Here is a 56715-nt window from a genome sequence, read left to right on the forward strand (position 1 = left end):
TTCGCGCAGCCAACGCCGCGCCAGGTTGGCGTTGATGCCGTGTGCCAGCGCGACCGCGGCAATTGAGGCACCGGGCTGTCGGCAGGCGTCCACCACCTGCCGCTTGAAATCAACGCTATGGAAGCGCCGGGTACGCTTGGGAGATGAGTCCATGAAAGTGTCCACTAAAAACTGAAGTGGACACTATCTTGCGCAATCCATCGGGCGCCTTACAGATGGGATTACCGGACGGATACGATACGCCGACTACTCCGCCGAATTAGAAAGCCGGTTGCGGCCTGCGCCGGAGGCCGCATCGCCGAGGATGCCGGGATTAAAGTTATAGTGGCCGATGCTGTATTTTTAGGAGCGGCAATTTGCGCTAAGGCAAGATGGATTTGTTGTGTCCGCTTTTTCGAAACACCAACCTATCATGTACACCTCCTGACTCACAGGAATTGGGCGGTTCCACAAATTTCTCGAACCTTTTCGATTTCCGGTCGTTCACGCGAATTGGAAGCCAATGTTGGTTGGCCGCAATGGACGAGAAAGAGACTGACGCGTCCCGTTCATGAATTTCAGCAGTTCGGCCAAAGAAGCCATTCGACCCCTCCGTGAAATTCACCTTGAGCGGCGGCTTTGCGGAACGACGGTGGATGCGTCTGATCGGCCAAGTCCGGCCGTCTGACTGTTCGATGAAAGTGTCAACGTCTGCTCCACTCCGATACGAGGCATGTCTCCTTTAGTATGGATCTCCACAGTATATTGAGGGCAGCCGCCAGATTTTGTGGTTTCAAGCTTAGAATAGTTTCAAACTGCGGCCGATTTTCTCCATGTCTTCACAGAACAGAAGCTGACTCGACGCGTAAATTCAATTAGCTAGCTTTCTAACCTTCATCATAAAGACTCTGGCACGAATTGCGCGTAGTTAGCGACGCAGTTCATCGCCGCGTGGCGCCGTCTTAATCGCATCCTGATCCTGATTCCTGGAACAAGTTTAACTAGTCGGCTTTACACGGAATGTGATGGTTGATCATCAAGCTTGCTTTTCCTAAGAACTGGTTGTCGGTGACAGTGATGCAGAAGACGTGATTCTAAGGTTCCCACGGGAAGCCCGAGGACTGCATTTCACATCAGTCCTGGAGGTATACAAATGCTCGCTCAACCCCACACTCATTTACCCAGTTCCCGCGGCGTCAGCTGCCATTCTAGAACGCGTTGGTATTCTTACCTTGCCGCTCTGGGTCTTGCGCTATTCGAAGGAAATGTGGCCGCCGATGTGGAACAGCATAACTCCGCATCGGCTCTGCGTCATTTCATCGATCATCAGGTCGGCGGCATCAAAAAGCTGCAGGTGCCGGAGACGTTTGACGCTATCCCGGTACCGCCAAGCCCTGCGGCGCAGCCAGGCCGTTACGAAACGACGGAAGCCAAGCGCTATCTCGGCAAAATGCTGTTTCACGATCCCGTCCGGACCGCGCGGGTCAATATCAATGAAGGCCAACCGTTGAACCTGCCCTCCGGAACCGTGTTTGGCGGGACCTTAAATGCAGCTGATGAAAACATTCAAGCGATTGTCGACGCCACGAAACAAACCGGCTCCTGTGGGAGCTGTCATATTGGAGAGGCGGCGGGCAAGGCCGGCCAGTTGCTCAATTTCAACACCGGTGGCGAGGGCCGAGGTTACACTGATCAGGACGGAAACTTCATTCCCCGCCGCCGGCCCCAAGCCATTCTCACCAAAGTACGGGGCGAACCGATTTTTCCCGGTGACTTGATGGTCGATTCGTTGCCGACACTGACCGATATCTTCATCGATGCACTCGGTCAGCGTTTAGTGACCACGCCAGCCTTGTTCTATCACGAACCGCCGCCCACCGCGTTGCTGGCTACAGGCCGGCTCGATCAAATCGACAGTGTGGGTCGCCTGTCCCCGTCCATGGTTGGGTTTGCGTTCAACAACCGACTGCTCTTCGGCGGTTTTGCCGGTGAACCGCAAGTGACCCCGGGCTCACTCAACCCATTCAATGATCCGGCCCATGAGAATTTGACCCTCCTGCTCCTCGATGCCCACCGGATGATTGGCTTCCAGTCGGCGGAACTGTCCAAGTTCGGCGCATACCGGAAATTGTTCCGCGATGCCTTTCCCGAGGAAGCGGTTCAAGCACCAGGCTGCGTTCCCGAATCGCCACCTGCACCGACCGCTTGTGACAGTCTCATCAACGACCCAACCGTGTTCCGTGCAACCGCGACTTTTCTGCGCACGGTTGTCACCCGAAATACGCCATTCGACCGGTTCCTGGCTGGAGATAACCAGGCTTTGACGCCAGCACAAAGGCGTGGTGCCCGCTTATTTTTTACCCCTGCGACAGGCACCGCCGGCGGAGCGGGCTGCTTCGAATGCCACAGCGGACCGACGCTTAACAAGCAACCGGACGATCCGGATGTGGCTGGTGTCGGAGCCTTGGTCGAGGAGAATTTCTTCAATATCGGTATTGGCGACCACCCGGTTCAGGCGCTGAACGCCGCAGCTCGGGATCGCCTCGACCCAAACCGACTGGGATCTGACGGTTTCCCGTATCACGCTGAGGACACCGGGCGCCAGGAGGTCACCCACAATGCTGACGATGCGTTCAAGTTTCGCAGTTTGACCCTGCGGCAGTTGAAGGATGGACGGCAGTATTTTCATAACGGATCGTTCACTAAGATCCGTGACGTCGTGGACTACTTTAATGCCGGCATTCCACAGGACCCGACTGCTGGTGCGGCGCCCACGCTCACGGAGCGGTTTACTCATCCTCGTGGAGCGGGTTACCCCAGAGGCTTAGGGCTTTCGCAAAAGCAGATGGACGATTTGACCGAGTTCTTGGAGAACGCGCTCTACGACCCTACGCTCGTAAAGTACGATCCGAAGTCGACGACCGATACGTTGCAGCCCAACGAACGCGATCTCACCTATTCCAAATACCGTCCAGACCTGGCCATACTCGGTGCAAAAGACGGTTTGATGCCCAGCGGGCTCGCAATCGACGACAACGATCCATTGGCTCGTCGCGATCAGGGATTAGAGTTTCTGGATGTCACCGATCAAGCCTTCATCGAGATGATGGCACCAAACCGGCAGAGCTCATTGGGACGCCGCGGCAAGGTTTTTAGAATCACCAACCGAGGCGAAACGGCAATCGACACTCATCTCCTAGTCGTCGTCAAGCAATTGCCGAAAACCGTCCGCCTGCGGAATGCCAGTGGCATGAGCCGCGACGGTGATCCCTACCTTCGGGTATTTCTGCCGAATGGCGAACTCTTGCCAGGGCAAAGTTTGCGAGTGGCGCTCCGATTCGAAAGTCGCGGTAGAAGTCTACCCACGGCATATTCCCTGACGCTGCTTTCAGGACAAGGAAATCCGTAAGCGTCTCGTTTTCGGAGAGGCGGGATTGTAAATCAACCGGCACGCCGCCAAAGCATATAACTGGCGGCGTGTCCTCGGCCAAATTCCGGCTGGGCTTTTCCCACTGACTCGACGTCCTATCCCTCGCCGCTTGACGCAGTCCGATGGCCTGACAATATCCCCAGCTTTTTCATTCGAAACCTCAAGGTACTGGGGTTAAGCCCAAGGATTTTGGCTGCGCCCTGCGGACCCTCGATTACGCCGCGTGTCCGGGTCAAGACGGTTTCGATATGTTCCCGCTCCACCGCCTCCAGGCGATGCATTGAGGAGCTTTTGGAAATCCGCTCCGACTCCGATGAATCATGTGAGCCCGGCAACATGTCCGGGTCGATTTCCAACTCCGGACCATCGGCCAGAATAACCGCCCGCTCGATGACATTTTCAAGTTCGCGGATGTTTCCAGGCCAACGATAGGCCTGCATACGCGCCAGGGATGCATCGCTCACCGAAGTTATCTTGCGGCCGATCCGTGACGCGAACTTGGCAACCATATGGGTTGTCAGTGCCGGAATATCTTCCAGTCGCTCACGGAGCGGCGGAGTCCGGACCGGGAAGACGTTAAGCCGATAGTAGAGATCGTCCCGGAAGGCTTTGCCGGCGACAGCCTCCAGCAGGTTGCGATTGGTCGCCGCAATTACACGCACGTCGACCTTGATCGGCCGGGTGCCTCCGATACGCTCGAACTCCCGTTCCTGCAGGACTCTTAGCAACTTGACCTGTACATCCAAGGGAATCTCGCCGATTTCGTCGAGAAAAATCGTACCGCCGTCGGCCAGCTCGAACCGTCCAATGCGCTTGGCAATGGCGCCAGTGAAGGCGCCTTTCTCATGTCCGAACAGCTCACTTTCCACTAGATTCGCGGGGAGCGCGGCGCAGTTGACCTTGATCAGAGGTCGATCCGCACGGCGACTACCCGAATGGACAGCACGGGCGACGAGTTCCTTGCCGGTACCCGACTCTCCCTGGATCAACACGGTGGCGTCGGTCTCTGCAACTCGGCTGAGATGGCTGAGCAGCATCCGCAAAGCCACACTTTGGCCAACGATTTCGTCGAAGTTATGGTCCGCTCTGATTTCTTCCAAAAGGTACGCATTCTGCGCTTTGAGCCGCGCCTGCTCTTGCTCCATCAATACCCGTTCGGTGATATCGATGAACATGGTCCGGGTAAACTGTCCGCCGGGATCGGGCCGCGACCACCACTGGATCCAGATCGGCTGGCCGTTGTCTTTTCGACGGAGTTCCAAAACCACGCCGCCCGTGTCGGTTCCCTTGCCGATCGATTCGAAAGCTTCCTTAACGCGCCGCTGCGCATCAGGCGTGTCGGGTATGAAGGACATGCCGACAGTCCCGGTCACCTGCTCGGGGGTTATGCCTAGAATCCGCATGGCGGTGCGGTTCGCTCGGATGAATCGCGATTCCAGATCCTCGTGAACGTAAGCGATGGGGGCCTCGTCGAAAAGGTCGCGGAAGCGTTCCTCGCTCTGGCGCAATTGCTCGAGCATGCGGATGCGCCCCAGTTCCGCGGCGGCGCGGGCCGCAAATATCTCGAAGGTATACAAGAGCCTCGGCTCCGGCGGCATGGCTCGGCGGTCGAACAGCGCCAGGTGCCCGAGGATGCAGCCGCCGCTGTCGCGAAGCGGCACACCGAGATAGCTTTCCACCCCGACTTCCTTGGGAAACAGCTTCTCCACCTCCGCAGGGTAGTGACACAGCGTTCCACTCAGCACTTCCTCGCAAGGCGTGCCAGCCAGATCCCATTCCTGGTTGGCAACGCATTCGCCGTCCACCCAAAACGCCAAGGTCCTAACGCGGGTTTTAGAATCTGCGAACTCGGCGATAAAGGCATTCTTCGCGCCAGTGGCAATGCTCAGATTCCGGACCAGCGCGCGAAAAAAATCGTCGCCGGTGGTCTGCGCGGTCCCTTCAACGATGGCACGCAATACCGCAAGTTCGTCGGCGCCTACGGCGGGCTTGGTTGACCCGACTTTTGCGCCCATAGAGTTTGAATCGTCAACCATTTTTAGCCTGCTGGAGTCACTTTCATCCGCTCGTGCGCCTGGCCCCGGGGCGCCAAACCACCTTGCTTTCAGCCCTACGTGAACCTCGAACCTTGTGGCCGGCGCTTCTCAAATTATCGAGATATTGCAGGTTTGCCGGATCGAGAAAGGTCTTCCGCGGCATCCTGCCCATCAGCTCCCCGTCAATCATGCCCGCAACTATCCGTGGCGCGCCACAACTATTGGTGGGTGGCGGAATCCATAAGGTTCGTTGATTTTACGCGCATACGATTCATCTTGTTGAATTCAATTGAGAAAGCTTGATTGTGGCGACCTGGCATGGAGATTGATTCCCATGTGATCGACGCGGCGTTCATTCGCGCGGCAACCATTCATCAACTAACGGGAGACACTCCATGAAAGACACAAATACCATCGTCATCACCGCTTTGGCTTCGATTATTAGTTTGGGAGCACTCGGGACACAGTCGAGCGCATTGGCCGGTGAAAAGAAGAATGTCGAAAAGTGCTACGGCATTGCTAAAACCGGGCAAAACGATTGCAAGACCCTATCGAATGCCTGTGCGGGACATTCGCTTCAGGACGGTCAGAAAGACGCCTTCATTGCCTTACCCAAGGGAACCTGCGAACGAATTGTTGGCGCCAGCCTCGAAGCCGCGGCGGCTGCCCCGAAATAAGGCCTGACTATGGCGCGTCTTCTTTCACAAACAGACGCCTTAGCGACGATTCCGGCCTTGGCCGGAATCGGGCTGCGGCCGCCGCACTACCAGGGGCTGGTCGATTCCCGTCCTCAGATTGGCTGGCTGGAGGTACACAGCGAAAACTACTTCGGCCGGGGCGGAGCGCCGCTTTTCTACCTGGAAAAGCTGCGAGGCGATTATCCGGTCAGCTTGCACGGGGTAGGGCTCTCCCTTGGATCGACTGATCCGCTGGACCGGGTCCATCTGCAGCGACTCAAGTATTTGGCGGCGCGCATTGAGCCGATTCTGGTCTCCGAGCACCTTTCCTGGAGTTCAATGGAAGGAGCTTATCTCAATGATCTGATCCCGCTGCCTTACACGGAAGAGGCCTTGGATCATCTCGTCAGCCGCATCCGACAGACCCAGGATTTTCTGGGCCGGCGGATCCTGATCGAGAACCCCTCCAGCTACCTGGAGTTCACGCACTCCACTCTTTCGGAACCTGACTTCCTGGTGGAGACGTCGTACCGCGCCGATTGCGGAATTCTATTGGACGTCAACAATGTTTATGTCTCGTGTCGCAACCACGGTTGGGATACCGCGGAATACCTCAATTGCATCCCGGCCGAACGTGTGGAGGAAATTCACTTGGCCGGGCATTGCCTCAATCGGTTCGAGGGCGGGGAAATCCTGATCGACACCCATGACCGCCCAGTCTGTGAGGCAGTTTGGCACCTGTATGAACAGGCCCTGGATCGGTTTGGGCCCTGTCCGACGCTGGTGGAATGGGATACGAATCTGCCGAGACTAGACACATTGGTTGGCGAGGCGAGAAGGGCCAACCTTCTAATGGAGGCCCATTGTGCCCAAGCTGCATGACTTACAGCGAGATTTCGCCCGTAGCGTTCTGCGTGGGGAGAATTTCCCTAGCGAGTGGCTTCGAGCCAATGGTATTCCATCGGCCAAAAGATTGGCCATCTACCGCAACAATTCGATTCTTGGTCTGACCGAGGCTTTGCGCGATGGCTTCCCGGTGGTGAACCGTCTGGTCGGTGAAGCGTTTTTCGATGCGATGGCGCGGCGGTATGTCTGTCTCAATCCACCCCGCTCACCCCGTTTGTTTGAGTATGGAACTGGATTTCCTGCCTTCCTTGCGAATTACCATCCAGCCAGGAGCCTGCCTTACTTGGCGGATGTAGCCAAGCTCGAATGGCTTCGGCAGGAGGCCTTTCAAGAGGGTCACGAGGAAGGACTGAAAATTTCAGCCCTCGATGCCGTTCCGCCGCAATCCCAGGGCGGAGTTCGGTTGGAGATGCAGCCTTCCGCACGCTTGATGGTTTCGGATTATCCGGTGCTTCGCATCTGGGAGTTCAATCAGTCGGGCTTTACCGGGGACGACCGCGTCAACCTGCGCGAGGGCGGATGCCGGCTGCTCATCGTGCGGCCCAAATTGGAAGTCGAAATCCATTCACTGGATGCCGGCGATTACGCCCTTCTGACTGCGCTTGCCAAGGGAGCCACGCTCATCGAAGCGGCCGACCTGGCCATCACTTCAGACGACTATTTCAATCTTTTTACCTCCCTCCTGGGCTGGCTTCAGCGCGGCCTGTTCACACATTTATCTCATTCGATTCAGGGAGATTGACCATGAGCGTACAGATGACCAGCTCGTTAGGCCTTTCAAAGACCACTTTGAATAATTATTTGAACCTGATTTCCCGGCGTCTCGATCAGTTATCACCGGTAGGTGACTTGATATTAAGGCTCTGGGTTGCCTATGCCTTCTGGACTGCCGGCCTGACCAAGATCCAATCCTGGGACAGCACGCTTTATCTGTTCGATCAGGAGTATTCGGTGCCCTTCTTGCCGTCTGAAATAGCGGCCTATCTAGGTACCAGTGTCGAGCTGGCTTTTCCGGTCCTTTTGGCCTTCGGCCTGTTTGGCCGGTGGGCGGCCGGCGTGCTGTTCCTGTTCAACATCATCGCCGTGGTGTCCTATCCGGACCTGGGTGTGGCGGGACTGGAGCAGCATGAGATCTGGGGCATCATGTTGCTGGTTTGTTTGCTTCATGGGCCTGGCATGCTTTCCTTGGATCGCTTGATCCATCGAAACGGTTTGGCCACGGGGCGCTGAATGTCCCATCACGCGCGCTGTCACGGAATCGCTCTTATGAATGCAACAACATGCTTTCCCATGGTTTTGCTTCTCGGCTGCTTTGGCGCATCAAACCTGTCAGCATCCGAGCTCGCTGCGGAAACGTATCGTACCTATGTAAGTTCCACGGGCGAGATTCTGCTGCCCCAAGGCTTTCGCGAAGACTGGAGCCATTTAGGCTCCTGGTTGGTCGATGATCCCAAGGCGCCGGGTTTCGGCTTTCATGACGTCTATACCCAACCCGAAGCGGTCAAGGCATTTAAGAATACCGGGCGGTTTCCCGACGGGACGATATTGATCAAGGAGATTCGCAAGATCGGTTCCGCCAACTTGACCACCGGGTCCGTTCAGTGGGCTGCCGACAATTCCGTCTGGTTCATGATGGTCAAGGACACACAGCAGCGCTTCAAAGGTAGCTCCCACTGGGGGGAAGGGTGGGGCTGGGCCCTGTTCGAAGCGAGCCATCCCAATATCAACGTCTCTAAGGGCTACGCCGACAGTTGCCTTGGTTGCCACACTTCGTCCCGAGAAAACGACTGGGTCTTTCTCCAGGGTTATCCAACTCTGAGAAAGCCTTGACAGACATCGGGCTTCCCGAAATCGCAGCAGCCTACTGAATTCGCATCGCAGCCGGATTTCCCGGTGGTACACGGGGGAGCCTGGTGCATTGCACTGACTCTTATGCTTTGCGAGGAGTTTCTGAGCTTTTCGTAGGCGTTCCAGTAACCATGCTGTCGATTCTGCAAGCAGAAATTGGCAGGACACTCGCAGTCTCCCACCGTGAGACGCTCACTATGCAGATCCATCAGGAGAACACCATGACCAAGCCATCTCAGATCAACAAGCAAACTGTTCTAGCCCTCGGCGCTTTACTCTCAATGACAGCGCTCGCAGATTCCTCAATCGAAACCAGGCGCCTCTTTGTGGAAAGCGCGGTAGAAAATTCTGCTGAACACACGGTCAGCTTGCCGCTGCATCGCGGCACCAGCGACGGAAAGTCCGTCTGGTACGTCATATTGGATGCATCGAGCGACACCGCCGCGCGCCAATACAGGGTCAATCGCTCCGACAAACTGCTAAATGCGAAAGGAACGGTAGCCGTGCAGAAGGTGACCGTTACCGATGGCGTCATCCAGTTTCCTGCCACGGTGGACTTCAGCCCGGAGCGCATCGCCGTCCCCGGACCAGCGGGCTTTCCGCCTGCAGCGGTCCAGCCCGGCGCCACCGGAAATCCGGGATATAGTCCGCTCATCGAACTGCCGGACGGCACACTACTGAATGCGCCCCACATCGCCAATGAATCGGGCCAGGCAGACAAGGTCGTCAGCGTCGATACCTCCGTCGGTAGGGTCGTCTATAAGGAAACCGAAGGCTACGCCAACGGCAAGGAAGTCTATTATGTTTCCACGGATGCCTCGGACTTCACCGCCGCAGCCCTGGAAGGCGTAACCTTCGCGCCCCAGTTGAACGCAGCGCCTTTCGCAGGCGGCGATGGCAGTAATTCCGCCCGTGCGACCTTGGTGGGATTCGTCAACGGCCAGACCGGAGCCGATAACCCGCAACGGCAGGGATTCAGTTCTGCCTTGCTGGACGGGCTAGCCCCCCTGAATGTATTGCGTTGGACACCTGATCAGGGACGTTACAGCCCGCTATGGGACGTTAATCTCGCCGAATGGACGGCTGCTGCAGTCGCCAAAGGAAAAAATCTGCTGCAAACGGACGTCGGAAGTGCATTTGATCTGGCGAAGAGCCATCTGATCACCGCGCCAGGCGGCGGTGCATTCAAAGCATCGGGCTTTATCGTCAACTGCCCCATTATTAGTCAGGCTGATTAGAGCGGCCAACGCGTCAATCGGGCCGATGGAACTCGTTCCATCGGCTATCGTGTTTCCGCCATGTCTGAGGCAAAGCGGCAAGCATCTCATTCCATAGATGTAGACGTCGCCAACACGATTTCTAAAACCGAGAAACCGACTCCCCACGGAGCGATTGGCGTCATTGGCTATTCTTCCTCCGGCCTCACCGGAATCTGCAAGGCTTTGATGCGCGAAGCCAGCGTCGTTACCTTGACTCCAAGAAGTTCGGCCGCTCCCCCAGCACCGTTAATTCGGTAGTTGATCATAAAGGATGATGGCTCTCTCGCTTCTCCGTGGCTACCTAAATAAACGTGTGGTCCTCCGCTGAGATTGGGGCTGCCCAGATTCCGCGATCATCCCCGCTCTTTCCGGGCGCCAAGTCCAAATAATTCAACGTGCCGTGCAAAGTCAATTGAGCGACAGCTCCGCCCGCAAGCGCTCTGCCATCAAGTCGACGAAGGAGCGGATCTTCGCGGACGAATGGCGGCCTTCGCGATGCACGATGTGGACCGGGACCGATGCAACCTCGAACTTGCTAAGCAGGATCTTGAGTTGTCCGTTCTTCAGATAACCGGCAATCTGATAATTCAGCAAGCGGGTAATGCCCAGGCCAGCCAACGCGGCGCTGGCCGCGGAGTCGTTGTCGCTGACGCTCAGGATCGGCTGCAGCTTGATCGTCTGCGCAGTCCCATCGCGCTGAAAGCGGATTTCATTGGCGGGATTCAGCCCGCGTGCCAGGATGATGCGATGCCGGGTCAAATCCTCGGGAGATTGCGGAATGCCATGGGTCTCAAGGTACTCCGGTGATGCGCACAGGACCCGCCTGACCGTGCCGACGCGCAGCGCCCGGTAGGAGGAATCCGGCAGTTCGGCGATGCGGATCGCCACGTCCAGACCTTCCTCCAGCATATTGACCACCCGATCCACGAACAGCGCGTTGACTTCCACTTCCGGGTATCGCCGCAAATACTCAACGATGCCGGGCATCACGAACAAACGGCCGAACAGCACCGAGGCGGTCACCGCCAATTGGCCGCGCGGTTCCACGTTGATCCCCAGCACCGCATCATCGGCCTCATCGGCCAGCGCGATGACGCGCTTGGCATCCTCGTAGTATTTCTGGCCGGCCTCGGTCATTCGCACATAGCGGGTGGTGCGATTCAGCAGTTTCACACCCAGGCGCTCCTCCAAGGCCGCCACCGCGCGCGTCACTGCCGGCGGCGACATCTGCAGCTTGCGGGCGCCCCCGGCGAAACCCTCCGCTTCCACCACCGCCACGTATACGCTCATGAGATGCAGACGATCCATGAAGTATTCCACTTTTCGGAAGTATGAATTGATATTTTTGGTGATTCTTTATTGCGATGCAACAAGGCACACTGCACCCGCCTGTTGAGTTTCACCAGGCCATTGACTCACCCTGCCCTTACAGGAGAACTGCCATGAGCCGTATCAACACTGTCAGCAACGAAACCGCCACGATCGAGCAACGCGCCCTGTTCGAGGCCATCCAGAGCCAATTGGGCATGTTGCCCAATTTTCTGCGGGTGTTCGCCAACTCGCCGGATGCCTTGAGAGCCTTCCTGGGCCTGCATCACATCGCCTTCCACGGTTCACTGGACCCCGCCACACGGGAGCGCATCGCGCTTGCGCTGGCCCAGCAGAACAGCTGCGAGTACTGCCTGTCGGCGCACACCGCCATTGGCAGCAAGGCCGGTTTGAACGGCGCGGAGATCGAAGCCAACCGCGCCGGTTCCAGCCAGGATGCCAAGGCGGCGGTGGCGGTCCGTTTCGCCCGCGCCCTGGCCGAGCACAAGGGCGAAGTGACCAACGGGGAGTTGCAGGGGATGCGCGACGCCGGGTTTAGCGAGGCGGATATCGTCGAGGTTATCACCCACGTGGGCATGAATGTGCTGACCAATATCCTGGGCAAGGCCAGCCGGGTGGAGATCGATTTCCCGAAAGTGGCTCTGAGGCAAGCCGCCTAGTTGTGTGGCCCGAGCCATGGGGAGGGACGCCCTGACGCTCTTTCTCTTTCATGCCTTATCGAAGAGGAGCACAACCATGGCACGCGCTTTTGCCAAGATCAGTTTTACGCCGGACGTACAGGTGGTGCAGAGCGAAATGGGCAGCCGCACGTCTTACCAGGGAGCCGAGTTCGGCGCGCTTGAGACGGTCGTTCTGGGCGAGGCCGAGCAAGCCTTCATCGCCGAGCGCGACAGCTTTTACCAGGCCACGGTGAGCCAGACCGGTTGGCCCTATGTGCAGCATCGCGGTGGACCCGCGGGTTTCTTGCGGGTGCTGGATGAGCGCACCATTGGCTATGCGGATTTCAGCGGCAACCGCCAATATATCTCGGTCGGCAATCTGCGCGGTGACGACCGGGTGAGCCTGATCTTGATGGATTATCCGCGCCGGCTGCGCCTGAAGATCTGGGGCCGGGCGCGTGCGGTGGACGAACGTACCGAGCCGGAGCTGCTCAGGAAAATGGAATTGCCGGACTCCCGCGCCCCGGTCGAGCGCGGCATCCTGATCCGGGTCGAGGCCTTCGACTGGAATTGCCCCAAATACATCACGCCGCGCTACAGTCAGCAGGAAGTTGCTGCGCTGATCGAACAAGTCCGCCGCCAACCCGAAGCGATGGAGAAATCCGTCCCGCGCGCCTTGGGCGCTGGCGCGATACCGCTGACTATCACCGGCATTCGCCAAGTGACGCCGAGCATCCGTGCCTATGAACTAAGCCATGCCGAAGGCGGCAGTCTGCCTGAATATCAAGCCGGCGCGCATCTGCGCGTGCCGGTCGAACTGCCCGATGGCAGCGTGACCTCGCGCGCCTATTCGCTGACCGACGCGCCGGATGATTCGGAGGTTTATCGCATCGCCGTGCTGCGGATGGATGACGGTGAAGGAGGCTCCCGGGCATTGCACCAGGGCTGGCAGTTGGGCACCCGTCTCCAGGTCGACCCGCCCGAAAACTATTTCCCATTGCATGAGGACGACTGTCCGACCGTTCTGATTGCCGGCGGCATCGGCATCACGCCGATCAAGGCCATGGCGGAATCCCTGGCCGCGTGGGGCGCGGACTTCCAACTGCACTACACTGGCCGAACGCTGCAGGACATGGCCTTCGCCCGGGAGTTGCAGCGACGGTTCCCCGAGCAATGCCGGCTCTACTTCAGCCAGGCGTCCGACTCGTCCCGGCTGGACGTGGCCGGCGTGCTGGCCAATGTCTCCGCCGATGCTCTCATCTATGTCTGCGGGCCCACCCGTTTGATTGATGCCGTGCGCCAAACCGCCCGAAACCTCGGAATTCGCGCCGAACGGGTGCAATTTGAACGTTTCATATAAATCAGGAGAACCCCATGATCACCCTTTACGACATGTCGCTGTCAGGCAATTGCCACAAGGTCCGGATGCTGCTGAATTTTCTGTCCCTGCCCTATCAACTCAGGCCCGTCGATCTCGCGGGTGGTGAGCAGCGCAGCGCGGAATATCTCCACCTCAATCCCTTTAGCCAGGTGCCGGTGCTGGATGATGACGGTCGGATCATCCGTGACAGTCAGGCCATTCTGGTATACCTGGCGAAACGCTATGGCGGCGTAGCCTGGTGGCCCGACGATGCCTACCAACTGGCGCAAATCGCTGCCTGGCTGTCAACCGCCGCCAACGAAATCTTCCACGGCCCGGCCCTGCTGCGCGTGCACCACAAGTTCGGAAGGGCAATCGATGTGGACAAGGCCCGACAGACCGCCGACAAGGTGCTGCGCATCATCGAAAGCCAGCTGGAAAGCCGCGATTGGCTGTTAGGCGAGCGCATTTCCATCGCCGATCTCGCCATCTATCCTTACCTGGCTTTGGCGCCGGAAGGTGGCATCGAGATTGACTCTTACCCCAATATCGTGGGCTGGTTTCAGAGACTCCGTGCCATGCCCAGTTACGTCGGCATGTCGGGCATGTGGCAGGCCTGAGTCTGCTCATCCCATCACAACGGAGCAAAACCCATGACTTCAGAAATCAAAGCCCCCGTTCCACCCTTCACCGCCGAGACCGCAGCGCAGAAAGTGCGCATGGCGGAGGACGCCTGGAATTCCCGCGATCCCGACCGGGTCGCATTGGTCTACACCGAAGATACCCTCTGGCGTAACCGCGCCGAATTTCCCCAGGGCCGCGAGCAAGTGCGGCAGTTTCTACAGCGCAAATGGGCCAGGGAACTGGACTATCGGTTGATCAAGGAACTGTGGGCGTTCACCGGCAACCGCATCGCCGTGCGCTTTGCCTACGAGTGGCACGACGACTCCGGGCAGTGGTTCCGCAGTTACGGCAACGAAAACTGGGAATTCAACCCGCAAGGCTTCATGCAACGGCGCTTCGCCAGCATCAACGACCTGCCGATCACACCGGAAGACCGCCTGTTCCACTGGCCACTGGGGGCACGCCCCGTGGATCACCCGAGCCTAAGTGATTTGGGATTGTGACAGGCGGACTGGCAGCTAGCCGCTTTGGCTCTGTGCGGCTTGGGAGGAGCGGTGAAAACACAGTCGGCTTTGGTTTGGTTTGGTTTGGTTTGGTTTGGTTTGGTTTCTGCAGCCTGCGGCAAAAGAACCAGCAGCCGAATCGTAACCGCCCTGAACGGCTGCAATATCCAGGTAACTTGCCAAACGCTGATCACTGAATTGGATGACAGCAAGGGGCACGTCGCGCTCAACCAAGGAAAGCAAAAGCTGACGTTAGAGAATGTCCGGTGTCAGGGTGGGTCTTTCTGACTTCGGCCAACAGGATGTCGTCGCCGGTCAAACGCTGGTGCATGCCCCGAATGTTGCTTTCCAACCCAGCCGCTTCCGCGATGGGAATCCCGCCGCAATCCAGGTGATACACCAGCAACACCAAGCTATTCGGCTTGAGTCTGAAGGATCTGCCGAAATTCCGGCCGGTAAGGCAACAGATAGAGGCCATCGCGCAGTACTCCGCAGGCCAATGCTTTCAGTGCAAGCCAGGCGGGCAGGCGTCCGTTGGCGTTCTGGGTTGACTAACTGATGGTCAGGACTTGCCATGAGTGCGGCATTGGCTAAACATTCTGACTTCACAAAATTTTTCCGCTCTACCGCGCCAGCGGCGGACGTCGTCAACAAAATGTGTTTCGCCGCCCAACTTCAGTCCGCTGATCCACCAACTGCGCGGCGATCTTGATTCTCCTCGGGTTTCCTGCGTGGGGATGGTCAGCCCGGCGAATCCCGACAAGAAATACCGCTGTTTTGGGCATGCTCAAATCTGACAGTGCTATTCCAGCAGAGCGACCGATTTAACCTGTACCCAGATCTGTTGGCCACTCGATACTTTTAGCTCGACCGCCGACCGCTTGGTCAGGCGCGCAATCAGTATGCACTCCCCCACTTTGACCCGAACGAGCGCCAGCCCTGGATGTTCATCATCCGCGATGGCATCGACCACACCTGGGAAAACATTTTGAATACTGCTCGGGCCGGGATGCAGTTGAGCCAGGCTGACATCTCTGGCCAGCACGCGCACCCTGACTTTACGCCCAAGCGGCACGCCGTGATCCCGCGTCCAAAGTTGGCCACCGGGAAAATCTGCGCGGGCCAGATGCCACTCATCGTCAATGGCGCCGACCGTCGCGTCGAGCACGGCGCCCACATCCTCTCCGAGCCGGATCGGCAGATCGAGCCGGGCCAGTGTTTCGGTCAATACGCCCTGAGCCAATACCCGGCCTTCTTCCAGAACGACCAGGTGGTCGGCCAACCGCGCCACTTCATCGGGCGCGTGGCTCACATATAACACCGGAATATCCAACTCGTTATGCAGCCGCTCCAGGTAGGGCAGGATTTCCGCTTTGCGTCGGAGGTCCAGGGCGGCCAGTGGCTCGTCCATGAGCAGGATGCGCGGATTGACCGCAAGAGCCCGCGCGATGCCGACGCGCTGACGTTCGCCACCGGAAAGCCGGTCCGGTTTACGCTCCAGCAAGTGACCGATGCCCAACAGTTCGACTGCTTGGTCCAATCTGACCTGCTGCTCCGAGCCAATCCGCCTCGCGCCATAGCGCAAGTTACCGAGCACGGTCAGGTGGGGAAACAAACTGGCTTCCTGGAACACATAACCGAGCGGTCGTTTATGGGGCGGAGTCCAGTGGTGAGCGTCCTGCCAGACGTCGCCATTCATTGCCAAGCGACCTTGTGGCGCACGTTCAAGTCCGGCGATGCAGCGCAGCAGCGTGGTCTTGCCGGAGCCGGAATGACCGAAAAGAGCAGTGACTCCCCGGCCTGGCAAGGCCAGGTCCACATCGAGGAGAAAGCCCGGCCAATCGAGACGGAACCGTGCTTGGATGTCCGACATGACTACCCCTTCTTGGCCTTGGGCCGCCAAAGGTAGAGACCCAGCAGGACCACGAAGGAGAAGATCAGCATGGCCGCCGCCAGGCGGTGGGCTTGGGCATATTCGAGCGCTTCCACATGATCGTAAATCTGCACCGAGGCGACGCGGGTCGCGCCGGGCAGGTTGCCGCCGATCATCAGCACGACGCCGAACTCTCCAACCGTGTGGGCGAAGGTCAGGATGCAAGCGGTCAGGAAACCCGGTAGTGACAGGGGCACGGCGACGGTGAAGAAGGCATCCAGGGGAGACGCCCGCAGGGTAGCCGCGACCTCCAACGGCCGGTCGCCGATCGCTTCGAAGGCGGTTTGCAGGGGTTGAACCATAAACGGCATTGAATACAGCACCGACGCCACCACCAGCCCCCAGAAGGTGAAGGGCAACAGCCCCATGCCCAGCGATTGGGTGATCCGCCCAATCAAGCCATCCGGTCCCATGGCCAGCAACAGGTAGAAGCCCAGCACCGAGGGTGGAAGCACCAAAGGCAAGGCCACGACCGCGCCGAGCGGTCCTTTCCAACGGGATTGAGTTCGCGCTAACCACCAAGCAATGGGTGTACCCAAGACCAGCAAAATCAAGGTCACGATGCTCGCCAAACGGATGGTTAATCCAATGGCTTGCAGGTCATTGTCGGCCAGCAACATCAGCCCTCCGTCAGCACGTGTGCTGTAAGGTCAATCTGGCGGAAATTAGCAGGATCGTGCCCAGCAGGGCCATCAGCCATTGGGTCGGCATCAGTCCCCGAAATAATCCGCCTGACACCGCAACGAGGATGGAGCCTTGCCCACTCCGCCGGCCGGCGCTCAGGGCTTCTTCGATTTGAGATTACCCTTCACTTCACCCGGCAGCGCAAAGCCGTACTTGGTCATCACGGCCCGCACCGGCTTGCTGCCCATGTAGTCGGCGAACGTCTTGGCCAAAGCATTCCCCTCGGCGCGCTTGGTGATGACGAAGCCCTGCTCCAGGGGCTCATGCAGATTTTCTGGGATCAGCCAGTAGCCCCCCTTGCTGGACAGTTCCGGATTGCTGACCAGAGATAGGGCGATGATGCCGACCTGGGCATTGCCGGTCTGGACGAACTGGGCGGCCTGGACAATGGTTTCGCCGAAGACCAGCTTGGGCTCGACCTTTTGCCAAAGTCCGGATGCCCGCAAGGCTTCTTCCGCCCGCTTGCCATAAGGTGCGTGCTTCGGGTTGGCGATGGCGACACGCGTGATCTTGGGATCGGTCAGATTTTTCAATGTCATCTTGGAGGCATCCAGCGTCGCGCTCCAAAGCACGATGCGGCCAATGGCATAAGGCTTGACTTCGGATGCCGCCAAGCCCTCTTTCACCAGGTTCTGGGGAAAGGCAATGTCGGCGGAGAAAAACAAATCGAAAGGCGCACCCTGCTGGATCTGGGTATTGAAGTTACCGGAGGAACCGTAGGCCACCTCCACTTCATTCCCCGGATGCTCCTTCTTGAACTTAGTCACGATCTCGTCCATGGCAAACTTGAGGTCGGAGGCTGCGGCGATTGTGATCTTTTCGGCATGGACCGCTGTTGCAAACAGCAGCGGACAAGCAAGCAGCAACGAGCGCAGTACCTTCATGGGCGGTTCTCCTTCATGTCAGGACGAGTTGTAAATGGAACCCGCTGCACGCGCCTTTTCGGGTTCGTCACATCGTTAAGTAACAAATAATATAACGCTAAGCATAAGGGATTTTTCGCGCCAATCCAACGACAGTTCCCCGGCGGGTCACTCTGCCGACCGTAGCGGATCAATTTCATAGATCGCCGGGGCTGCAATCATCGCCCAGGACTGAAATCACCCTGCGCAGGGCGAAGGACGGGGCGCGTGATTTAGCTCTTCAACTCCGGCGTGAGGCCGGAACGCAACTTGATGTTTTCCGCGCCCTCCGGGGCGAGGCCATCGCGGTGCTTTGCGATATGAACAGCGACATCGCAGACGTGCAAGCTTCCGCGCCGGCGTCACCAAACTGCAAAGCTCCAGTCATACCCCTGTCGCAAAAACGGAGCAGATTAGAGCGAATGCTGACGACCACGACGAACGCGATCGCATGAAGGCCTTGTTTATCTGCGGTTCCCTGAACCAGACCCGGATGATGTATCAGATATCCCTTCATCTTCCGCAATTCCACGCCAATTTCACCCCCTATTTCTGTGACGGGCCGGGGCGTCTGGTGCAACGCACCGGGGCCTTGGACTTCACCGTGCTGGGGGGAGAGTTCCACCGCCAGACCGCGAAGTTTCTCACCGAATGCGGCGTGAATTTCGACTTCGAGGACGTCAACGGACCCTATGACCTGGTGCTTACCTGCATTGACCTGATCGTACCGAAGCGCATCCGTAACAGCCGCCTGGTGCTCGTGCAGGAAGGGATGACCGACCCGGAGACCCCGGCTTATCACCTGGTGCGCGCCCCGCGGCTGCCGCGCTGGCTTGCGCAGACGTCCGCCAAGGGGTTGTCGAATGCCTATGACCTCTTCCGCGTTGCCTCCGAGGGCTATCGGAGCCTGTTCGAGCGCAAAGGCGTTCGTCCGGAAAAAATCCGGGTGACCGGCATTCCCACTTTCGACCACTGTGCGGCGTACCTGGATAACGATGTCCCCCACCGGGACCACGTCCTGGTGGCTACTTCGGACATGCGCGAAACATTCAAATTCGAGAACCGCCCCAAGTTCATCGAGAAAGCGCGGCGCATCGCCGCAGGCGCGGAAGCCGATGCCAAGATTCCCTCGGACTGCCCGCTGATCGACCCGGACGTCATCGACCAGGTGCTTGATCGCGTCATGCAATCCGATTGCGATTACGTCAGCAATCTTCATCTGGCCAGTTGGCCCGACGGCAACGACGTCGAGGTTATGCGGCTGGATGCGTTGGAAACGGCATGGCGCGAAGCCATGCTACCCATGGAACGGGAGCACACGCCGCCTTATCTGTGGGAACGTCCGGAACGCTTCAAGCTCGCCAATGTTCGCTGGGACGAGGAGGCTGCCGTGACGCGCGACGGCTCACTCAGCCACCGCTGGACCCTCGACTACGCCGAGGACTGCGCGTTCATCCGGCAGGTTTTCGAAACCTTGTACCCGGAGAACCCCGTATTTGGAGTCGAGGACATCCTCGATCTGCTGGCCAGCCGCCCGCAGCTGGCAGACATCAATGAGCGTTACCTCGGGGTCAACTGGTATCGCCATCACCTGCATCAGCTCAAGACCGTCGACTCGCGCGATACCGCCCACCTCTCATCACTCAAGGTTTAAGCCATGCCCAATCATGTCGCGTTCAACCCGGAGTTTCCGGACATCACCGAATCCAACCGCCTCTGGGAACGGGCGAGCGGCCTCATCCCGGCCGGCACCCAAACCCTGGCGAAAGGCCCGACGCAGTACTCCAATGGCATCGCCCCCAAGTGCCTGCGGCGTGGGCGCGGCGCCCGCGTCTGGGACGTGGATGGCAATGAGTACCTGGATTACAGCATGGGCGTGGGCCCGGTCATACTCGGTTACTGCCACCCGGCTGTGGATGAGGCGATCCAGCGGCAATTGCAGGACGGCATTACCTTTTCCCTGATGCATCCCCTGGAGGTGGAACTGGCCGAGCGTATGCGCGATTGCATTCCCAACGCCGAGGCGGTGCGCTTTTGCAAGACCGGCTGCGACATCACGACCGCCGCCATGCGCCTGGCGCGCGCCTACACCGGCCGCGAGCGGGTGCTGTGCTGCGGTTACCATAGCTGGCACGACTGGTATATCGGCATCACCGATCGCGCCGCGGGCATCCCGGCCGCGACCCGCGACCTGACCCATACGATCCAGTACAACGATATCGCTTCTGTGTTGGATGCCATCGACGACGGCACGGCGTGTGTGATCCTCGAACCACTCGTGTTCGAGCAGGAGGACGGCAGCTTTCTGAAGACCCTGCGCGAGGTCTGCGAACAATTCGGCGCTCTGCTCGTCTTCGATGAGATGTGGACCGGCTTCCGGTGTGCCCTGGGCGGCGCCCAGGAGTTTTTGGGCGTGCGCGCCGACCTGAGCCTGTTTTCCAAGGCGATGGCCAATGGCATGCCCATAGCAGCCATCACCGGGCGCCGGGATGTCATGTCCCTGCTGGAGAAAGATGTCTTCTTCTTTACCACCTTCGGCGGCGAGACCCTGTCCCTGGCTGCAGCCATCGCCTGCATCGATTTCATGGAAAAGCACCACGTACAGGCGGAAATTGCGCGGACCGGACAACGGCTAACGGACGGGCTACGTAAGCTCATCAGGAAGCTGAAGATGGACTACGTGTCAGTTTCAGGCTATCCGTTCCGCAGCTTGCTTAACCTGGCGCCAATGGACGGCGATCCGCTGGCGATGAAAACCTTGCTGCAGCAGGAACTGTTGCGGCGCGGCATCCTCTGGTCCGGGACCCATGCCCTGTCATACAGCCACCTTCCGGAGGACATCGAATACACCCTTGCCGCCTATGAAAAATCACTGATTGCGCTGAATGATGCCGTCGAACGCGGTGAGGTCCTGCAGCGACTTCGTGGTGATCTGGTGCAAGCGGTATTCCGCAAGACCAGTCATTTCCATGTCAAGCCACGTCTCGATGCCGGCCGGTTGAACAGGCAGTTGGCATGACGGTCTCGCAAAGCTTCTCTCTGGCAGGTCGGACCGCCATCGTCACGGGCGCCGCGGGCTTGCTGGGGCGCCGCCACTGCCAAGCCGTGGCGCAAGCCGGGGCGAGGGTGGTGGCGACCGATCTGGATCTCGCCGGGTGCCAGTACCTTGTCGCCGAACTGGGCGGTGATGCTTTCGCGGTAGAGGCGGACTTGTGCTGCCGCGACTCTTTGCGCAAGCTGGCCGATACCGTTCTGGAGCGCTGCGGTCGCATCGACGTGCTGGTCAATAACGCCGCCATCAACGACAAGGTGGAGGCTCCGGGAACCGGGCTGGAGACTTCCCGCTTCGAGAATTATCCCCTGGATCATTGGCAACGCGCCCTGGATGCGAACCTGACGGCCCCCTTTCTCTGTTGCCAGGTCATCGGAGCGGAAATGGCGCGCTTGGGCGCCGGCAGCATCATCAATCTGGGCTCCACCTATGGCCTGGTAGCACCGGATCAGTCCCTGTATCGGGATCTCGACGGAGACCAGCGCTTTTACAAATCGCCCGTCTATCCGGCCACCAAATCAGCACTCCTAGGGCTTACCCGATTTCTGGCCGCTTACTCGGGCGCCGCGGGGGTGCGGGTCAACGCCCTCAGTCCCGGGGGTGTCAAAAACGCTCAGGACGACTGCTTCGTAGCGGAGTACTCCCGGCGCACGCCCCTGGGGCGGATGGCCCAACCCACCGATTTCATGGGGGCCTTGGTTTTTCTTGCCTCGGATGCATCCCTCTATGTGACGGGCGCCAATCAGGAATCGGACTTCCCGGCACGGAACTGTGCCCTCGTGACTGCCGCCTAGCCCGACCCTTTTCTCTCACCACGATGGCCCCATAACGTGCACTCGAGTCCTGCCGAAACCAGCAGCCGACCGGCCGCGAACGAAGCCGCGCTCCAACGCGGCTTTCCTGTCATACTGGCCTCTCAGTTCTTTTCCTCCCTGGCGGACAATGCCCTGCTTTTTGCGGCCATCGCCCTGTTGCGCAGCCTAGCGGCCCCGTCCTGGCAAACGCCGGTGCTGCAGCAGGGCTTCGTGGTGGCCTTTATCGTCCTGGCCCCTTTTGCCGGTCCCTTCGCCGATGCCCTGCCCAAGGGCCGCGTCATGCTCATCAGCAATACGGTGAAAATGCTGGGTTGCCTCGCCATGCTGCTCGGAGTGCATCCGCTCCTGGCCTATGGCTTGGTGGGCGTCGGCGCCGCCGCCTACTCACCGGCCAAGTACGGCATCCTGACGGAATGCCTGCCGCCGGAACGCCTGGTCTGGGCCAATGCCTGGCTGGAGGGCCTCACGGTGGCGGCCATCATCCTGGGCGCCATTGTCGGTGGAATCCTGATCGGCCCCCGCGCTGAAGGATTGGTGCTGCAACTGACGCAGCAGGCGATACTCCCCGCGAGTCTGGACTCGGCAGCGGAATGCGCCATCGCCATCGTCCTGTGCCTTTATCTGATCGCCGCCTTGTTCAATTTATACATACCCAAGCTGCCCATCGACCATACCCTGCCACGGAGAACCATCGGCTACATCGTCAGGGATTTTGCGGCTTCCTTCATGCAACTCTGGAAGGACCCCCTCGGCCAGGTCTCCCTGGCAGTCACCACCCTGTTCTGGGGAGCCGGAAGCACCCTGCGCCTGATCATCATCCTGTGGTCCGCGGCCGCCTTGAATTTCGATTTGGAGCAGGCGACGCAACTGACCGCCGTAGTGGCGATCGGAATCGGCATAGGCGCCGCCGTGGCGGGTCACGCTGTACCCCTTAACCATGCAGTCAAGGTGCTGCGGGTTGGCATCGCCATGGGACTCACCGTCGCAGCGATGGTGCTGGTGCACGACTGGCGCATTGCGATACCGATGCTGATCCTGATCGGCGCCATGGGCGGCTATTTCGTGGTGCCGATGAATGCCCTGCTTCAGCACCGCGGCCATCTGATCATGGGTGCGGGACATTCGATCGCCGTGCAAAACCTGAACGAGAACTCCAGTATCCTGCTCATGCTGGGCGCCTACAGCCTCATGCTCAAGGCGGAATTCCCCATCGAAACCATCGTGGTGGCGTTCGGTTTGTTTGTGGCGGCCACCATGGGCTGGCTCGCCAGGATTCACGGGCATGATCAGGACTGATTCAGGCACAACGACCCCTGGCTTGTGCCGTGAGTAGCAGCATCCCTGCCCGCGCAGGTCAACTGGCCGCGCGCCCCGGCGAGCGGGAAATGGGCCCGCTCACCGCTGGCAAGGAGCCGCATGGGCCGGCTGCCGCGTGCCTCTGGGCCAAGCCTTCGGGGTGGTCTAGTACCGCAGTCTGATGGGGCTGGCGGTCGTGGCCATGGCGTGGATCAAGGACTGGAGTAGCGGCCCGACCCGCCTATTGCCGCTGCCGGTAGCGCACGAAGCGTTCCAACAGGACGGCCGCATGGTAGGCGGAATCGGTAGTCTGTTCCAGTACGCCCAGTATCTCCGTCCAATTGAACTCATCCACCAGCGGCAGCACCAGGATGCGATACTGCTTCTTGCGCCAGTCGTGATAAATGAGATCGGCTGCTTCCTCACTGCGCTTCAGGTTCTCCCGCAGTGCCTTCACGCTCTCCAGCTCGTTGTCGGGGTAGCGGGTCATTTCCTCGCGCAGCTGGGAAATCATGCTGGTCAACACGGACAGTATGCTGTGGGCCTCATCCTCTATCTTGTGCGGATGGCAGATGTCGATCAGGCGCGCGGTATCGTTGAGTCCGTCCACGATGTCATCCAGGCGTTTGACGAACTGTTCGGTGATATGGATGAACTCCGAGTAGTCGAGCAGTTCCAGGGCGTGATACGCCTCCGCCGTGAGACGATCACCTTTCTCTTCCAGCTGCTTGACGCGAACAATGTAAGCGTCGGGATCCTGCAACTGCGAAAACAGCTGATTCAAGGCCTCGCCACAGGCCATGGTGTTGTCGAGGTGCTCCTTGAAGATGGCTTCCAGGGCTCTCGAGGATTGAAGATCGAGCGTTTCGGCATTCATCGCACTTGTGTCTTCCGGTGAGGTAAGGGTTGACGCCCATGCGCAGCGGGGCGCTGGGACACAGCACCCGCAGCAATCCGCTGCGCGCCGGGTACAAAGCTAGCCTGCCAATGTTTCAGTTCGACGAAGCTGCTTGCCGATTCCGATTCCTTTAAACACCATGCGCCTTCAATAAGACACCCGCCGGGCTTCGGGCAGCCATTCTTCGACCGAGCGTATCAGCCTGCGGTAGGTGACACTGGGGCTGTCGCCCTGATGGTCTTTGTGAAGGCGCGCGGTTCCCCGCCCGTAATCAAGGCTGAACAGCCCGAAGCGCGGTGTAAAGGTTCCCCATTCATAGTTATCGAACAGCGACCAGTGCAGATAGCCCAGCAAGGGGATTGCCCTGCGTCGAAGTTCCGCCACCTCGGCCATATGGCGTTGCAGAAAGGCGCTGCGTGTCAGCTTGTCGCGCCGCGGAATGGAGGCATTGTCGGTTCGCCGGTGCAGGGCCATGCCATTCTCGGCAATCAGCACGGGGCGCGCATACTCGTTAGCGTAAAACGAACAGAAAAAGCCCAAACCACCGGTAACACTGCGCCAGTCCCACCATTTGCTGGTAAAGCTGCCCCATAAGAGGCTCAGACGGCTGGGGTCGGGAGCATCGTGATCCAGGAGTGATGGGGCCCTGAGCGCATGCGCCGTAAACGGATCGTAATAATCGATTGCCACATAATCGATAACGCAAGGATCGGGACCTTCGAACAACGTTTCCCAGAATGGATCGAATTCAGTCGCATGGAATGCGAAGCGCCCGGCCTGCTGAACAGCCAGCCTGAGCACGGATCCCAGGCGAAATGCCAGATCCTTGTCGTAAGGCAGCCCGGCTTCGGCCAAAGCCGCCTCAAAGCCGCGAAAGCGGTCGAGGGCATAGTGCTGCGCAATCGAAGGCGAGATCCCGCGCTCACGGGCCAGCAGGAGATCGAGCAGAAGTTTATCCAGCCAGTAAATGTCGCTGCAGTAAAGATTGCAACTCACCCAGGGCCGGTGCCAGCACTGCTCGCGGTAAAGCGCGTGGATGGCCCGATAGGCCAGGACGTGGGCACGCAGCAAGTGACTCAGGCTTTGGGAGACAGCCTTGAGGCCGAAGCTCTCGGCACCGGGAAACTGGCGTCCCAGATGGGTGTTCAGCGCCAACATATTGGGTTCGTTGACGGTGAGGTAAAGGCGGACCGGGGCCTGATTCAGGCTGGCCAGTTTGCTGTTCAGGTAGCGCACCGAGGTGCTCACGTACCGCTCGAAGTGTTCAACCGTTTCCGGCTTCAGCCAGACATCCGCGCCCAGCCAGGCCGGATGCACGAAATGGTGCAGGCTGAGCACCGGCTCCATGCCAGACCGTCGGCAGACCGCGAGCATTTCCGCATAGTGGTCCAGCGCCGCATAGTCGAAATCGGGCGGCGGACCTTCGGCATCCTGAAAGGTCGGCTGTATGCGGCTCCACTCGATGCCTAAGCGAAATGCCGATAGGCCGAGCGTCCCGCAGGTCTCGAAGTCCTCCGGATAGCGGTTCCAGAAATCGGCAGACCTGCCGGTCAGGGCCACGCGCCCTGCCCGCTCCGCGTGCGCCCAGTTGGTCTGCGGCTGGCCGGGCCCATTGTAGCCGCCTTCAGTCTGATATGCTGAGGTCGCGACTCCCCATAAGAACGGCAAAGGGGTGCCCGATCCGGGCTCCTCGCTCATTCGATCAAGGCGGCCTCGGCAATGGCGGCGCGCTGCTTGCGATTGAACGACAAAGGCGGCATCCGGTCCTCGAGCAGCGTATCAACCACCACCCGGGCGGCCTCCGGCCGCGCGTAGCGCAAGGCGTTGGCCCGCATCGACGCGAGCCGCTGCGGGTTGGCAAGCAGTTGCTCTATTTTGAAACCCAAGACTGTAAGGTCATTGCATTTCACAGCGACGCCCTCTTCCAGCAAATGGTCGCTGTTGCGCTCCTCCTGGCCTGGAATCGGATTGACGATGCACAGGGGCAGCCCCCGGGCCAGCGCTTCGGCGGCGGTGAGTCCGCCCGGCTTGCCGATGAAAAGGTCAGCTGCATCCATCAAGCTGTGCATGGCGTTGGAATAACCCAAGACCCGGAACCTGGGATTATCCCCGCCCACCCGCCTTTGTATCCGCTCCCGCAAGGCCTCGTTACGGCCGCATACGACGATGGTCTGCGCATCGTTGCGAAGGCTCGCAAGACGCTCCACCATGAACTCGGTCGGCCCCGTTCCCAGCGCGCCCGCCGACAGCAGCAGCACCGGTCGTTCGGAATCAAGGCCCAGCTGTCCCCGCTCAGCCAACCGGTCAACCGGTTGTTGGAACAACGGGTCGATGGGAATCCCGGAGACGGTGATCCGGTTGCCCGGCAGGCCCAGCATTTCCAGATGCGCCCTGGTTTCGTCGATGGCCACGAAATAGCGGTGGAATGCCCGCGACAGCCACATGGCGTGAAAGTCGAAATCCGTCACCACGATGGAAAGGTGTGCCTGGAGGCGTCCCGTGGCGATCAGATGGGAGATGATGCCCGCCGGCATGAAATGGGTGCAGACGATGATATGCGGGTCGAACGCCCGGATGAATCGGACCAGCGGTTTGGTATTCAGGCGATCGATCATGTGCCGCATGGCGTCGGTACGCCAGGGCTCGTCGCTGGCCTTGTACCACCAACCGAGAAAGTTCGGCGCCGACGCCACCAGGGACTGGTAGAACTTGGAATAGAAGTCCCGAAACAGCCGGTTGGTGTACTGGAGGGCATCGTTATTCACGACCTCGGCAACCCCGTCGTCCGCGGCAAAAGTCTTTTCCAGCGCCTCGGCGGCCCGAATGTGACCCGATCCTGCGCTGGCGGACATGATCAGGACACGGGTGCCAGAACGGCTATTCGTCATGGCCAGGTTTGCCCTGGACGTGTCGGATATCTTTACCCATCACTTGAAATACAACGTATTCGGCAAGATTCTGCGCGTGATGACCGATGCGTTCCAGTGACTTGATGGCGAGCACCACATTGATGGCAAAGCCAATGAGCCGGGCATCTTCCATGACATAGGTGAGCAGGCGCCGCAGTTCCGACTGGAACTCCAGGTCCAGTTCCCGGTGTTTCTCGATCACCGAAAGCGCCTTGCGCTCATCCCATATGTCGAAGACTTCGACGGCGCATTGCAGGCTGCTCAGAGCCAGCCCTCCGATGCGGTCCACGTCGCGGACCAATTGTCCGTTGGGATCACCGCTCTCGTGTCCGAACAACTGGATCACCAAGCCGGCGATACGCACCGCCTCGTCACCGATCCGCTCCAGATCGCTGACGCTCTTGGACACCGCAATCACCATCCGCAGATCATTGCCCACTGGACTATGCCGGGCGATGAGCTTGGCTATCTCATCATCCGCCTCGACCTCGAGCCGGTCCACGGCACCATCCTTGGTCACAACCCTTTGCGCCTGCAAGACATCGCGGGTTCTGAACGCGGCCAGAGCATCCCGCACCTGCGCCAGCACCAAACCGCCCATTTCCAGCACCAGGAAATGCAGGTGATTGAGCTCGCCGTCATAACGGCGGTAGGTATGACCTTCGGTCGGGAACTCAGACATGAGACGATCTCCAGACCTCAGCCGAAACGGCCGCTGATGTAGTCGTTGGTTAAGGGATGGCGAGGATTGGTAAACATCTGCGCGGTATCACCCACCTCCACCAGCCTGCCCAGATGGAAATAGGCGGTACGCTGCGACACACGGGCCGCCTGCTGCATGGAGTGGGTCACGATGACGATGGTGAACTGGTTGCGCAGTTCATCAATCAATTGCTCGATCTTGGCGGTAGCCACCGGATCCAGCGCGGAGCAAGGCTCGTCCATCAGGATGACTTCCGGGTTCACCGCTATGGTGCGCGCAATGCAGAGGCGCTGCTGCTGCCCCCCCGACAAGCTGGTTCCCGGATGATCCAGATAATCCTTGACCTCGTTCCAGAGCCCGGCCTTGTGCAAGGCGTTTTCCACGATCGCCCGCTCTGCGTCCTTACCCGAGCAGAGACCGTGTATACGCGGGCCATAGGCGATGTTCTCATAGATGCTCTTGGGAAACGGATTGGGCTTTTGGAAGACCATCCCGACCTTTCTGCGCAGACGCACCGGATCAAGCTGGGGGTCAAAGATGTCCTGCCCATCGATCTCTATCCTGCCGCTGACTCGGCAGCCGGCGACGGCATCGTTCATCCGGTTAAGGCAGCGCAGGAAAGTGGACTTTCCACAACCGGAAGGCCCGATCAAGGCGATGACCTCCTCGTGGCCGATATCGAGAAAGACCTCTTGGAGCGCCAGCTTGCTCCCGTAGTGAACCTCGACGCCACGACAGGAAACGCGCGGACGGGAGCATGACCACTGCCCCAAGGTCGGGCCGGTGCGGTCGGGCCTTCGCTCGTGAGCCTCACTCACAGGAACTTCAAGCCAATGCGCGCGATCCCTGCCCTTGGACTGTACTCCCGTTTTGAGCTGAATAAGGCTGTTCATGACCTGATGCGCGTGAGTTGGGCGGTGAAAAACGGCCTGGAAAAAGTTGTCCTCGCAAGCAACGAGACGGCAGCAGACCCGGGCGCGCCTTAAGCGGCTCGCATCCACGGTCCTTGCAGTCCAGGAAAAAATTGAGAGTGTGCCGCCTCGACCGGAAGCACCCTGACTATGAGCGGGACAAACGCCTTCTAGGATTGCAGAGTACCAAGACTATGTGACAGGACCGTTACAGTCAGGTGACGCATACCCTGCAACGCGCTGTTTCAGCGGGGCAAGATGCTCGACCTTGACCTGCCCACTATGCTGACAAGGCACATTGCTTGGGCTGGACTCCAAACGTCGTAGGGCACGATTGCGCGGGGGATTGCGCAATCCGCCGACCATGCTAAGCGTGGCTCGTGACAGGCGCTTGACGTTCAGAACATAGCCTCGTGCTCGGGGCAGATCCCTCTCTGTCACTGAACTTTAACCGGATTGCCACGGGGCTGACCTGCCAGCCTACTAAGGTGCTGCCGCCTGCATAAACCAAAGGAGGCTGGCCGTGAATTTCCCCCATTCAAATCCTAAGTTCAAAAAATCGAGTCAAAACCTGCTCGTCGCTGCGATGGCCTCTGTGTTACTCGCCACCGCGAGCGGCTGTGCCATGGCAGCAGTCAATGCTCCGCAGTTGGAACAGGGCATCCAGATTGGCGATCTGGCGCCGGGCCGCGCTGTCATCTGGAGCCGGAGCGACCGCCCCGCGACGCTTTTTGTGGAATACGCCTACCGGTCCGACTTCAGGAATTCAAAGGTCATCCGAGGACCTAATGCCCTGGAAGGCACCGACTTCACCGCGCGCCAGGACCTCGTCGGCCTGCCGGAGGGAAGGGATATTTATGTTCGCGTCTGGTTCGAGGACCTCACCAACGCCCGCAACAAAAGTGAACTCGTGGAAGGCCGCTTTCATACCATCGGAAAGCGGGACGATATCCGCTTTGTGTGGGGCGGGGACACCGCAGGCCAGGGCTGGGGCATTAATCCCGAATTCGGTGGCATGAAGATCTACGAAACCATGCGCCAGGAGCAACCGCAATTCTTCATCCACAGCGGCGACAACGTCTATTCCGACGGTCCCATATTGCCGGAAGTTAAGGACGCCAACGGACAGGTGATCTGGAAGAACATCGTTACGGACGAAGTTTCCAAGGTCGCCGAGACCCTGGCGGAATTCCGCGGCCGCTACAAGTACAACCTGCTGGATGACAATGTCCGCGCCTTCAACGCGGAAGTGCCGCAGATCTGGCAATGGGACGATCATGAAGTGGTGAACAACTGGTCCGATTCCAAGGATCTGGCAAACGACACGCGCTACAGCGAAAAGAATATTCCCACCCTGGTCGCGCGGGCCGAGGAAGCTTTCCATGAGTTTGCGCCCATGCGACCTTACGGCGCCGAAGAATACCGGCGTATCTATCGCCAGTTGTCCTACGGTCCGCTGCTCGACGTGTTTGTGCTGGACATGCGCAATTACCGTGGTCCCAATACCGCCAACCTGCAGGCGCAGGAAGGCCCGGACACCGCGTTCCTGGGCAAGTCACAACTGGAGTGGCTTGAGGAGGGTTTGAAAAAATCCGAAGCCAAGTGGAAGGTGGTCGCGGCGGACATGCCCATCGGCCTCAATATCGGCGATGGCACCGATGCCCAGGGTAACGCGCGCTGGGAAGCGGTCGCCAATGGCGACGGCGGTCCGGCCTTGGGGCGCGAACTGGAAATCGCACGCCTGCTCAGCTTCATCAAGAAGCAGCGCATCAAGAATATCGTCTGGCTGACAGCCGACGTCCACTATGCCGCGGCGCACTACTATGATCCCCAGAAAGCCGCCACGAAAGACTTCCTGCCGTTCTGGGAGTTCGTCACCGGTCCTCTCAACGCCGGATCCTTCGGCCCGAATACCACCGATGGCACCTTTGGCCCGCAAGTCGTGTTCTACAAGGCCCCGCCCGCGGGTCAGGTGAACCTGCCGCCTTCGGCGGGCCTTCAGTTCTTCGGTGAGGTCAACATCGATGGCAGGAACGGCAGCCTGACCGTCGATCTCAAGGACCTGTTCGGAACCTCTGTTTTCAGCAAGACGCTGCTGCCGGAATAAGTGGCAGGGAGGGCTGGCCTGCCGGGCCGGCCCTCACCCGATTGCTGAGCCCCAATTCCAAACACAACAAGGACACCTATGACTGCTTATACGAAGCACATCCCGCTGGCGGGTATACTGCTTGCTGTACTCGCCAATCCCGCCTGCGCCGACATGCAGAGACACGAATCGGACGCGCCCCCCATTGTGATCGGACACCGCGGCGCGGCGGGCTACAGACCCGAACATACCCTGGCCGGTTATGAACTGGCCATCGAAATGGGCGCGGACTTCATCGAACCCGACCTGGTACTGACCAAGGACGGCCACTTGCTGGCCCGTCACGAACCCATGATCGGCGGCACCACGGACGTGGCGGATCATCCCGAGTTCGCCTCCCGCAAGACCACCCGGAAAGTGGACGGCGTGGCATACACGGACTGGTTCGCTAGCGACTTTACCCTGGCCGAAATCAAGACACTGCGCTCAAAGGAACGCATCCCGGATCTGCGTCCGGGCAACACGGCCTACGACGGACAGTTTGAAATACCAACGCTGGACGAGGTCATCGCCCTGGCAAAAGACAAGAGTCGGGAGACCGGCCGGGTCATCGGCATCTATCCGGAGATCAAGCATTCCACGTTTCACGCCGGACTTTTCGGCCAGCATGTCTTCGAGGACAAGCTGCTCAAGACGCTGCATGCCGCCTATGGCAACAGCGCATGCGCGCCGGTCTTCATCCAGTCCTTCGAGGTCTCCAACCTACGCTATTTGAGCAAGCGTACGCGAATCAAGCTGGTACAGTTGGTGGATGCGGACGATGTGAAGCCCGATGGTTCTGTGTCTCTGGTGGCGCCCTACCGTCAGCCCTATGACTTTGTGGTTTCCGGCGATCCGCGCAACTTCGCCGACCTGGTCACGGAGAAAGGCCTGGACTTCGTCAAGAGCTACGCTGATGGCATCGGCCCCTGGAAACCCTACCTGGTCAGGACGGTCGATGACGGCGTAGACCGTGACGGCGACGGAGTCCTGAGCATCAATGACCGCCGCGTCGATGGAAGCACCGGCGTTATCGAACTGGCGCATCGCAAGGGTTTGCTGGTCCATACCTGGACGTTCCGCAACGACTCCAGCGGCTATGGCTTCAAGGACCCCGAGGCGGAGATGGCCTATTACTTCGAACTGGGCGTGGACGGCCTGTTCACCGACTTCGCCGATACCGGCGTCAGCGCGCGCGGTCAGGTGTTCGGCGCCGGCAGTCCTGCGTCCCGTTCCAGGAAGTGCGCCGGAGGCCGTTCAACTCGGTTTGAAAGCCACCGATAAGAAACGGCCGCGGTTTGCGATCCTAGGCCGGGCAGACCGTTTCCGCCGAATCCGGGCGGAGCGGTTCTGCTCCCCGGGCATGAAGATATTCCCTCAGGCCTGTCATCAAATCGACATGTGGGGATGGGACCCTTGCCTATTTGACCCCAGGCGAAGGCGAAGCATCGGCGCTCTCTTGATCAGCAGAATCGGCGCTTAGCCTGAAACCGGACAGGATTAAACAGCTTGCATTTCCACAGGGTGAATGCTCCAAGCATTTAACCGAACCGTTTGCGGCCCCCCACCTTCCTTACAATTAGAACGAAGCGGTGAGCGATTCACTCCCTCTCAGTCTGAGCCGTCCGGTGCGGCGCCACTTGCCCGAGATGGCGGAACTCCTGATCGTCGCTGAGCATATCGCACAAGCCTCCCGGCCCTGGTTCAACATCGAAGTGCTCACCGAACTGCGGGACGGCCGCGAGACCTTTCCACTGATCGCCTTTCGCTTCGGCCCGAAGGACCCCTCGCTTCCGGTCATCGGGCTGTTTGCCGGCGTCCACGGATTGGAACGTATCGGCACGCGGGTTGTGCTGGCCTATCTGCGCACCCTGGTCGAACTGGATCGCTGGGACCAGGTCACCCAGGAGATGCTCAAATCGACCCGCCTCGTGGTGATGCCTTTGGTCAATCCCGTTGGCATGTTTCACCAATTGCGCGCCAACGGCAATCGCGTCGATCTCATGCGCAACGCGCCGGTGCGCGCCGAGGGACTGGCCGCCTGGCACCTGTTCGGCGGCCAGCGTATTTCCCCTCTTCTCCCCTGGTACCAGGGAAAGGAAGGCGCGCCGATGGAGGAAGAGGCACGCGCCCTCTGTGACTTCGTCCGCAGGGAGATCTTCCCTGCCGAGACGGCGATCAGCGTGGACGTGCATTCCGGATACGGTCAGGTCGACCGGCTGTGGTTTCCCTACGCCAGAACCCGCGCGCCTGTTCCCGACCTGCCGGAAATCCTCGCGCTCAAACATCTGCTGGACCGTTCCTTTCCCAACCATGTCTACCAGGTCGAGCCGCAGTCGCGGCATTACCTGGCGCATGGTGACCTGTGGGACTATCTCTACGACGCGTATCGGGCAGAGAGGCCCGAAGGTCATTACCTGCCCTTCACACTCGAAATGGGGTCCTGGCTGTGGGTCAAGAAGAACTGGATACAGGCCTTCTCGGCCCTCGGCTACTTCAATCCGCGCATGCCCCACCGAGTGCGAAGGACGCTGCGGCGGCACCTGTTCCTGTTCGATCTCATGCACCGCGCGATTCGCTCGCCCTCGCCCTGGTGTGATCTCGAGCCACTTGAACGCGAGCGACTGCGGCAGCAAGGCCTCGAACTCTGGTATGGCGGAAATTGAGATGCACCGGGACTGGGTATTCCTGCGCGGACTGGCCAGGGAAAGCGCACACTGGGCCGACTTCCCCGAAACCTTCACGGCAAAAGTGAGGGAGAGCCGGATATTCTTGGCCGATCTGCCCGGCAACGGCCGCCATTTCGCCAGTCGGTCGCCGAGTTCTATCACCAGCATGATGGAGCTTATCCGGCACAGCAGCCTGTCGGCGCTTCCCGCCACGGGCGGGTCGTCCGTCGAGGCACCACGCTACCTGCTCGCCATTTCCCTCGGTGCCATGGTGGCGGTCGAGTGGATGTCACGCTACCCGGAGGAAATCGCCGGCGCAGTGCTGATCAATACCAGCCTCAGAGGCATCAACCCAATTCATCAGCGGCTGCAGTGGCGCGCCTGGCCGGAACTGGCCCGCATCGTTTTGACCCACGATCCCGTCCTCCGGGAACAGCGGATCCTGCAACTGACCAGCCGAGAGCGGTCCCAGGACTCGGCGCTGGCTCTGGCCTTTGCCAGCGCCTTCCGCCTGCGCCCCATGCGCCGGATCAACTTGATGCGCCAATTGTGGGCCGCCGCGACCTACCAAGCGCCGCCGTCACCGCCCCTGGCACCTGTGCTGCTGCTTTCGTCCCATGCCGACCAAATGGTCAGCCCCGCCTGTTCCGCAGCCATCGCCAACGCCTGGCACGCGCCGCTGGCCTGCCACCCCTGGGCCGGGCACGACCTGCCGCTGGATGATCCCGACTGGGTCGCCGACCGCGTCAATACCTGGCTCAGTCAGTCACCCAGTGTTTGTAACCAAGTCGTCACCGACCGGTAACAGTCTGATCACGTAAGCGCCTTAAGCTGCTGCGAGTCCTTAACCTGAATGGAGCTCGCATGTCCGTATCCAGCCTCGATCCGACTCCCTTGCGCTCACGCCGCTACGTCGCCGAACTCGCGCAAGGACCGGACGAAATCCGTGAAAGCCAGGCCCTGCGCTACCGCGTGTTTGCCGGAGAAATGGGGGCGCGCCTCCACTCCCTGGCCGACGGCCTGGATTACGAGCACATCGACGACTACTGCGATCATCTCCTGGTGCGCGACAGCAGCAGCGGAAAGGTCGTGGCCTGCACCCGGCTCCTCAGCGATACGCAAGCCGCAAGGCTCGGGACATTCTACTCGGAGGGCGAGTTCCAGTTGGACAAGGTGCTGGCTCTTCCCGGGCGGTTCCTGGAGATCGGCCGCACCTGCGTGGACCCCGACCACCGCGGTAGCCTGGTGCTGGGCACCTTGTGGAACGGATTGGCGGAGTATGTGTACAAGGGCAACTTCAACTATCTGATGGGATGCGCCAGCATTTCGCCGGGGCCGAGCGGATTCGCGGTCGACGCCGTCTACCGTCAGATCGAGCCGAACCAGTTCGGGCCAGCCGAATTCGACGTTCGCCCGCTGAAGCCGGTGCCGGCCTGGCGGCGCTGCGTCACGGACGAAAGCGGAATCCCGCCCCTGCTGCAGGCCTACCTGCGGCTGGGCTGCTGGGTCCTGGGCGAGCCTTACTGGGACGAGGACTTCAACGTCATGGACGTATTCATCCTGCTGGATCTGACGCGGCTTCAGGACCGCTACGAAAGACGTTTCATCGCCACGAAAACGGCAGCCACCTATTCCGAACATTCCCGATGCTGAACCGCCGCCGAGTCCTCAAGGCAGCCCTGGTAGCGCTACTGTTCGTATGGGGCCTTGTGGCAGTGACCGTGGTGATGCCCATTTCCCGGCGCGTCAGTCCGCGCGGCGCGCAGATCAATGACCGCATCCGCCAGCACTGGTGCCACGCCGTGTGCCGCGTCCTCGGCGTCCGCATCACCTCGCATGGCTCCCCGTCGGACCTGCCGGGGCTCAAGGTCGCCAACCACATTTCCTGGCTGGATATCATCGTACTGGGCTCGCTGCTGCCGCTGGCCTTCGTTGCCAAGCTGGAAGTGGCGGCCTGGCCGGTGCTGGGGTATCTGGCAAAACGGACGGGCACCCTGTTCATCCGGCGTGGCGATGCCGAACACACGGCGGCGGCCTGTGAGCAGATGGCCTGGCAGTTACGCCAGGGCAGGCGCGTGATGTTGTTTCCCGAAGGCACCACCACGCGCGGGGAGCGCGTGCTGCGTTTCCACGCGAAACTCCTGCAGCCCGCGCAACGGGCCCAGGTTCCAGTTCAGGCGGTGGCGCTGCGCTATCGAAATGAAGCGGCCACGGTGGCGCCTTTCGTGGACGACGACGCCTTTCTGCCCCATTTGATCGACGTGCTGAAGCTCCAGAACATCGATGTCGAGGTCCACTTCTGCCCCGTCCTGCCCGCCGGACAGCACCGCGACACACTCGCCCGCACAACCCGAAATCAGGTCCTCGCCGCCCTGGGAGAAACCGCGGCAACCGCGACGGGGTATTGAATCCCGGCTCCAGGCACGGCCGGCTTTCATGACCCCTTCGACTTGGGCTGCACCCAATGCCCGCCGCCATCGCTGCGAATGGCGAGATCAGGGTAGGTCTGGACCATCTCCAGGAGTCCGGAATGGCCGTACCTCTTCGGTGAAAAGCCCGGATCGCTACGCTTCATATATTGGCCCAGCTCGCCCAAGCCAACCCAACCCTCGGACGAATCGGCGGCCAGCAAGGAAACCGCTGCCGTAACGGATTTTGGCCGCTTCTTCGCGGACGCCTGAGTCTGCTTCTTGACCGCTTCGGACTCGGACGGCTGGTACTCGAAAAACTGATCGCTGGCATTGCGCAAGGCATCCGGCGTCTTCTCCTCGCCCACTATGCAGACCATGGCGCCGCGCTCCCTGAGCTTCCGGCAGAGATAGGCAAAGTCCGAGTCGCTGGTGACCAGGCAATACGTGTCGGCGCGCTCATCGAACAGGTCCTCCAGCGCATCCAGGGCCAAGGCGATGTCCGAGGTATTCTTACCCGAGGCGTACTGATATTGCAGGCACGGCGTGAAGGCCAGGCGGACCAGTGCCTCCTGCCATTTGTTGGCAAGGGTGGAATGATTGCCATAGCCGCGCCGGACCACCACCCGGCCGAACTGCGCCACCACTCGAAGCGCATACTCGAGAATATCCGGGGATGTATTGTCGCAATCCACGAGAACCGCGACCCTATCCTCCAATGTGCTGGTTTCCGCCATGAATCTCCTCCCGACAAATCCCGAACCGCGACGCGCCGCCGCAACGGGACGCCTTCGCTGACAGTCTAAGGGAAAACAGGGGTTCAGTGGGCCGCTTATTCCTGCTGCCTCGCCCCGAGCGCGGACTGTCGTGCATGCCCACCTGGCGGTAGACTGCGGCCCTGGAACCTCCGCCAGTTTAGTTTTACTCGCCGCACCGAGTGATCAAGGCATAGAAGCCCCATGAATCGACGCTTCGCTTACCGGCTGATACTGCCTGACGGCCAGCAAGCCGAACTTGCCATCGAACTCGATGGCGACAGCCTCGACTGCCGCCTTCCGGCTCCGGTGGCGCGGGAATGGACCGCGTTGGACACCCACCGCTGCCCCCATTGTCCATTGAATCCGACGACCACGCCCCTGTGCCCGCTGGCAGCGCGGCTGGAACCCCTGGTCGACCTGCTTGGCTCGCTGCTTTCCTACGACCGCGTCACCGTCGCCATGCAAAGCGGCGAGCGCACCGTTACGGCCGCGACTTCAGCGCAAGCCGCCGCCAGTTCGATCATGGGCCTGATCTCTGCCACCAGCGGCTGCCCGCACACGGCCTTCCTGAAACCGCTCGCCTGGTTCCACCAGCCCTTCGCCACCGAGGAGGAGACCACGTTTCGCGCCGCCGCCGCCTACCTGCTAACCCAGTATTTCCGGCAGGACAGCGAATCCGGGGTTCAACCCGACTGGCGCTTGACCGGCATGATGCGACGCTACGAGGCTCTGCACGCGGTGAATGTCGGCATCGCCAAACGGCTGCGCATGGCCTGTCCCAAAGACGCGGCGGTCAACGCCATCATCCGCCTGGACATGTTCGCCAAGTCCGTGCTGCTGGACCAGACCCTGGACGAATTGCGGCCGCTGTTCGCACCCACGCCGAAGAACGCGCCTTAGCGTCCCAAAAGGCGCGACAGATCGATCCGCTTAGGATAGGCTGCCGAACCAAACAAGGAGATCGTCCCATGCGAACCACCCACGCTTTCGCCAGCGTCCTTGCCATGACCACGGCCGTGCTGCTGGGCGGCTGTTCCACGGTGGGCGCTCCTTCATCGGCTGTGACCTATGCAGCCCCCTCTGCGCCGGGCGCAGCCGCGGCCTGGCCCGCGAGCCTGAAGGTCGTCGGCAACGGCTTTCCCAATCCGGGCGACCCGTGCCGCGTGATCGGCGAGAGCGCCGCCACCGTCGACTTGCTCGACGACAGCGCGCGCTTGGTGGGCTGTCTCGATAAGACCGACGCGGCGAAACTGGCGGGCAGGCAACTGGGACCCATCGACGGTGTGGCGCTGGTTTCCGTGCCGAACACGGCGGCCGCGGCGCGAGCCGGTGACGGCGACGGCCAGGGCGATGCCCTGGTGGCGGGCACCGGCTACAACGCCACGGCTCAGATTCGCTGCGAAGGCCTGCGCGGAGCGCCCGCCGGCCTGTGCGATGCAGGCGTAAAGCGCAACGCCGAGTTGGGCAGCGCGGTGGACGTGAATTTCCCCAATGGCGGGCAGCGCACTATCTTCTTCGACAAGCAGGGCAAGTTCCTGACGGTCAACGCGAACCAAGCCGACGGCTCGGCGGCCTTGACGCCGGTCGCCCAGCGCGTTGGCGACACCACCATCGTGAGGCTGGGCAAGGAGCGCTACGAGATCCCCGATGCCTTCGTGCTGGGCGATTGAACGCGACAACGTCGTGAGGGAGCCGCCTCTTTCCGGCATCGCCGCAATTAGAACGGACTCACCAAGGCCTGCCCTGTCAACGCGGATATCGAAATTATTTGTTCGATGTCTCGGCCTCAGCGAGCACTCGCGTGCCCCCCGGCGAGAGGCCTAAAATCGAATACTCATTGCAAACACCAACGCGCGAAGGGAAATGATCGCTCCAGTCACTTTTTGCCCCACCCTATGAACTCAAGAACAGAAATCCCGCTCGCCAAATCCCCATCGCGCAGCCGTCACTGGTTCGTAATCACCTTGCTCGCAGTCAGCGGTCTCTGTTTGTACTTGGAGCAGATCACCGGCTACGCGTTCTTCCTCAGCCTCGCTACCGTTCCGCTTGAAGTGATTGCCGGCGCGATCCTCGTGGATGCTTACGTGGCGCGCAAGGAGCGCGAAAAACGGGCGCGCGAGCTGATGTTCATAAAGAGCGTCATATTTCGCTCCGAACTTCGCGACCTGTACCTAAGCAATTTCGCGGCCCTCGATCAGCCTCATATCACCATGAGCATGATACGAGCCGCGGATCTCGGTCAGCTTCGGGCCATGCGCCAGTCCGCGGCGACGATCCACTACCGCTCGCCGGAAGCCATGGAGTCTGTCGCACTGGAATACGTGGAGGCCTACCCGGTGTTCTACCGCTTCATGGAATGGGCCATCGCCAACAACTTCGAGCGGATCTTCGAGGAGATGGTGTTCGTGCTGCATGTTATCCACGACATCAAGGCATTCAAACAGGCCAATCCCCAACAGTTGTACGTCCACCACGCCCAGCAAAGCGGTCAACTGATGGAGAATGTCACCCGCATGGTGGGAACCGGCATCGTCAAGTTCCTGGACTATGTCATCGAGCTCAAGCTCAACCAGCCCATGACCTTTGAAGCCCTGATGTCGGACTATGAGGCCGCCGCCTCCTCTCCGCGGCCGGACCGCTCTGTGGCGGCGCGCCAGGACAAGCGCTTCACGCTCCTCAACGCCTTCAAATGGAAGTAATGAAGCGTCAGATCTGCGGTCAGCGAATCCTGCCGGCCGGTCATCGAACTTCGCGGCGGCGCTCGCCCCGGCTCACAGGTACCCCAGCAAGGGTTCATCCATGGCGGCTATCTGCTCGCGCAGTTCCAGGATACGGTCCTGCCAATAGCGCGGCGAGGCGAACCAGGGGAATCCGGCCGGAAACGCCGGATCATCCCAGCGCCGCGCGATCCAGGCGCTGTAATGAATCAGCCGGAGCGTGCGCAAGGCTTCGACCAGATGCAATTCACGCCGGTCGAACTCGAAGAAGGTCTCATACCCGGCCAGCAGATGGTTGATCTGGACGCCCATTTCCACCGGACTTCCCGACAGCAGCATCCACAGATCCTGCATGGCGGGCCCCATGCGGGAATCGTCGAAATCCACCAGATAGGGGCCTGTGTCGGTCCACAGCACATTGCCCGCGTAGCAGTCGCCGTGCAGGCGCAGTGAAAACACCTCCCCAGCGCGTTCGAAACAGCGGCGGACCCGGTCGAGGGCGAGCGCGGACACATCGCGATAGGCGTCGCGCAAATCCGCCGGAATCAGATCCTGGCTCATCAGGTACTCACGCGGTTCCTCGCCGAAGCTGTGAATATCCAGCGCCGGCCGCTCCCGGTAAGGCCTGAGGGCGCCCAAGGCATGCAGGCGGCCGATGAGCGAACCCATGCGCCTGAGGGTGTCGGCGTGATCGAACTCCGGCGCATAGCCGCCCTGCCGGGGAAAAACCGCGAAGCGGAATCCGCCATGCTCGTGCAAAGTGGCCCCGTTCGCGTCGGCCAGAGGCGGCACCACAGGCAACTCGGCTTCCGACAGTTCCCGCATGAAGCCATGTTCCTCAAGGATCGCCTGATTGCTCCAGCGCCCTGGACGGTAGAACTTGGCCACACGCATGGGGCCGTCATCCATGCCGACCTGATAAACGCGGTTTTCGTAGCTGTTCAGGGCCATCAAGCGGCCGTCGCAAGGGAAACCGGCGCTTTCCAGCGCCTCCAGAATCCGGTCCGGCGACAGGTCGGCGAAGGGTGCGGAGCAGGCTTTAGGGCTCATGGTAGGGTCGGCGCGCCTTGATTCGGTCGGATGGATCGGCTGGCAAGCAGGCATGCCCGGTCCCGGTGCCCCTCGCATACGACAATCAGGGTCCGGCCTTGGCACAAGGGGCGTATTCTAGCAAGCTGGAACCGGTCACGGAGTGCAGTCTGATAAGCAAGGTCATCGTCATCGGCGGCGTCGCCGGCAGCGGCAAGTCCACCCTGGGCAAGCGGCTGGCGGAGCGGCTGGGCTGGCGCTTTCTGGAGGGCGACGATTTTCATCCCCCAGGCAATGTGGAAAAGATGCGGCGAGGTTCGCCTCTTTCCGATGCCGACCGCGCGCCCTGGATCGGCGCGATCGCCGGCGCGTTGCGAAGCTCAGGCGATGCGAGTGAGGCCGTCGTGCTGGCCTGTTCGGCCTTGAAGCGCACCCATCGGGATCTTCTGCGCGCCGCTGGCGGGGACCTGTTCACCGTGTTGCTCACCGTGGACCGCGAAACCCTGCGGCACCGGCTAGCCAGTCGCAGCGGGCATTTCTTCGGACCCGGCTTGCTGGAAAGCCAGTTCCTGGCGCTGGAACCCCTCTTGCCCGATGAGGCCGGCATCACGGTCGACGGCAATCTACCCTGCGATGCCGTGATCGCCGAAATCCTCGCGCGCCATCACCTCTGACAGCGGACAGGACGCCGGCTCGACTGCATTAAGCCGCGGCTTTCGGTATCCTATCAGCCTGCCCAACTCCCCAAGAGCACACCATGACCTTCAAGGCGCGACTGATCCGGATTGCCATCAACCTGACCCCGGAATGGCTCATCAAGCGGGTTTCCAACTTCATCCTCAAGGAAATCGCCGAACTGAAGTTTTTCCATTTCGACCTGGAAGCGCGCAAGCTTTACGTGGAGGTTCAGTTACTGGGTGAATCGGAAACCATACAGGTGTGGGTGGAGGATTTTTCTCTCATCAACGAAAACGGCAGTTGCACGCTAGTCATCGACCAGGCGCGCTCCAACCGTCTGTGGCTCACCAATCTTCTATCCAAGATTGCCGGCAGAGCCTGGAGATTCCCGGCTCCGGCCCAGTTCGGCCCCTATGTCAGCCTGGTGTCGGAGCTCCTGCCGCCCAAGGCCCCCGCCTCCTAGAAAACTGCCAGGGCTCCGGAGCAGCCGCGATGAGCGCTCCCGCCGTGGCGGTGCGAGACCTTTGCAAGCGCTATGACGCGGCCCTGGCGCTGGACCACGTGTCCTTCGAGGTGCCGCGCGGCGCCGCCGTCGCCCTGCTCGGCGGCAATGGCGCGGGCAAGACCACCACCCTGTCGATCCTGCTAGGTCTGCTGTTGCCCACCTCGGGCGAGGTGCGCGTGCTGGGCGTCGACATGCTGAAGCAGCGCTATTCCGCCCTGCCCCGCATGAATTTCACCTCGCCCTATGTGGACTTGCCCCATCGCCTGAGCGTCGGCCAGAATCTGGATGTCTACGCCCGCTTGTACGGTATCCGCAGGCGCCGGGAGCGGATCGGGGAACTGGCGGAAACCTTCGGGATCACGCAACTGCTGAAGCGCAGTTACGGGTCCCTGTCCGCGGGCCAGCGCACCCGCGTCTCCCTGGCCAAGGCCATCCTCAATGAGCCGGAACTCCTGCTCATGGACGAGCCCACCGCCTCCCTGGACCCCGCTTCCGCGGACCGCATCCGGTCCTACCTGGACGACTATCGCCGCCGCACCGGCGCCACCTTGCTGCTGGCGTCTCACAACATGCAGGAAGTGGAACGCCTGTGCCAGACGGTGCTGATGCTTAAGCAGGGCCGCATCGTCGACCAGGGCCCGCCCGCCGAGCTGACCGCCCGCTATGGCCGCGAGAACCTGGAGCAGGTCTTCATCGCCATAGCCCGGGGCGAAGCGGTTTAGCCAATATGTGCGCCAGCCTGAACCGAATCCTGGCTATGGTGGTGCGCTATCTGTATCTGATGCGCGCTTCCTGGCCGCGCCTGTTCGAACTAGCCTACTGGCCCACGGTGCAGATGATCCTGTGGGGCCTCATCAACCGCTTTCTCGCCGAGCAGAGCGCCTGGGTGGCGCAGGCCTCCGGCCTGCTGATCGCCGCCGTGCTACTGTGGGACGTGCTGTTTCGCGCCCAACTCGGCGTTTCCATCGTCTTTTTTGAGGAAATGTACTCGCGCAACCTGGGCAACCTGTTCGTCAGCCCGCTGCGTCCCCTGGAACTGGCGTGGTCGCTGCTGGCGGTGAGCTTGCTGCGCACCCTGATTGGCGTCGGCGTCGCCGCCGGCCTGGCGATCGTCCTCTACCACTATTCCATCTTTGACATGGGACTGGCCTTGCTGGCCTTCTTCGCCAACCTCCTGGTCATGGGCTGGGCCATCGGCCTGATGATCGTGGCCCTGGTGATGCGGTACGGGCTGGGGGTGGAAGGCCTGGCCTGGGCCATCATCTTCGCCTTCGCGCCACTCAGCGGGATCTACTACCCGGTGGCCGTCCTGCCGGACTGGGCGCAGTCCGTGGCCTGGTTCCTGCCCTCCAGCCACGTGTTCGAGGGCATGCGCGCCGTCATGCGCGACCACGCCTTCCCCAGGGAGCACTTCCACGCCGCCCTGTTCCTGAACCTGGCTTATATTGCCCTTGGCCTCTTGCTCTATCGGCTCGCCTTCCATGTGGCGCGCCAGCGTGGGCTGCTGTTGCAGATGGGGGAGTGACGTCCGGACGCGGCCTCATTCCGTCAGCAGCAGGCTCCCGATATCGAGCAGCGTCACCCGCGAGCCCAAAAGGTGAACCGATCCGCGCAGGCGGTTGTTGCCGGTATCGCTGTATTCGAAGGCGTAGACGCGGTTCAGCATCAAAGTGCCGCGCTCGTTGCGGCCGAACCGCACCCGCTCCAACGCGATGGTTTCATCCAGCAGTTGCAGCCCCTCCGACTGGCAGGCCTTGCGTGCCGCCGCCACGCCCGCTTCCCGCGCGGCGAGGCTGTCGAACCAGAACCAGACCAGGGCCGCCGCCGTGGCGGCGAGGGTAAAATCAAAAAATGTCATATTGCTTCGTGTGTTCGGTTCAATCTGGGCCTGGACGAGCGGTCAAGCGCGCAGCCCCGCAATCTTCGGATGATACACCAGGGTCTCAGGATGCGGGGACGGTCAGACAGCGGCAGGGCGTGAAGACGATTGCCGAAGCAGGTCCGCCGCTTTTTCCGCGATCATGATGACGGGCGCGCTGGTGTTACCGCTGACGATGGTGGGCATGATCGAGGCATCCACGACTCGCAGTCCGTCCACGCCATGCACCTTGAGCTCGGCGTCGACCACCGCCGCTTCATCCTGGCCCATCCTGCAGGTGCCCGCCGGATGCCAGGTAGTCGAGGCGCTGCGCCGCACGAAGGCTTCCAGTTCCGCGTCGCTGCGCTGTCCGGCACCCGGCGCGACCTCCTCGCCGCGGATGTCGTCGAATGCACTGGCGTTCAGTATCTTCAGGTTCCAACGCACCCCGGCCACCGCACAGCGCAGATCGTCCGCCGTCTGCAGGTAATTCGGGTCTACGATGGGGCGGTCCAGGGGATTTGCCGACGCCAGGCGGATCTCACCACGGCTCTGCGGGCGGTTGATGTAGGACGTGAGCGTGATGCCATGACGTAGGGGCGGGCCTGCCTCCGGATAGTCGGGCGACAGCAGGGTCAGGAAAAAGTGCTGCAGGCCGGGCACCGCCTCACCCGGCCGGCTGGGGAGGAAAGCCCCGGCTTCCAGGCAATTCGAGGCGAATGGCCCCGTACCTTCCTGCTCATAACCATGACGCAGCGCCGCCTTGGCCTCCTGTGGCAGCGGGGGAAATGTCAGCGGACTGCGGATAGCGCAGCGCACCCGGGTATGCAGATGATCCTGGAGGTTGCGGCCGACACCGCGCAGGTTCACGCGAACCCGGAGGCCGTGGCGCTCCAGTTGCGCCGCCGGGCCGATCCCGGAGAGCATGAGCAACTGCGGCGAGCGCAAGGATCCGGCACACAGCAGCACCTCGCAGCCCGCCTCCGCCCGTTCGCTGACACCCAGGCGCACGTATTCCACCCCCCGCGCCCGCGAGCCCCGGAACAGTACCCGTGTCGCCAACGCATGGGTGAAGACCGTCAGATTGGGCCGCGCCCGAGCGGGCTCCAGATAGGCGTCGGCGGCACTGCAGCGGCGGCCGGTGGCGATGGTGGCCTGCAACGGACCCACGCCCATCTGTTCAGACCCATTGAAATCAGGATTGTAGGCGATACCCGCTTCCCGGGCGGCGGCGAAATAGCGCTCGACCAGAGGATTACCGGAAGCATGGCTGCTCACCACCAGGGGCCCTTCCCGGCCGTGATAGGCATCGGCGAGGTCGCGGTTGCATTCCGCCCTGAGGAAATAGGGCAGCACCGACTCGTAGCCCCAGCCGCGGTTGCCTGCCGCTTCCCAGCCGTCGTAATCGGCCCGGTTGCCGCGGATGTAGATCATGTAGTTGATGGCGCTGGAGCCGCCCAGTCCGCGTCCCTGGGGCATGAAGATGCGCCGTCCCAGGAGGTGCGGCTGCGGCGCCGTGCGGTCACCCCAATCCCAGGGGCTGTCCTGCAACTGGGCATAAAGAGCCGGCGTGCGGATCAGGTCCGAGTCCGCCTCGCCACCGGCTTCCAGCAGCAGGACACGGCAGCGCGGGTCTTCCGTCAGCCGCCCGGCCAGCACGCAGCCGGCGGAACCTGCGCCAACGATGACATAATCGAAGGCGTGATCGGTTTTGGCTTCGACGCTCATAAGGGCAGCAGCCAGCTTCCATCGCCGGCGAAGAAGGCCGGCTCTCCGCCGGTGTGGAGGAATACGATGCAGTCGCCGTCCAGCATCCCGCGTTTGCGGTGGTGCAGCAGGCCCGCCATGGCCTTACCGGTGTAGACCGGATCCAGCAGGACGCCCTCGCTGCGCGCTACCCGCTGGATGGCTGCCGCCGCCTCCGGGCTGGGGACACCGTAGCCGGGACCTATGAAGCCGCCATGCACCAGGGCTTCGTCGGGCGAGAACTGCAAGGACAGGCCGAGCAGGCCAGCGGCCTCGCTAGCCAACCTCGCCACCTGCAGGCGGGCCGCCTCGACTTCGCGGCTGACGGTAAAGCTCTCCACCCGCCAGCCCGCCCCCAGCAGGCGGCTGCCCAACAACCAGCCGGCGTGAGTGCCGCCGGAGCCGGTCGCCATGACCACCGCATCCGGCGCGATGCCCAGGGCGCGGCATTGCGCGTCCAGTTCCTTCGCCGCCAGGACATGACCCAAGGCGCCCAGTGCACAGGCGCCGCCCCGGGGAATGGCATAGGGAATTTCTCCGCGCCTGCGTACATGGGCGCAGGCATGCTCGATGCCGGCATCCACCGAGGCACGGTCTTCATCGCCGGTAAAGCAGGGCTGCACGCCCAGCAGCCGGGTGAGCCGGTAATTGCCATCGAATTCAGCGGGCGACTCGCCCCAAAAAACCGTCAGGCAGCGCAGCCCGGCATGGGCCGCCACCGCAGCCGTCGCCCGGACATGGTTGGACTGCGGGCCCGCGCCTGTCACCAGGGTATCGGCGCCTTGCGCCTGCGCGTCTGCCAGCAGGAACTCCAGGCCCCGCAGCTTATTGCCACCCAGTCCGAAATCGATCAGGTCGTCGCGCTTGCACCACAGTTCCGCGAGGCCGAGTTCCGCGCCCAGGCGTCGCCAAGGCCTTAAGGGTGTCGGAAATTCCGCCAGGCGGGCGCGCGGTAAGCGATCCAAGGCCGCCAAAGCAGCGTCGGTGTCCGGGGTCGAATGGCCGGTCACTGCGGTGCCTCCACCGTCATGGCCGCCAGCACGCGGTCCACCATCTCCGCGCAACGCCCCGTACTGTCGGCCGGATCGAAAAGCCGCCGCAGCCGCTCCGCGCCGAGAGGCTCGCGCACCTCCGGCTCGGCAAGCAGCGCCTCCAGCAGGCCCTCGCCGCGCTCCGTCGCCGCCATGGCCACCCGGTACACCAGGGCATGCGCGCTCTGCTTGCCCAGGTGCGGGGCCAGCGCCAGCATGACCCGTTCCGCATAGACGAAGCCGCGGGTGGCGGCGAGGTTGTGTAGCATGCGCTCCTCACACACATTCAGGCCCTCGAGCAGGTGCCGCAGCAGATGCAGCGCCTTGCCGGTTGCGAGGCAAGCTGGAGGCAGGATGGCCCACTCCCCTTTCCAGGAACGCCCATCGCGCTCGTGATCATGCACCAGGCTCTCCAGCATGAAGGCCGCCTGATGGCGCACGCTGCGCGCCAGGGTGCCCAGGTGTTCGGAGATTTCCGGATTGCGCTTCTGCGGCATGGTGATGCTGCCCACCGTCCCCGCAACGAAGCCTTCCGACAGCTCGCCGATCTCCGGCCGCTGCAGGTTGTACACTTCGTGGCCGATGCGGTCGGCGGTGGCGGTCATCAGGGCCAGTAGGTTAAGCCAATCCGCCAGGCGATCGCGGCTGGCGGTCCAGGAGATTGCGGGCGGCATCAGCCCCAGGCGCTGACAGAACCGCGCCTGCAAGGCGATGGCTTCATCCCCGAAGGACGACAGACTGCCGACACCGCCCGCCAGCTGCGCCGTGCCCAAGACCGGGATGACCCGCTCCAGGCGGGCCTGATGCCGCAGAATCTCGTCCAGCCAGCCGGCGGCCTTGAACCCAAAGGTAATGGGCAGACCCGGCTGCCCGTGGGTGCGGCCGCACAGAGGGGTATTCCGGTGAAGGCGGGCCAGGCCGGCGAGGGCTTCCGCGATTGCCCGCAGTTGCGCGCGCAGGATTTCGGCGGTGCGCAACAGCACGCGGGCCGTGTGCGAGTCGGTGATGTCCTGCACCGTCGCGCCATAGCACAGCCATTCCCCGCTGTCGCCGGGGCAGCGCCGCTGCAAGGCGCGGATGAGCCCCAGCAGCGAGTGATTGCTGCGCTGAAAATCCTCGCGCACTTCCTGCAGTAAGGCCTCGTCCGGCGCCACGCCCCGGCAGGCGGCTGACAGCGCCTCGGCGGCCGCCTCGGGAATCAGCCCGAACTCCGCCTCGGTTTCCGCCAGTACCGCCATCACCTCGATCCAGCCGGCGATCTGCGCGCGGTCGTCGAACAGGGCCCGCAGTTCCGGGATGGACCAGGCGTCCGCGAAAATGCCATGATCGACGATGCCTACGGTCACGGCCCCGAATCTCCTGCCGCGAAGGCCCGCGCCCGTTCCAGCAGACGCGCGCCAGCGCCCAAAAGCTGCTGCCGGCGCGCGCCCTGCCACGCCGCTGCTTCCCTAAGGCGCTGCTCGCAGTCTGCCAGCATGTCCGCCATGGGTCCGGCGGCGGCACCGCCGGGTTGGGAACGGGCCTCCAGCGCACTTCGCACATTCAAGGCATCCCGGAGGCCGGCCTCGCTCAACTCGATGCGCCGCTGCAACAGATCTTCGGCGGCCTCGGCGATGGCGCCGGCGGTCAGGCCATCGAAGTTGCCGACCGCCAGGTGTTCGCGCACCAGCGAGCCCACCAATCGGTGAGCTTCGCGGAAATCGAGTCCGCACTCCCCGACCAATACTTCCGCCAGATCGGTGGCGAGGGCAAAGCCCTGCTCCAGTCCGCGCGCGGCATGTTCTTCGCGAAACACCAGGCGTTGCAGCACCTCGGCCATGAGCGACGCGGCATCGGCGGCATCGCCCAGGGCCTTCGGCACCGCGCCATACAGCATCAGCCGGTTGTCCGGCTGGCCGGAGGCGGTGCGCCCGGCGGCGACAGCTCCGGCCAGTTCGCCGATCAGGCCGTTGGCCAGACCGCGCACATGCGTCAGGGCGAAGGGATTCTTTTTCTGGGGCATGATCTTGCTGGCCCGGGCATGGCTATCATCCAGCTCCACCAAGGCGAATTCCGAAGTCGCGAAGACCTGCAGGTCCTCGGCCAGCCGGTTGAGGTTGACCATGGCGGTTGCGGCCAGGGACAGGGACTCGATGGGCAGGTCCGCCTCCCACATGGCGTCGCGGGCGTGGGCCACAAGACCCTCGAAGCCGAGCCAATCCGCCAGTTGCTGCCGGTCCTGGAACAGCCGCGAGCCGTTGCTGCTGCCGCAGCCCGCGGGACAGAGATTGACGCGGCCATAAAGCGCCCGCAAACGGTCCAGATCGCGCAGCAGCGGATGGACGAAGCCCAGCAGGTAATGGCCGAAGCTGGTGGGCTGGGCAGACTGCCAGTAGGTGTAATCCGACATCGGCGACCCTTGAAAGTGCCGCGCACGTTCCACCAGCGCGCTGCCTGCCTCGACCAGGGCGCCGCCCAGGTCGAGCAGCCGCTCCCGCACGCGCATGAGAAAGGCGGTGGTCGTCGCATCCCGCCGCGCCCGGCCGGCGCCCAGCCAGCCTACGGATGGCGTGCGCCTGGCAAGCCAGGCCTCGCGGTTGGTGTACAAATCGCCCAGGTCCGGGACCGGCGAAAAATCAGCAGGCCCCTCATGCAGATCCAGCAAGGCCGCCAGCAGTTCCCGGCCCGGCGTCGGCGGGATGAGGCCCGAATCCGCCAGCATCAGGGTATGGGCCAGGTCCGCCTGGCTCATGGCTTCGAACAGGTCCAGCTGCGCCTCCAGTTCCTTGCGGAAGGCGGCCTGGACCAACCGGGGCGAAGGGCCCTCGCGCAGCCTCGCTCCGATTTCCAACACCTGTCCGTCCGTGTGTCCCATCGAATTTTCCACTCCTGAACCTTTCGGCACGCGCGGCATCCCGGTCACGACGATTTCTTGATCAAGGGCCACTCCCCCAGCGGCGGCTCCACCGCCAGGGGATCCCAGGCGCCGGAGCGGACCAGTTCGCCGGTGACCCAGCGCATGGTGTCGAAGCGCAGCCGGTTGCGCAGGGCCTCCACCGCCAGCACCTGATCGGGTTGGATGTTACCCAGGCCGACATTGGTGCCGAAGTGCTGCACCAGATAGGCCTGCTGGTCCTTCAGGGGCGCCTCCCAGATGAGGCGGCCGACCGCCTCGCCCATCCGGGCGCGGATGATGGCCACCGCCTCGTCGATCACTTGCCCGTGCTGGTCGTAGATGCCCACGGCCTTGCCCGACTCGCGGCTTTCCACCACCACCCATTCCGCGCCCGCCGCCAGGTCCTCCAACGCCTGCTCGGCCAGTTCGTCGGCGCTGGGCTGCTGGCGCGGGTCCTTCTTGCCCACCTCGGTGATGGGCACCAAGCCCGCTTCGCGGGCGCAGCGAATCAGATTGCGGCGGCGGAAAGCCGGCAGGGGAATGGTGCCGTCGGAAATCTCCACGCCGGCAAAGCCCAGCTCCCGCGCGTGCCGCATGTAGACGCGGCAATGATGCTCCACCAGGGCCACTTCCAGCAGGGTACCGCCGGGCAAGCTCAGCACACTGTGCTCCGCCAGCAAGGCCAGCTTGGCCGCCAGCAGCTTGCGGGTATGAAACACCGAGGTGCCGAAGCCGAATTTCCAGTGATCGATGCAGTGGCCGGCGAGCTCCAGCACGTCCTCCAGTTGGCGCAGTCCGACGCCTGTGTCGATCACCATGGTAATGCCGCAGGCGCGGGGCTTTTGCACGCGGTCGCCGATGAGCGAGCCGACGATGCTGTCCCAGGCCAGTTCAGGCATGAGCGACGTCCCCCGCCAGCAGCCTGAGCGCCTGTTCCACCATGGCCAGGTCCGCGCCCCAGGGCACGATCACGGTGTGGCCGTCCCGCTCGATATCGAACTCCAGCAGGCAGCACTTGAGCAGGGTGGGACGATCTGCGCCGACCGCGAGCCGGCGCGGACACATCTCGATACGGGGCGGCTCATCACCATAGTAGTGCCGGTGGAACTGAAGGCTGCGCTCGCAGCCGATCAGGGTCCAGGGCTCGCGTTTTGGAGGGCGCTCGTCGAGGAAATGCACGGGAGCGCCCAGATCGTCCAGCCCGCCCGAGCGGCATGGCACCAGAAACGACTCCGCCGCGACGCCCGCGCTGAGGGCGCGCAGGTCGATGGCTTCCAGTTCCAGGCAGATGGGCGGGAGCGGCGCGTAGCTCAGCACATGCTCTGCCATGGCATAGAGCTTGGGCGGCGCGGGCGGAGTGACCTCCACCACCCGCACGATGCACGGATCGGGGCGGTGGATGAAGTTGATATGATCGAAAGCGCCCTGCACCACGAGGGTCTGCTCGCGGCCCACGCCCTGATTCCTGGCCAGTTTCGCCAGGGCCGAGGGGTTTGCCGGATCGGTTTGAGGCGACACGCAGAACACGCAGTCCTCGGGCAAGGCCAGCACCTCCACCGCTTCGAGGCGGGTGAACAAGCCATCGCACGGCGCGCGCTGCACCGCCGCCACCGCCAGTTCCCCGGCGGAATTGTGGAGGATGACCGCATCGGTGCGCCGGTACACCTCGCGGCTCAGCAGATGCTGTTCGACCGCGGCGGCGGTCATGGCCCCGGCGTAGGGCTGGTAGCTGACCCGGCGGTAGGGCAGCGGGACGAAGTTGCCCCGGTTCCTGAGGCACCCGACCTCCAGCACTTCGCCGCCCATGGGTCAGGCCTCCAGCTCGAAGCGGCGCGCCCGGTCCTCGGGCCGCAGTTCCCTTTCGTGGATGCGGAGCGGGTCCAGGGCACGGATGCAGGCCGCCATCTCCGCAGTGGGCAGCGGGATCGACGCCAGATCGTCGCGCGCCACCAGTTCGAATCCGGTGCTTGCGCGCAGCTCGTCCAGGCCCACATCCGGGTAGAGCGCCGCCAGGCGCGCCTGCCCGTTTTCGTCGAAATCGAACACGCCCAGTTCGGTGATCAGCCAGTCCGGGCCCTGGCCGATGTGACCCAACCGGCCGCGCTGCGCCCCGCCGGGTACGCCGTGCCCAAGACTGGTGATGAAATCGCAGCGCTCCACCAGGCGAAAACGGCGCCGGCCGCTCTGATCGGGCGGCGCGCGATGGGCCGCCGTCCACAGGGTAATGCGGCGCGCGTCGCAGGAGAGGTTGCCTCCCCCGCCGCCGCCCGGCAGCTTGAGGGACATGCGCTCGCGGCCCAGGCGCGTGACATTCAGGTTGCCGCGCCGGTCGATCTGCAGGCCCGAGAGGAACATGCGGCCCAGCCGGCCGGCGGCGGCCAGGTCGAACAGCTCGTCGATGGACAGATGGCATTCCGCGCCGCGGTTCATCGCCCAATCGTTGCTGGTCGGCGTCAGGAAGGGCGGAGCCGGATTGACGCCATAGGTAGCCCCCGCCACCAGCACCAGATTGGGTGCGTGGGTGCGTTTGGCCAGGTGCAAGGCCAGTTGCACCAGGGGCGAGCCGAAGCCGTGGAAGGCCAGGATGCCGTCCTCGATGGTGCGGGCGATCTGGTAGATCAGGGCCTCGCCCAAGGTGCAGTCGCCGGGCCGCTCAGTCATACAGCGCCCTCCAGCTTTCCGGGCTTTCCTGCCAGGAAGCCAGCCGCTCCAGGCTGGCCGGTCCACCGATGGCGCGCAGGTAGTCGGCTTCAGTGGGGCAGTCGTGCACATAGGTTTGCAAATAGCCCTCGCGGAAGGCCTCCGCGCCCTGAGCCGCGAGCCGGTAGTACTCGGCGGTGTGCCGCCGGTCGTAGGCATAGAAGGGATAGCAGGCGGTGGGATGGGCGCCGTGCGGAACCTCCGCCAGGGCCGTCACGTAGAAGTACGGGATGCTCACGCCCATCTCCGCCAGCCGGTCGGTGGGCAGGATCTGCTCCACCGTGGCAATTACCCTGCGCGAGGCCTTGGCGAACAGGACGTCGGCCACCGGCGGCCCCTCGATGCGGAGATTTCCGTGGGCATCCCCGTACTGGGCGTGCAGGATGGCGACATCCGGCCTGAGCGCCGGCACCAGGACCAGTTCCTCTCCGGTGTAAGGGCAGCGCAGGGTCTTGAATTCCGGGTGCAGATCCATGAACCCCGTGCCGCGCATGGAGCGCATGGGCATGAACGGCAGGCCGGCGATGGCGGCCCGCAGCTGCTGCACCAGGGTGTAGCAGCAGTTGTCCTCGACCGCCACGGCGCCAGACTCGCAGGCGCGGCGGTAATTGGGCGCCATGCCGAAGTCCTGCTCGAAGCCGACATAGGATTCGCCGCTCGCAGCCACCAGCCCGGCCCCGCACAAGAGATCCACATCGATGCCGTGGGCCGAGCCGATCAGCCTCAGCCCCCCTACCCGCCGCCGCACCAGTTCCCGCAGCACCGCCATGGGCTCGCGCCAGGACAGGCCGCCGCCGACGGCCACGCAGTCGCCGGCGCTCACATGGGCCGCGAGCCCCGGCAGGTCGGTCAGTTTGTCGGGCTGGGTGTGCAGCGGAACATTCATAAGGCGGACAGGCCTCCATCGACGGTGAGGGCAATGCCGGACACGAAGGCGGAGGCATCCGAGGCCAGGTAAAGGGCCGCCTGCGCCACCTCCTCGGGCAGCCCGAAACGGCCCATGGGGTATTTCGCCATCTTGCCGGCGGTGGCCGCCTCGGTGTCGACGCTGCGTATCCAGCGGTCCAGCTCAGTGCCGGCGATGCGCCCGGGACAGATACAGTTGACCCGGATTCCGCGGGGCGTGTAGTCCACCGCCATCTGCCGGGTCAGGGCGATGATGCCGCCCTTCGAGGCGCAGTAGGCCGCCAGCCTCGGAAAACCGATCTGCCCCGCCACCGAGGCCATATTGACGATAGCGCCGCCACCTTCCCGCATGGCGGGCAGCACCGCCTGCGAACAGAGGAAAGTGCCGCTCAGGTTGGTGTCGATGATGCGCCGCCAGGCGTCCAGCTCCGTGTCTTCCACCGCGCCGAAGTCCACGATGCCGGCGTTGTTGACCAGCACGTGCACGTTGTCTCCGAAATGCTGACGGATGGCCGCGAACGCGCCCTCCACCGCCTTGCCATCGGCCACGTCCGCCTGGAACGCGGCGCTGTCTATCCCGGCATCCCGCAGAGCCCGCCGGGCTTCATCCAAGCGCGCGGGGTCGCAGTCCACGATCGCCACGCGGGCGCCTTCCCGGCCAAAGGCCCGGGCTATGGCCAGGCCGATGCCAGCGCCGCCGCCGGTGATCACGGCATGCTTGCGCGCCAGGCGTTTGCCCATCACATCCCCCTCAGTACCCGGCTGCCCGCCCGCAGACGGCAGAGTTGAATGAAATAGGACGGGTTGAGAAACAGCTCGTTCATGTCCCCCAACTCGTCCACGGTCAGTCCCTTGCGTACTAGCGGGGCCAGATACTGGAAACCGTCCTTGGCGCCGGCTCCCACGTGGAAGGCGCCGACGATGCGGCGCGTATCGCCGTCGATTACCAGCTTCTGGAACCCCGACAGCTCGGGCCTGAGCAGGGCGTAGAGCATCATCCGGTCGCCGGCCGGCAGCGATACGGAGTCCCCGTCGGGATTATCGGGCGGCAGCTTGAGGACGATCACGTTGCGGAGGCGGGCGCGCGCCTGTTCCTCCCCCAGGCCCAGCCAGCAGACCTCATAATGGGTATGCAGGAAATCCGGAAAGTCCTCGACCCGGTAATGGGCCTCGTCCCCCATGATGTTGCGAGCCGCGCACACGCCGCCCTTGCGGGCCTTGAACATCTCCATGGGAGCGCCCACCACGTCGCCCACCGCATAGACATCCGCCACCGAGGTGCGCATGCGGCTGTCCACTTGCACAAAGCCATTCGCGTCGGTGGCAACTCCCAGAGCGGCTAAGGCCTCCGCGGAATTGGGCTGCTGTCCCAGCCCCAGGAACAGGAAGTCGGTGCTTACCTCATGGCTGCCTTCTCGGGTCTGGATCGTCACCGCCGCCAGTTTTCCCTCCCCATCGCCCTCCAAAGCGACGACGTGTGCGCCGCTCCAGAATTCCATGCCCTGCTCCCGCATGCGGGTCATCAAAAAGGCGCGAGTTTCCGCGTCCTGAATTAGCGCCAAGGGCTCCTCGCGGGAGACGACGAGGGTGCGGCGGCCCGTCGCGTTGAAGAAACAGGCGTATTCGATGGCGGTCTTGCCGCCGCCCGCCACCACGGCGGTCGGCCCGGGCTCGTAATCCAGGCGGTCGACCAGACTGGCATAATCGAAAACGCCGGTGAGCGACTCGCCTTCAAGGCCCAGCGCCCTGGCCCGGGAGCCGGTGGCGAGCACCAGGGACCGGGCGCGATAAATGGATTCCGCGACTTCCACGCTGTGGGCATCGACGATGCGCCCCGGGGCACCGAGCACGAACTCCAAGTCCAGTTGCTCCTGGCTCTGGTAATTCATGAAGGCATGGGGGCCGGTGCGTCCCTGCCGGAACGCCTCGACCAGTTCCAGGATGGAAACCTGCTTGCCGCGCAGATCCTGGAACCACAAACGGCCCGAAAAACTGCGCTCCAGCATGAGCTGCGCCGCCGCGTCCGAGAACAGATGATGGGGTACGCAGGCATGGTGGGGACAGGAGCCGCCCAGGAAGGGCCAGCGATCGATGATGAGGGGGCGGCCGCCCATGGCGCGGAGATACGCGGCGCCGAAGCGGCCACCGGCCCCGCCTCCCAGGAAGATAGCATCGAAAGGACGACGGTCGCCGCGGTCGATATTCACCAGCGGCTCGCCGCCGCCCGCGGCCAGACGATCCTCGATCTCGCGGCGCCAGCGCGTCGTGGTCCATTGGGCCCCGCTTACGTCAGTCATGTCCGGGCCGGCTCAGCCGGGCGGCTCGCGGCCTGCAGTCGGAGCGGCGCCGCCGCAGCAGGGGCAGCCGGAGCCGTGGGCCGACTCCAATGGGTGGGGAAGCGGCGGGCTATCCGCATCGGGCCGGGCGTGGTCGCTGCCGCACCGGGAACAGACCCAGCACTCCGGCTCGCGGGTTCCGGCAAACACCATGCCGCTGAAGCGATGCCCGCAGTCGGGGCAGACAATCTGATAGATGGGCATGGCCTCGGTCCAAATCACGCCGACGACTGCGCGTCGGCGTGTCCGCCAGGTGGTTATTGTTTTAGTGCATCCGGAGCCGCTTGAACCTTGCCCGGATCAGGCCGCCGCGGCCCGCTTAGCCGCCAGTTCCCGCCGCACCAGCTCGGTTCCTTGCACCAGGGCATGCAGTTTGTCGATGGCGATATAGCGTTGCAACAAAATCAGCCCGCAGTCCGTGGTCACCCCGAGCCGCTCCGCCGGGATCACCTGCAGCAGCCTGCGGATGCGATCCGCGACCTGCTCGGCGGTTTCGGTGATGGTGCTCTTGACGTCGATCACCCCCGCCCAGAAGCTGATGTTGTCCGGCAAGGCATTCGATTTGAGGACGTCCAGCCCGCTCATGTCGTCACTGCGGCGTCCGCAGCTCTCCAGGTTGAGCACGTCGATGTGTGCCCGGTAGGCGGCTGGAACCACCGTGGCGGTGGCTTCCGGCTGCTTTCCTCGCCGCTTGGTCAGATCGTAGACTTCGCCGGCGCTGGCGGTTTCGTCGGGCAGGTAGGCGGGCGTCCCGCCCCAGTTGCCCCAGCACACGTGCACGATGATCTTGGCGTTCTTCACGCCCTCCACCGCCCGGTTGAAGGCCTCGATGGCCCAATCCTCGAAGCCGTAGGGCCAGGTGAACTCGTCCAGTTGGATGAAGTCGACACCCAGGGCGTCCACTTCCAGCAGATCCTCGTTGATGGCGGCCGCGATGGCCATGGCCCGGTCCCGGGAGGATTTGTAATGCAGGTCGTTGCTGGCCTGGGCCAGCACCTGGATGCCGGTGTACTGGATCTTGACCGGCTTGCGCGTGGCGCGTTTCAGCGCCTTCGCCTGCTCGACCATGATGGCGCCGCGCCGTTTGATTTCCTGATCCACCGTGCCGGCGTGCAAACGGCTGTAGATAGGGAAGCCGAGGTGCCCGCCCTTGAGATTGTAGCCGAGGCGGCGGAAGTAGTAATACAGGGCCTGGTCGGCATAGTTGTCGCCATGCACGCGCCCATCAGCGATGATGTCCAGGCCGGCATTTTCCTGGTCCCGGGCGATCGCGCCGATCACATCCTCCAGCGCCTCGCGCCACATGGAATCCGGCGGCTCCTGATCGCCTCTGAAGTGGCGGGCAAATTCCGCGTCCCACCAGCGCGGGTTGGGATAGTTGCCGACCATGCTGGTCGGGATGAGTACCTCGCTGCCACGAATCTTCATTGCTCCACCCTCCTTTTTCAACGGCCGATTAATTCTTGCCTTCCCTGAACCCGCCTCCCCACCGCATTGGGCAAACACGCGCTCGCCGGCGGGCACGCACTCCCCGCTCCGGGCCTTGCTCACCCGCTAGTCAAATGCCTTTGGTTGTGCGACATTGCGCCGCATCCGGCGTATTTTGTCAACAGGCTATTTCTGTCACTTGCCTTGACCTCAAAAATCCGTTCTGATTCGCG

General features: G+C 62.1%; 56 protein-coding genes. 30 read left to right on the forward strand and 26 right to left on the reverse strand.

The window, feature by feature from the left end; translation table 11 throughout:
* The coding region (locus EK23_RS24705) for a transposase (protein ID WP_045226071.1) at positions 1-153 on the reverse strand (153 nt) is incomplete at its 3' end.
* Between the two features lie 979 nt (positions 154-1132).
* Here EK23_RS24705 and EK23_RS13605 point away from each other — a divergent pair.
* Positions 1133-3388 carry a cytochrome c peroxidase gene (locus EK23_RS13605; protein ID WP_082054186.1) on the forward strand — a complete coding sequence of 752 codons (2256 nt, stop codon included), beginning with the start codon at positions 1133-1135 and terminating at the stop codon, positions 3386-3388.
* Between the two features lie 116 nt (positions 3389-3504).
* Here EK23_RS13605 and EK23_RS24585 read toward each other — a convergent pair whose 3' ends face one another.
* Complete coding sequence (locus EK23_RS24585; protein ID WP_235282062.1) at positions 3505-5424, reverse strand: sigma-54-dependent Fis family transcriptional regulator; 1920 nt, start codon at positions 5422-5424, stop codon at positions 3505-3507.
* A 416-nt stretch (positions 5425-5840) separates the two neighbouring features.
* On the opposite strand from EK23_RS24585, the gene EK23_RS13615 reads away from it, so the two are divergent.
* The 6 genes from EK23_RS13615 to EK23_RS13640 all read left to right on the forward strand — a co-directional run bounded on the left by EK23_RS13615 (position 5841) and on the right by EK23_RS13640 (position 10114).
* Positions 5841-6122, forward strand: coding sequence for a BufA1 family periplasmic bufferin-type metallophore (locus EK23_RS13615; RefSeq protein WP_045225941.1), 282 nt, complete (start codon positions 5841-5843; stop codon positions 6120-6122).
* A 57-nt stretch (positions 6123-6179) separates the two neighbouring features.
* Positions 6180-7004 carry an MNIO family bufferin maturase gene (bufB, locus tag EK23_RS13620; protein WP_235282063.1) on the forward strand — a complete coding sequence of 275 codons (825 nt, stop codon included), beginning with the start codon at positions 6180-6182 and terminating at the stop codon, positions 7002-7004.
* Entirely contained in the window at positions 6988-7770 is a 783-nt protein-coding gene (locus tag EK23_RS13625; RefSeq protein ID WP_045225943.1) for an HvfC/BufC N-terminal domain-containing protein, read from the forward strand. The genes bufB and EK23_RS13625 overlap by 17 nt, the downstream gene beginning before the upstream one ends.
* Positions 7771-7772: 2 nt before the next feature.
* Positions 7773-8258: a DoxX family protein gene (locus tag EK23_RS13630; protein WP_235282064.1), complete on the forward strand. Its 486-nt coding sequence runs from the start codon at positions 7773-7775 to the stop codon at positions 8256-8258.
* Positions 8259-8858: a cytochrome P460 family protein gene (locus EK23_RS13635; RefSeq protein ID WP_200892160.1), complete on the forward strand. Its 600-nt coding sequence runs from the start codon at positions 8259-8261 to the stop codon at positions 8856-8858. It begins immediately after the preceding gene.
* Positions 8859-9007: 149 nt separating this feature from the next.
* A complete protein-coding gene (locus tag EK23_RS13640; RefSeq protein ID WP_145998661.1) occupies positions 9008-10114 on the forward strand; it encodes a DUF7482 domain-containing protein in 1107 nt (368 codons plus the stop codon).
* Between the two features lie 429 nt (positions 10115-10543).
* Here the strand turns inward: EK23_RS13640 and EK23_RS13645 are convergent, their stop codons facing one another.
* The gene (locus EK23_RS13645; protein ID WP_045225947.1) at positions 10544-11443 is read right to left on the reverse strand and encodes a LysR family transcriptional regulator; all 900 of its coding nucleotides are present in this window, start codon (positions 11441-11443) and stop codon (positions 10544-10546) included.
* Between the two features lie 134 nt (positions 11444-11577).
* Here EK23_RS13645 and EK23_RS13650 point away from each other — a divergent pair, with 134 nt between their 5' ends.
* From EK23_RS13650 to EK23_RS23320, 5 genes are all read left to right on the forward strand, one after another.
* Positions 11578-12123 carry a carboxymuconolactone decarboxylase family protein gene (locus EK23_RS13650; protein ID WP_045225948.1) on the forward strand — a complete coding sequence of 182 codons (546 nt, stop codon included), beginning with the start codon at positions 11578-11580 and terminating at the stop codon, positions 12121-12123.
* Between the two features lie 76 nt (positions 12124-12199).
* Positions 12200-13483, forward strand: coding sequence for a pyridoxamine 5'-phosphate oxidase family protein (locus EK23_RS13655; RefSeq protein WP_045225949.1), 1284 nt, complete (start codon positions 12200-12202; stop codon positions 13481-13483).
* A gap of 14 nt (positions 13484-13497) precedes the next feature.
* A complete protein-coding gene (locus EK23_RS13660; protein ID WP_045225950.1) occupies positions 13498-14103 on the forward strand; it encodes a glutathione S-transferase family protein in 606 nt (201 codons plus the stop codon).
* Between the two features lie 33 nt (positions 14104-14136).
* Positions 14137-14610, forward strand: coding sequence for a nuclear transport factor 2 family protein (locus tag EK23_RS13665; RefSeq protein WP_045225951.1), 474 nt, complete (start codon positions 14137-14139; stop codon positions 14608-14610).
* 51 nt (positions 14611-14661) lie between these two features.
* On the forward strand, positions 14662-14898 hold the full coding sequence (locus EK23_RS23320; RefSeq protein ID WP_145998662.1) for a hypothetical protein: 237 nt from the start codon (positions 14662-14664) through the stop codon (positions 14896-14898).
* 514 nt (positions 14899-15412) lie between these two features.
* Here the strand turns inward: EK23_RS23320 and modC are convergent.
* From modC to modA, 3 genes are all read right to left on the reverse strand, one after another.
* Positions 15413-16483, reverse strand: a complete 1071-nt coding sequence (gene modC, locus EK23_RS13675) for a molybdenum ABC transporter ATP-binding protein (protein WP_045225953.1) — start codon at positions 16481-16483, stop codon at positions 15413-15415.
* Between the two features lie 2 nt (positions 16484-16485).
* Positions 16486-17163, reverse strand: coding sequence for a molybdate ABC transporter permease subunit (gene modB / locus EK23_RS13680; RefSeq protein WP_045225954.1), 678 nt, complete (start codon positions 17161-17163; stop codon positions 16486-16488).
* Positions 17164-17322: 159 nt separating this feature from the next.
* Positions 17323-18111 (reverse strand): molybdate ABC transporter substrate-binding protein, encoded by a 789-nt coding sequence (gene modA, locus EK23_RS13685; protein WP_045225955.1) that lies wholly within the window; start codon positions 18109-18111, stop codon positions 17323-17325.
* 469 nt (positions 18112-18580) lie between these two features.
* Here modA and EK23_RS21810 point away from each other — a divergent pair, with 469 nt between their 5' ends.
* From EK23_RS21810 to lplT, 4 genes are read left to right on the forward strand one after another with little or no spacing between them, the layout of a single operon-like run.
* Positions 18581-19783: a glycosyltransferase family protein gene (locus tag EK23_RS21810; RefSeq protein WP_052808174.1), complete on the forward strand. Its 1203-nt coding sequence runs from the start codon at positions 18581-18583 to the stop codon at positions 19781-19783.
* 3 nt (positions 19784-19786) lie between these two features.
* Entirely contained in the window at positions 19787-21148 is a 1362-nt protein-coding gene (locus EK23_RS13695) for an aminotransferase class III-fold pyridoxal phosphate-dependent enzyme (protein ID WP_045225956.1), read from the forward strand.
* Positions 21145-21975: an SDR family oxidoreductase gene (locus EK23_RS13700; RefSeq protein WP_045225957.1), complete on the forward strand. Its 831-nt coding sequence runs from the start codon at positions 21145-21147 to the stop codon at positions 21973-21975. The genes EK23_RS13695 and EK23_RS13700 overlap by 4 nt, the downstream gene beginning before the upstream one ends.
* A 36-nt stretch (positions 21976-22011) precedes the next feature.
* The gene (lplT, locus tag EK23_RS13705; protein ID WP_082054188.1) at positions 22012-23292 is read left to right on the forward strand and encodes a lysophospholipid transporter LplT; all 1281 of its coding nucleotides are present in this window, start codon (positions 22012-22014) and stop codon (positions 23290-23292) included.
* A 241-nt stretch (positions 23293-23533) separates the two neighbouring features.
* Here lplT and EK23_RS13710 read toward each other — a convergent pair whose 3' ends face one another.
* From EK23_RS13710 to pstB, 5 genes are all read right to left on the reverse strand, one after another.
* Positions 23534-24169, reverse strand: a complete 636-nt coding sequence (locus tag EK23_RS13710; RefSeq protein WP_045225958.1) for a DUF47 domain-containing protein — start codon at positions 24167-24169, stop codon at positions 23534-23536.
* A 168-nt stretch (positions 24170-24337) separates the two neighbouring features.
* Positions 24338-25888, reverse strand: coding sequence for a family 1 glycosylhydrolase (locus EK23_RS13715; RefSeq protein ID WP_045225959.1), 1551 nt, complete (start codon positions 25886-25888; stop codon positions 24338-24340).
* Entirely contained in the window at positions 25885-27078 is a 1194-nt protein-coding gene (locus EK23_RS13720; RefSeq protein ID WP_045225960.1) for an MGDG synthase family glycosyltransferase, read from the reverse strand. Before EK23_RS13720 ends, EK23_RS13715 begins: the two co-directional genes overlap by 4 nt.
* Positions 27068-27781 (reverse strand): phosphate signaling complex protein PhoU, encoded by a 714-nt coding sequence (gene phoU / locus EK23_RS13725; protein ID WP_045225961.1) that lies wholly within the window; start codon positions 27779-27781, stop codon positions 27068-27070. The genes EK23_RS13720 and phoU overlap by 11 nt, the downstream gene beginning before the upstream one ends.
* Positions 27782-27798: 17 nt before the next feature.
* Positions 27799-28620 (reverse strand): phosphate ABC transporter ATP-binding protein PstB, encoded by an 822-nt coding sequence (pstB, locus tag EK23_RS13730; RefSeq protein WP_045225962.1) that lies wholly within the window; start codon positions 28618-28620, stop codon positions 27799-27801.
* A gap of 15 nt (positions 28621-28635) precedes the next feature.
* Between pstB and EK23_RS23845 the strand changes: the two genes are divergently transcribed.
* From EK23_RS23845 to EK23_RS13760, 7 genes are all read left to right on the forward strand, one after another.
* A complete protein-coding gene (locus tag EK23_RS23845) occupies positions 28636-28788 on the forward strand; it encodes a hypothetical protein (protein WP_162196156.1) in 153 nt (50 codons plus the stop codon).
* Between the two features lie 550 nt (positions 28789-29338).
* Positions 29339-30820, forward strand: coding sequence for an alkaline phosphatase D family protein (locus EK23_RS13735; RefSeq protein WP_235282066.1), 1482 nt, complete (start codon positions 29339-29341; stop codon positions 30818-30820).
* A gap of 78 nt (positions 30821-30898) precedes the next feature.
* Positions 30899-32122: a glycerophosphodiester phosphodiesterase gene (locus EK23_RS13740; protein ID WP_082054190.1), complete on the forward strand. Its 1224-nt coding sequence runs from the start codon at positions 30899-30901 to the stop codon at positions 32120-32122.
* 308 nt (positions 32123-32430) lie between these two features.
* Positions 32431-33504 (forward strand): M14 family zinc carboxypeptidase, encoded by a 1074-nt coding sequence (locus tag EK23_RS13745; protein WP_045225964.1) that lies wholly within the window; start codon positions 32431-32433, stop codon positions 33502-33504.
* 1 nt (position 33505) lies between these two features.
* Positions 33506-34312 (forward strand): alpha/beta fold hydrolase, encoded by an 807-nt coding sequence (locus tag EK23_RS13750; protein ID WP_158002506.1) that lies wholly within the window; start codon positions 33506-33508, stop codon positions 34310-34312.
* A gap of 59 nt (positions 34313-34371) precedes the next feature.
* Positions 34372-35160, forward strand: coding sequence for a GNAT family N-acetyltransferase (locus tag EK23_RS13755; protein ID WP_045225966.1), 789 nt, complete (start codon positions 34372-34374; stop codon positions 35158-35160).
* On the forward strand, positions 35154-35915 hold the full coding sequence (locus tag EK23_RS13760; RefSeq protein ID WP_045225967.1) for a lysophospholipid acyltransferase family protein: 762 nt from the start codon (positions 35154-35156) through the stop codon (positions 35913-35915). The genes EK23_RS13755 and EK23_RS13760 overlap by 7 nt, the downstream gene beginning before the upstream one ends.
* A gap of 26 nt (positions 35916-35941) precedes the next feature.
* Here the strand turns inward: EK23_RS13760 and EK23_RS13765 are convergent, their stop codons facing one another.
* Entirely contained in the window at positions 35942-36652 is a 711-nt protein-coding gene (locus EK23_RS13765; RefSeq protein ID WP_045225968.1) for an NYN domain-containing protein, read from the reverse strand.
* Positions 36653-36874: 222 nt separating this feature from the next.
* Here EK23_RS13765 and EK23_RS13770 point away from each other — a divergent pair, with 222 nt between their 5' ends.
* The 3 genes from EK23_RS13770 (at position 36875) to EK23_RS13780 (ending at position 39372) form a co-directional block, all read left to right on the forward strand.
* Positions 36875-37573, forward strand: coding sequence for a DUF6901 family protein (locus tag EK23_RS13770; RefSeq protein ID WP_045225969.1), 699 nt, complete (start codon positions 36875-36877; stop codon positions 37571-37573).
* A 68-nt stretch (positions 37574-37641) separates the two neighbouring features.
* On the forward strand, positions 37642-38343 hold the full coding sequence (locus tag EK23_RS13775; RefSeq protein WP_052808175.1) for a hypothetical protein: 702 nt from the start codon (positions 37642-37644) through the stop codon (positions 38341-38343).
* A gap of 225 nt (positions 38344-38568) precedes the next feature.
* Positions 38569-39372: a hypothetical protein gene (locus EK23_RS13780; protein ID WP_145998663.1), complete on the forward strand. Its 804-nt coding sequence runs from the start codon at positions 38569-38571 to the stop codon at positions 39370-39372.
* Between the two features lie 72 nt (positions 39373-39444).
* Here the strand turns inward: EK23_RS13780 and EK23_RS13785 are convergent, their stop codons facing one another.
* Positions 39445-40440, reverse strand: a complete 996-nt coding sequence (locus tag EK23_RS13785; RefSeq protein ID WP_045225971.1) for a serine/threonine protein kinase — start codon at positions 40438-40440, stop codon at positions 39445-39447.
* A gap of 65 nt (positions 40441-40505) precedes the next feature.
* Here EK23_RS13785 and EK23_RS13790 point away from each other — a divergent pair, with 65 nt between their 5' ends.
* The 4 genes from EK23_RS13790 to EK23_RS13805 all read left to right on the forward strand — a co-directional run bounded on the left by EK23_RS13790 (position 40506) and on the right by EK23_RS13805 (position 43127).
* Positions 40506-41093 carry a gluconokinase gene (locus tag EK23_RS13790; RefSeq protein ID WP_235282067.1) on the forward strand — a complete coding sequence of 196 codons (588 nt, stop codon included), beginning with the start codon at positions 40506-40508 and terminating at the stop codon, positions 41091-41093.
* Positions 41094-41176: 83 nt separating this feature from the next.
* Complete coding sequence (locus EK23_RS13795; protein WP_045225972.1) at positions 41177-41560, forward strand: hypothetical protein; 384 nt, start codon at positions 41177-41179, stop codon at positions 41558-41560.
* Between the two features lie 29 nt (positions 41561-41589).
* Positions 41590-42324, forward strand: a complete 735-nt coding sequence (locus EK23_RS13800; RefSeq protein ID WP_045225973.1) for an ABC transporter ATP-binding protein — start codon at positions 41590-41592, stop codon at positions 42322-42324.
* A gap of 5 nt (positions 42325-42329) precedes the next feature.
* Complete coding sequence (locus tag EK23_RS13805; RefSeq protein WP_045225974.1) at positions 42330-43127, forward strand: ABC transporter permease; 798 nt, start codon at positions 42330-42332, stop codon at positions 43125-43127.
* A 15-nt stretch (positions 43128-43142) separates the two neighbouring features.
* On the opposite strand, the gene EK23_RS13810 is transcribed toward EK23_RS13805, so the two are convergent.
* From EK23_RS13810 to EK23_RS13865, 13 genes are all read right to left on the reverse strand, one after another.
* Entirely contained in the window at positions 43143-43460 is a 318-nt protein-coding gene (locus EK23_RS13810) for a DUF3301 domain-containing protein (protein ID WP_045225975.1), read from the reverse strand.
* A 102-nt stretch (positions 43461-43562) separates the two neighbouring features.
* Positions 43563-45188 carry a GMC family oxidoreductase gene (locus tag EK23_RS13815; protein WP_045225976.1) on the reverse strand — a complete coding sequence of 542 codons (1626 nt, stop codon included), beginning with the start codon at positions 45186-45188 and terminating at the stop codon, positions 43563-43565.
* Positions 45185-46216 carry a coenzyme M biosynthesis enzyme XcbE gene (gene xcbE / locus EK23_RS13820; protein ID WP_200892161.1) on the reverse strand — a complete coding sequence of 344 codons (1032 nt, stop codon included), beginning with the start codon at positions 46214-46216 and terminating at the stop codon, positions 45185-45187. Before xcbE ends, EK23_RS13815 begins: the two co-directional genes overlap by 4 nt.
* On the reverse strand, positions 46213-47583 hold the full coding sequence (gene xcbD, locus EK23_RS13825; protein ID WP_045225977.1) for a 3-sulfopropionylcysteine synthase XcbD: 1371 nt from the start codon (positions 47581-47583) through the stop codon (positions 46213-46215). Before xcbD ends, xcbE begins: the two co-directional genes overlap by 4 nt.
* Positions 47580-49091 carry a 2-phosphosulfolactate phosphatase XcbC gene (gene xcbC, locus EK23_RS13830; protein ID WP_052808176.1) on the reverse strand — a complete coding sequence of 504 codons (1512 nt, stop codon included), beginning with the start codon at positions 49089-49091 and terminating at the stop codon, positions 47580-47582. The genes xcbD and xcbC overlap by 4 nt, the downstream gene beginning before the upstream one ends.
* Positions 49092-49135: 44 nt before the next feature.
* Positions 49136-50011: a phosphosulfolactate synthase gene (comA, locus tag EK23_RS13835; protein WP_045225978.1), complete on the reverse strand. Its 876-nt coding sequence runs from the start codon at positions 50009-50011 to the stop codon at positions 49136-49138.
* On the reverse strand, positions 50004-50918 hold the full coding sequence (locus EK23_RS13840) for an XcbA family protein (RefSeq protein WP_045225979.1): 915 nt from the start codon (positions 50916-50918) through the stop codon (positions 50004-50006). Before EK23_RS13840 ends, comA begins: the two co-directional genes overlap by 8 nt.
* Before the next feature lie 3 nt (positions 50919-50921).
* Entirely contained in the window at positions 50922-51773 is an 852-nt protein-coding gene (locus EK23_RS13845; RefSeq protein WP_045225980.1) for a CoA-transferase, read from the reverse strand.
* Positions 51766-52698 (reverse strand): CoA transferase subunit A, encoded by a 933-nt coding sequence (locus tag EK23_RS13850; RefSeq protein WP_052808177.1) that lies wholly within the window; start codon positions 52696-52698, stop codon positions 51766-51768. Before EK23_RS13850 ends, EK23_RS13845 begins: the two co-directional genes overlap by 8 nt.
* Positions 52695-53459, reverse strand: coding sequence for an SDR family NAD(P)-dependent oxidoreductase (locus tag EK23_RS13855; protein WP_045225981.1), 765 nt, complete (start codon positions 53457-53459; stop codon positions 52695-52697). Before EK23_RS13855 ends, EK23_RS13850 begins: the two co-directional genes overlap by 4 nt.
* Positions 53459-55015 carry an FAD-dependent oxidoreductase gene (locus EK23_RS13860; RefSeq protein ID WP_052808178.1) on the reverse strand — a complete coding sequence of 519 codons (1557 nt, stop codon included), beginning with the start codon at positions 55013-55015 and terminating at the stop codon, positions 53459-53461. Before EK23_RS13860 ends, EK23_RS13855 begins: the two co-directional genes overlap by 1 nt.
* A 12-nt stretch (positions 55016-55027) precedes the next feature.
* Positions 55028-55258 carry an FmdB family zinc ribbon protein gene (locus EK23_RS22555; protein WP_082054202.1) on the reverse strand — a complete coding sequence of 77 codons (231 nt, stop codon included), beginning with the start codon at positions 55256-55258 and terminating at the stop codon, positions 55028-55030.
* Between the two features lie 96 nt (positions 55259-55354).
* Positions 55355-56482, reverse strand: coding sequence for a cobalamin-independent methionine synthase II family protein (locus EK23_RS13865; protein ID WP_045225982.1), 1128 nt, complete (start codon positions 56480-56482; stop codon positions 55355-55357).
* Positions 56483-56715: the final 233 nt, after the last annotated feature.

Origin of the sequence: Methyloterricola oryzae (assembly GCF_000934725.1) — a bacterium.
GTDB lineage: Bacteria > Pseudomonadota > Gammaproteobacteria > Methylococcales > Methylococcaceae > Methyloterricola > Methyloterricola oryzae.

Coding starts and splice junctions, on each gene's coding strand:
- comA (WP_045225978.1), bottom strand. CDS start 50,011: ATGCCTGAACTGGCCTGGGACAGCATCGTCGGCTCGCTCATCGGCGAC.
- EK23_RS22555 (WP_082054202.1), bottom strand. CDS start 55,258: ATGCCCATCTATCAGATTGTCTGCCCCGACTGCGGGCATCGCTTCAGC.
- modC (WP_045225953.1), bottom strand. CDS start 16,483: ATGTCGGACATCCAAGCACGGTTCCGTCTCGATTGGCCGGGCTTTCTC.
- EK23_RS13720 (WP_045225960.1), bottom strand. CDS start 27,078: ATGACGAATAGCCGTTCTGGCACCCGTGTCCTGATCATGTCCGCCAGC.
- EK23_RS13780 (WP_145998663.1), top strand. CDS start 38,569: ATGAACTCAAGAACAGAAATCCCGCTCGCCAAATCCCCATCGCGCAGC.
- EK23_RS13640 (WP_145998661.1), top strand. CDS start 9,008: ATGCTGTCGATTCTGCAAGCAGAAATTGGCAGGACACTCGCAGTCTCC.
- EK23_RS13715 (WP_045225959.1), bottom strand. CDS start 25,888: ATGAGCGAGGAGCCCGGATCGGGCACCCCTTTGCCGTTCTTATGGGGA.
- EK23_RS13805 (WP_045225974.1), top strand. CDS start 42,330: ATGTGCGCCAGCCTGAACCGAATCCTGGCTATGGTGGTGCGCTATCTG.
- EK23_RS13710 (WP_045225958.1), bottom strand. CDS start 24,169: ATGAATGCCGAAACGCTCGATCTTCAATCCTCGAGAGCCCTGGAAGCC.
- EK23_RS13700 (WP_045225957.1), top strand. CDS start 21,145: ATGACGGTCTCGCAAAGCTTCTCTCTGGCAGGTCGGACCGCCATCGTC.
- modA (WP_045225955.1), bottom strand. CDS start 18,111: ATGAAGGTACTGCGCTCGTTGCTGCTTGCTTGTCCGCTGCTGTTTGCA.
- EK23_RS13815 (WP_045225976.1), bottom strand. CDS start 45,188: ATGAGCGTCGAAGCCAAAACCGATCACGCCTTCGATTATGTCATCGTT.
- EK23_RS13865 (WP_045225982.1), bottom strand. CDS start 56,482: ATGAAGATTCGTGGCAGCGAGGTACTCATCCCGACCAGCATGGTCGGC.
- EK23_RS24585 (WP_235282062.1), bottom strand. CDS start 5,424: ATGGGCGCAAAAGTCGGGTCAACCAAGCCCGCCGTAGGCGCCGACGAA.
- EK23_RS23845 (WP_162196156.1), top strand. CDS start 28,636: ATGCGCGCGATCCCTGCCCTTGGACTGTACTCCCGTTTTGAGCTGAAT.
- EK23_RS21810 (WP_052808174.1), top strand. CDS start 18,581: ATGAAGGCCTTGTTTATCTGCGGTTCCCTGAACCAGACCCGGATGATG.
- EK23_RS13860 (WP_052808178.1), bottom strand. CDS start 55,015: ATGACTGACGTAAGCGGGGCCCAATGGACCACGACGCGCTGGCGCCGC.
- EK23_RS13750 (WP_158002506.1), top strand. CDS start 33,506: ATGCACCGGGACTGGGTATTCCTGCGCGGACTGGCCAGGGAAAGCGCA.
- EK23_RS13845 (WP_045225980.1), bottom strand. CDS start 51,773: ATGACTGAGCGGCCCGGCGACTGCACCTTGGGCGAGGCCCTGATCTAC.
- EK23_RS13840 (WP_045225979.1), bottom strand. CDS start 50,918: ATGGGCGGCGAAGTGCTGGAGGTCGGGTGCCTCAGGAACCGGGGCAAC.
- EK23_RS13850 (WP_052808177.1), bottom strand. CDS start 52,698: ATGAATGTTCCGCTGCACACCCAGCCCGACAAACTGACCGACCTGCCG.
- EK23_RS13810 (WP_045225975.1), bottom strand. CDS start 43,460: ATGACATTTTTTGATTTTACCCTCGCCGCCACGGCGGCGGCCCTGGTC.
- EK23_RS13740 (WP_082054190.1), top strand. CDS start 30,899: ATGACTGCTTATACGAAGCACATCCCGCTGGCGGGTATACTGCTTGCT.
- EK23_RS13795 (WP_045225972.1), top strand. CDS start 41,177: ATGACCTTCAAGGCGCGACTGATCCGGATTGCCATCAACCTGACCCCG.
- EK23_RS13665 (WP_045225951.1), top strand. CDS start 14,137: ATGACTTCAGAAATCAAAGCCCCCGTTCCACCCTTCACCGCCGAGACC.
- EK23_RS13695 (WP_045225956.1), top strand. CDS start 19,787: ATGCCCAATCATGTCGCGTTCAACCCGGAGTTTCCGGACATCACCGAA.
- EK23_RS13655 (WP_045225949.1), top strand. CDS start 12,200: ATGGCACGCGCTTTTGCCAAGATCAGTTTTACGCCGGACGTACAGGTG.
- EK23_RS13635 (WP_200892160.1), top strand. CDS start 8,259: ATGTCCCATCACGCGCGCTGTCACGGAATCGCTCTTATGAATGCAACA.
- modB (WP_045225954.1), bottom strand. CDS start 17,163: ATGTTGCTGGCCGACAATGACCTGCAAGCCATTGGATTAACCATCCGT.
- xcbC (WP_052808176.1), bottom strand. CDS start 49,091: ATGGGACACACGGACGGACAGGTGTTGGAAATCGGAGCGAGGCTGCGC.
- EK23_RS13760 (WP_045225967.1), top strand. CDS start 35,154: ATGCTGAACCGCCGCCGAGTCCTCAAGGCAGCCCTGGTAGCGCTACTG.
- EK23_RS13615 (WP_045225941.1), top strand. CDS start 5,841: ATGAAAGACACAAATACCATCGTCATCACCGCTTTGGCTTCGATTATT.
- EK23_RS13855 (WP_045225981.1), bottom strand. CDS start 53,459: ATGGGCAAACGCCTGGCGCGCAAGCATGCCGTGATCACCGGCGGCGGC.
- EK23_RS13775 (WP_052808175.1), top strand. CDS start 37,642: ATGCGAACCACCCACGCTTTCGCCAGCGTCCTTGCCATGACCACGGCC.
- EK23_RS13650 (WP_045225948.1), top strand. CDS start 11,578: ATGAGCCGTATCAACACTGTCAGCAACGAAACCGCCACGATCGAGCAA.
- EK23_RS13785 (WP_045225971.1), bottom strand. CDS start 40,440: ATGAGCCCTAAAGCCTGCTCCGCACCCTTCGCCGACCTGTCGCCGGAC.
- EK23_RS13645 (WP_045225947.1), bottom strand. CDS start 11,443: ATGGATCGTCTGCATCTCATGAGCGTATACGTGGCGGTGGTGGAAGCG.
- EK23_RS13770 (WP_045225969.1), top strand. CDS start 36,875: ATGAATCGACGCTTCGCTTACCGGCTGATACTGCCTGACGGCCAGCAA.
- EK23_RS13765 (WP_045225968.1), bottom strand. CDS start 36,652: ATGGCGGAAACCAGCACATTGGAGGATAGGGTCGCGGTTCTCGTGGAT.
- EK23_RS13605 (WP_082054186.1), top strand. CDS start 1,133: ATGCTCGCTCAACCCCACACTCATTTACCCAGTTCCCGCGGCGTCAGC.
- EK23_RS13660 (WP_045225950.1), top strand. CDS start 13,498: ATGATCACCCTTTACGACATGTCGCTGTCAGGCAATTGCCACAAGGTC.
- EK23_RS13755 (WP_045225966.1), top strand. CDS start 34,372: ATGTCCGTATCCAGCCTCGATCCGACTCCCTTGCGCTCACGCCGCTAC.
- EK23_RS13800 (WP_045225973.1), top strand. CDS start 41,590: ATGAGCGCTCCCGCCGTGGCGGTGCGAGACCTTTGCAAGCGCTATGAC.
- EK23_RS13735 (WP_235282066.1), top strand. CDS start 29,339: ATGGCAGCAGTCAATGCTCCGCAGTTGGAACAGGGCATCCAGATTGGC.
- EK23_RS13630 (WP_235282064.1), top strand. CDS start 7,773: ATGAGCGTACAGATGACCAGCTCGTTAGGCCTTTCAAAGACCACTTTG.
- phoU (WP_045225961.1), bottom strand. CDS start 27,781: ATGTCTGAGTTCCCGACCGAAGGTCATACCTACCGCCGTTATGACGGC.